51 protein-coding genes and 2 pseudogenes (1 of these 53 only partly in view) are annotated in these 57420 nt (G+C 66.9%); 39 read left to right on the forward strand and 14 right to left on the reverse strand.

Going from position 1 to position 57420, the window contains the following annotated elements:
* Positions 1 to 370: 370 nt before the first annotated feature.
* Genes arsC through BUB20358_RS03735 form a run of 3 tightly spaced genes read right to left on the reverse strand, consistent with a single transcriptional unit; the run spans position 371 to position 2264 of the window.
* Positions 371 to 793, reverse strand: a complete 423-nt coding sequence (gene arsC / locus BUB20358_RS03725; RefSeq protein ID WP_006763388.1) for an arsenate reductase (glutaredoxin) — start codon at positions 791 to 793, stop codon at positions 371 to 373.
* Entirely contained in the window at positions 790 to 1884 is a 1095-nt protein-coding gene (gene arsB, locus BUB20358_RS03730) for an ACR3 family arsenite efflux transporter (protein ID WP_035973268.1), read from the reverse strand. The genes arsC and arsB overlap by 4 nt, the downstream gene beginning before the upstream one ends.
* Before the next feature lie 44 nt (positions 1885 to 1928).
* Entirely contained in the window at positions 1929 to 2264 is a 336-nt protein-coding gene (locus BUB20358_RS03735) for an ArsR/SmtB family transcription factor (RefSeq protein WP_006763390.1), read from the reverse strand.
* Between the two features lie 783 nt (positions 2265 to 3047).
* Here BUB20358_RS03735 and BUB20358_RS03740 point away from each other — a divergent pair.
* The 6 genes from BUB20358_RS03740 to loiP all read left to right on the forward strand — a co-directional run bounded on the left by BUB20358_RS03740 (position 3048) and on the right by loiP (position 8769).
* Complete coding sequence (locus BUB20358_RS03740; protein ID WP_006763392.1) at positions 3048 to 3671, forward strand: DNA-3-methyladenine glycosylase; 624 nt, start codon at positions 3048 to 3050, stop codon at positions 3669 to 3671.
* 732 nt (positions 3672 to 4403) lie between these two features.
* Complete coding sequence (phaP, locus tag BUB20358_RS03745) at positions 4404 to 4985, forward strand: TIGR01841 family phasin (protein WP_006763393.1); 582 nt, start codon at positions 4404 to 4406, stop codon at positions 4983 to 4985.
* A gap of 311 nt (positions 4986 to 5296) precedes the next feature.
* Positions 5297 to 6478 carry an acetyl-CoA C-acetyltransferase gene (locus BUB20358_RS03750; RefSeq protein ID WP_045552506.1) on the forward strand — a complete coding sequence of 394 codons (1182 nt, stop codon included), beginning with the start codon at positions 5297 to 5299 and terminating at the stop codon, positions 6476 to 6478.
* Between the two features lie 206 nt (positions 6479 to 6684).
* Entirely contained in the window at positions 6685 to 7428 is a 744-nt protein-coding gene (gene phbB, locus BUB20358_RS03755; protein ID WP_035971715.1) for an acetoacetyl-CoA reductase, read from the forward strand.
* A 111-nt stretch (positions 7429 to 7539) separates the two neighbouring features.
* A complete protein-coding gene (locus BUB20358_RS03760) occupies positions 7540 to 7749 on the forward strand; it encodes a hypothetical protein (protein ID WP_035971717.1) in 210 nt (69 codons plus the stop codon).
* A 258-nt stretch (positions 7750 to 8007) separates the two neighbouring features.
* Positions 8008 to 8769: a metalloprotease LoiP gene (loiP, locus tag BUB20358_RS03765; RefSeq protein WP_006763396.1), complete on the forward strand. Its 762-nt coding sequence runs from the start codon at positions 8008 to 8010 to the stop codon at positions 8767 to 8769.
* Between the two features lie 122 nt (positions 8770 to 8891).
* Here loiP and BUB20358_RS03770 read toward each other — a convergent pair.
* A pseudogene (locus tag BUB20358_RS03770) lies at positions 8892 to 9201 on the reverse strand (lactate utilization protein LutB domain-containing protein); the annotation flags it as partial.
* Between BUB20358_RS03770 and BUB20358_RS28200 the strand changes: the two are divergent.
* From BUB20358_RS28200 to BUB20358_RS03780, 3 genes and pseudogenes are all read left to right on the forward strand, one after another.
* Positions 9190 to 9445 (forward strand): annotated as a pseudogene (locus BUB20358_RS28200) (FCD domain-containing protein); the annotation flags it as partial. The pseudogenes BUB20358_RS03770 and BUB20358_RS28200 sit on opposite strands and share 12 nt — an antisense overlap.
* 199 nt (positions 9446 to 9644) lie before the next feature.
* Entirely contained in the window at positions 9645 to 11270 is a 1626-nt protein-coding gene (locus BUB20358_RS03775; RefSeq protein ID WP_006763397.1) for a phospholipase D family protein, read from the forward strand.
* A gap of 214 nt (positions 11271 to 11484) precedes the next feature.
* A complete protein-coding gene (locus BUB20358_RS03780; protein WP_035971718.1) occupies positions 11485 to 12258 on the forward strand; it encodes a class II aldolase/adducin family protein in 774 nt (257 codons plus the stop codon).
* 27 nt (positions 12259 to 12285) lie between these two features.
* Here BUB20358_RS03780 and BUB20358_RS03785 read toward each other — a convergent pair whose 3' ends face one another.
* A complete protein-coding gene (locus BUB20358_RS03785; RefSeq protein ID WP_006763399.1) occupies positions 12286 to 13305 on the reverse strand; it encodes a hypothetical protein in 1020 nt (339 codons plus the stop codon).
* Positions 13306 to 13708: 403 nt separating this feature from the next.
* Between BUB20358_RS03785 and BUB20358_RS03790 the strand changes: the two genes are divergently transcribed.
* Entirely contained in the window at positions 13709 to 14143 is a 435-nt protein-coding gene (locus BUB20358_RS03790; RefSeq protein ID WP_006763400.1) for a CHRD domain-containing protein, read from the forward strand.
* An 89-nt stretch (positions 14144 to 14232) separates the two neighbouring features.
* Positions 14233 to 15195, forward strand: coding sequence for an alpha/beta hydrolase (locus tag BUB20358_RS03795; protein ID WP_035971719.1), 963 nt, complete (start codon positions 14233 to 14235; stop codon positions 15193 to 15195).
* Here BUB20358_RS03795 and BUB20358_RS03800 read toward each other — a convergent pair.
* Positions 15165 to 16007, reverse strand: a complete 843-nt coding sequence (locus BUB20358_RS03800) for an EcsC family protein (protein WP_006763402.1) — start codon at positions 16005 to 16007, stop codon at positions 15165 to 15167. The genes BUB20358_RS03795 and BUB20358_RS03800 overlap by 31 nt on opposite strands.
* A 105-nt stretch (positions 16008 to 16112) precedes the next feature.
* Between BUB20358_RS03800 and BUB20358_RS03805 the strand changes: the two genes are divergently transcribed.
* A complete protein-coding gene (locus tag BUB20358_RS03805; protein ID WP_006763403.1) occupies positions 16113 to 17708 on the forward strand; it encodes an MDR family MFS transporter in 1596 nt (531 codons plus the stop codon).
* Positions 17709 to 17735: 27 nt separating this feature from the next.
* Positions 17736 to 18182, forward strand: coding sequence for a MarR family winged helix-turn-helix transcriptional regulator (locus BUB20358_RS03810; protein WP_006763404.1), 447 nt, complete (start codon positions 17736 to 17738; stop codon positions 18180 to 18182).
* 129 nt (positions 18183 to 18311) lie between these two features.
* Here the strand turns inward: BUB20358_RS03810 and BUB20358_RS03815 are convergent, their stop codons facing one another.
* Together BUB20358_RS03815 and BUB20358_RS03820 are read right to left on the reverse strand one after the other, a co-directional pair.
* Positions 18312 to 18893 (reverse strand): DJ-1/PfpI family protein, encoded by a 582-nt coding sequence (locus BUB20358_RS03815; protein ID WP_006763405.1) that lies wholly within the window; start codon positions 18891 to 18893, stop codon positions 18312 to 18314.
* Positions 18894 to 19033: 140 nt separating this feature from the next.
* Entirely contained in the window at positions 19034 to 20314 is a 1281-nt protein-coding gene (locus BUB20358_RS03820) for an amino acid deaminase (RefSeq protein WP_035973270.1), read from the reverse strand.
* A gap of 119 nt (positions 20315 to 20433) precedes the next feature.
* On the opposite strand from BUB20358_RS03820, the gene BUB20358_RS03825 reads away from it, so the two are divergent.
* The 5 genes from BUB20358_RS03825 to BUB20358_RS03845 all read left to right on the forward strand — a co-directional run bounded on the left by BUB20358_RS03825 (position 20434) and on the right by BUB20358_RS03845 (position 24356).
* Positions 20434 to 21369 (forward strand): MurR/RpiR family transcriptional regulator, encoded by a 936-nt coding sequence (locus BUB20358_RS03825; RefSeq protein WP_006763407.1) that lies wholly within the window; start codon positions 20434 to 20436, stop codon positions 21367 to 21369.
* 2 nt (positions 21370 to 21371) lie between these two features.
* Positions 21372 to 22853 carry an N-acyl-D-amino-acid deacylase family protein gene (locus tag BUB20358_RS03830; RefSeq protein ID WP_006763408.1) on the forward strand — a complete coding sequence of 494 codons (1482 nt, stop codon included), beginning with the start codon at positions 21372 to 21374 and terminating at the stop codon, positions 22851 to 22853.
* 86 nt (positions 22854 to 22939) lie between these two features.
* Positions 22940 to 23326 (forward strand): RidA family protein, encoded by a 387-nt coding sequence (locus tag BUB20358_RS03835; protein WP_006763409.1) that lies wholly within the window; start codon positions 22940 to 22942, stop codon positions 23324 to 23326.
* Between the two features lie 351 nt (positions 23327 to 23677).
* Positions 23678 to 24106: a Tse2 family ADP-ribosyltransferase toxin gene (locus BUB20358_RS28050; RefSeq protein WP_199901221.1), complete on the forward strand. Its 429-nt coding sequence runs from the start codon at positions 23678 to 23680 to the stop codon at positions 24104 to 24106.
* Position 24107: 1 nt separating this feature from the next.
* Positions 24108 to 24356, forward strand: a complete 249-nt coding sequence (locus tag BUB20358_RS03845) for a hypothetical protein (protein WP_046377159.1) — start codon at positions 24108 to 24110, stop codon at positions 24354 to 24356.
* A gap of 197 nt (positions 24357 to 24553) precedes the next feature.
* Here BUB20358_RS03845 and queF read toward each other — a convergent pair whose 3' ends face one another.
* Both queF and ilvA read right to left on the reverse strand, forming a co-directional pair.
* Positions 24554 to 25378, reverse strand: a complete 825-nt coding sequence (gene queF, locus BUB20358_RS03850) for an NADPH-dependent 7-cyano-7-deazaguanine reductase QueF (protein ID WP_006763410.1) — start codon at positions 25376 to 25378, stop codon at positions 24554 to 24556.
* Between the two features lie 11 nt (positions 25379 to 25389).
* Positions 25390 to 26913 (reverse strand): threonine ammonia-lyase, biosynthetic, encoded by a 1524-nt coding sequence (gene ilvA, locus BUB20358_RS03855; protein WP_006763411.1) that lies wholly within the window; start codon positions 26911 to 26913, stop codon positions 25390 to 25392.
* 561 nt (positions 26914 to 27474) lie between these two features.
* Here ilvA and BUB20358_RS03860 point away from each other — a divergent pair.
* From BUB20358_RS03860 to BUB20358_RS03945, 18 genes are all read left to right on the forward strand, one after another.
* Complete coding sequence (locus BUB20358_RS03860; RefSeq protein WP_006763412.1) at positions 27475 to 31509, forward strand: DUF3683 domain-containing protein; 4035 nt, start codon at positions 27475 to 27477, stop codon at positions 31507 to 31509.
* 85 nt (positions 31510 to 31594) lie between these two features.
* Positions 31595 to 32038, forward strand: coding sequence for an HIT family protein (locus tag BUB20358_RS03865; protein ID WP_035971722.1), 444 nt, complete (start codon positions 31595 to 31597; stop codon positions 32036 to 32038).
* Complete coding sequence (locus tag BUB20358_RS03870; RefSeq protein WP_006763414.1) at positions 32035 to 32448, forward strand: gamma-butyrobetaine hydroxylase family protein; 414 nt, start codon at positions 32035 to 32037, stop codon at positions 32446 to 32448. The genes BUB20358_RS03865 and BUB20358_RS03870 overlap by 4 nt, the downstream gene beginning before the upstream one ends.
* A gap of 52 nt (positions 32449 to 32500) precedes the next feature.
* Positions 32501 to 33232 (forward strand): bifunctional demethylmenaquinone methyltransferase/2-methoxy-6-polyprenyl-1,4-benzoquinol methylase UbiE, encoded by a 732-nt coding sequence (gene ubiE, locus BUB20358_RS03875; RefSeq protein WP_006763415.1) that lies wholly within the window; start codon positions 32501 to 32503, stop codon positions 33230 to 33232.
* Positions 33233 to 33273: 41 nt separating this feature from the next.
* Positions 33274 to 34299 (forward strand): Tim44 domain-containing protein, encoded by a 1026-nt coding sequence (locus BUB20358_RS03880; RefSeq protein ID WP_006763416.1) that lies wholly within the window; start codon positions 33274 to 33276, stop codon positions 34297 to 34299.
* A gap of 162 nt (positions 34300 to 34461) precedes the next feature.
* Positions 34462 to 35088, forward strand: coding sequence for a ubiquinone biosynthesis accessory factor UbiJ (locus tag BUB20358_RS03885; protein ID WP_006763417.1), 627 nt, complete (start codon positions 34462 to 34464; stop codon positions 35086 to 35088).
* 12 nt (positions 35089 to 35100) lie between these two features.
* Positions 35101 to 36678: a ubiquinone biosynthesis regulatory protein kinase UbiB gene (gene ubiB / locus BUB20358_RS03890; RefSeq protein WP_006763418.1), complete on the forward strand. Its 1578-nt coding sequence runs from the start codon at positions 35101 to 35103 to the stop codon at positions 36676 to 36678.
* Between the two features lie 17 nt (positions 36679 to 36695).
* Positions 36696 to 37322, forward strand: coding sequence for a class I SAM-dependent methyltransferase (locus tag BUB20358_RS03895; RefSeq protein WP_035971723.1), 627 nt, complete (start codon positions 36696 to 36698; stop codon positions 37320 to 37322).
* 96 nt (positions 37323 to 37418) lie between these two features.
* Positions 37419 to 37748, forward strand: a complete 330-nt coding sequence (locus tag BUB20358_RS03900; protein WP_035971724.1) for an FmdB family zinc ribbon protein — start codon at positions 37419 to 37421, stop codon at positions 37746 to 37748.
* A 61-nt stretch (positions 37749 to 37809) separates the two neighbouring features.
* Complete coding sequence (locus BUB20358_RS03905; protein ID WP_006763420.1) at positions 37810 to 38460, forward strand: DUF502 domain-containing protein; 651 nt, start codon at positions 37810 to 37812, stop codon at positions 38458 to 38460.
* Between the two features lie 67 nt (positions 38461 to 38527).
* Positions 38528 to 40330, forward strand: coding sequence for an aspartate--tRNA ligase (aspS, locus tag BUB20358_RS03910; protein ID WP_006763421.1), 1803 nt, complete (start codon positions 38528 to 38530; stop codon positions 40328 to 40330).
* Between the two features lie 130 nt (positions 40331 to 40460).
* Complete coding sequence (gene nudB / locus BUB20358_RS03915) at positions 40461 to 40955, forward strand: dihydroneopterin triphosphate diphosphatase (RefSeq protein ID WP_035971725.1); 495 nt, start codon at positions 40461 to 40463, stop codon at positions 40953 to 40955.
* Positions 40952 to 42226, forward strand: a complete 1275-nt coding sequence (clsB, locus tag BUB20358_RS03920) for a cardiolipin synthase ClsB (RefSeq protein ID WP_006763423.1) — start codon at positions 40952 to 40954, stop codon at positions 42224 to 42226. The genes nudB and clsB overlap by 4 nt, the downstream gene beginning before the upstream one ends.
* Positions 42227 to 42433: 207 nt before the next feature.
* Positions 42434 to 43033: a TetR/AcrR family transcriptional regulator gene (locus BUB20358_RS03925; RefSeq protein ID WP_006763424.1), complete on the forward strand. Its 600-nt coding sequence runs from the start codon at positions 42434 to 42436 to the stop codon at positions 43031 to 43033.
* A gap of 57 nt (positions 43034 to 43090) precedes the next feature.
* Complete coding sequence (locus BUB20358_RS03930) at positions 43091 to 44878, forward strand: acyl-CoA dehydrogenase C-terminal domain-containing protein (protein ID WP_006763425.1); 1788 nt, start codon at positions 43091 to 43093, stop codon at positions 44876 to 44878.
* A 111-nt stretch (positions 44879 to 44989) separates the two neighbouring features.
* Positions 44990 to 47425, forward strand: coding sequence for a 3-hydroxyacyl-CoA dehydrogenase/enoyl-CoA hydratase family protein (locus tag BUB20358_RS03935; RefSeq protein WP_035971727.1), 2436 nt, complete (start codon positions 44990 to 44992; stop codon positions 47423 to 47425).
* A gap of 358 nt (positions 47426 to 47783) precedes the next feature.
* The gene (locus BUB20358_RS03940) at positions 47784 to 48983 is read left to right on the forward strand and encodes an acetyl-CoA C-acyltransferase (protein WP_006763427.1); all 1200 of its coding nucleotides are present in this window, start codon (positions 47784 to 47786) and stop codon (positions 48981 to 48983) included.
* A gap of 90 nt (positions 48984 to 49073) precedes the next feature.
* The gene (locus BUB20358_RS03945) at positions 49074 to 49841 is read left to right on the forward strand and encodes an enoyl-CoA hydratase (protein ID WP_006763428.1); all 768 of its coding nucleotides are present in this window, start codon (positions 49074 to 49076) and stop codon (positions 49839 to 49841) included.
* A gap of 43 nt (positions 49842 to 49884) precedes the next feature.
* Here BUB20358_RS03945 and fdhD read toward each other — a convergent pair whose 3' ends face one another.
* Entirely contained in the window at positions 49885 to 50715 is an 831-nt protein-coding gene (gene fdhD / locus BUB20358_RS03950; protein ID WP_006763429.1) for a formate dehydrogenase accessory sulfurtransferase FdhD, read from the reverse strand.
* 116 nt (positions 50716 to 50831) lie between these two features.
* Here fdhD and BUB20358_RS03955 point away from each other — a divergent pair, with 116 nt between their 5' ends.
* Complete coding sequence (locus tag BUB20358_RS03955; RefSeq protein ID WP_006763430.1) at positions 50832 to 51314, forward strand: nitrate reductase associated protein; 483 nt, start codon at positions 50832 to 50834, stop codon at positions 51312 to 51314.
* A 22-nt stretch (positions 51315 to 51336) separates the two neighbouring features.
* Here the strand turns inward: BUB20358_RS03955 and BUB20358_RS03960 are convergent, their stop codons facing one another.
* The gene (locus tag BUB20358_RS03960) at positions 51337 to 51732 is read right to left on the reverse strand and encodes an acyl-CoA thioesterase (RefSeq protein ID WP_035971734.1); all 396 of its coding nucleotides are present in this window, start codon (positions 51730 to 51732) and stop codon (positions 51337 to 51339) included.
* Positions 51733 to 51906: 174 nt separating this feature from the next.
* Here BUB20358_RS03960 and BUB20358_RS03965 point away from each other — a divergent pair, with 174 nt between their 5' ends.
* Positions 51907 to 53778, forward strand: coding sequence for an ABCB family ABC transporter ATP-binding protein/permease (locus BUB20358_RS03965; RefSeq protein WP_035971736.1), 1872 nt, complete (start codon positions 51907 to 51909; stop codon positions 53776 to 53778).
* Positions 53779 to 53881: 103 nt separating this feature from the next.
* Here BUB20358_RS03965 and murU read toward each other — a convergent pair whose 3' ends face one another.
* Together murU and BUB20358_RS03975 are read right to left on the reverse strand one after the other, a co-directional pair.
* A complete protein-coding gene (gene murU / locus BUB20358_RS03970; RefSeq protein ID WP_035971737.1) occupies positions 53882 to 54601 on the reverse strand; it encodes an N-acetylmuramate alpha-1-phosphate uridylyltransferase MurU in 720 nt (239 codons plus the stop codon).
* A 40-nt stretch (positions 54602 to 54641) separates the two neighbouring features.
* On the reverse strand, positions 54642 to 55688 hold the full coding sequence (locus tag BUB20358_RS03975) for an aminoglycoside phosphotransferase family protein (protein ID WP_006763433.1): 1047 nt from the start codon (positions 55686 to 55688) through the stop codon (positions 54642 to 54644).
* Between the two features lie 211 nt (positions 55689 to 55899).
* Here BUB20358_RS03975 and BUB20358_RS03980 point away from each other — a divergent pair, with 211 nt between their 5' ends.
* On the forward strand, positions 55900 to 57420 hold the 5' portion of the coding sequence (locus BUB20358_RS03980; protein WP_006763434.1) for an LPS-assembly protein LptD. Its footprint extends 840 nt past the window's final position; only the first 1521 of its 2361 coding nucleotides appear in the window; it begins with the start codon at positions 55900 to 55902; its stop codon lies beyond the right edge, outside the window.

Consider the following 57420-nt stretch of genomic DNA (forward strand, 5'->3'; position numbering starts at 1 on the left):
CGCAGTGCGGGCGGCGGTGCCGGCGGTGCGGCTCGCAGCGGCGGCGCGCAGAGCCGTCCGAGCGCGCCGGCCGGCGGCGGCTTCGACGAGATGGACGACGATATTCCGTTCTGACATCTCGTCAGCAGCCGAAACCGTCAAGATCGACCCCGCCTCATGGCGGGGTTTTTCTTTGATCGTTCATTCTGTCGGTGCCGGGTGCCGTGCGTCGCTTCTGCGGTCGGCCGGCAGCGGAATGAGCGCTCGCACGGCGTACCCGTGGAGCCGCGCGAAGCTTGGCCGATGCATCGCCCGTTCGGCAGCGTGCGGTTACCAAGCAATCGGCGAACGAACCTGCGCAACGTCCGCCTTGCTGCAACTCGTCGCCGTGTCAGCCGTGCCTGCCGTGCGTGTCGATCACCACTTCACCGTCTTCCTTCGCGAACGGCCGCTGCTGCGGATTCGGCAGGATCTCGAGCACCGTTTCCGACGGCCGGCACAGGCGCGTGCCGAGCGGCGTGACGACGATCGGTCGATTGATCAGGATCGGGTGCGCAAGCATGAAGTCGATGAGTTCGGCGTCGCTCCATTTCGGGTTGCCGAGATCCAGCGCGTCGTAACATGTGCCGTTGCGGCGCAGTACGTCGCGCACGGGCACGCCGATCGCCGCGATCAGCGCGACCAGTTCGTCGCGGCCCGGCGGTGTGTCGAGGTAGCGGACGATGCGCGGCTCGATGCCGGCGTTGCGGATCATCGCGAGCGTGTTGCGCGACGTGCCGCAGTCCGGGTTGTGATAGATCGTGACGTCGGTCATCGGGTGGCCTCCACGCGTATCGACCCGCGTTCGTACCAGCTTCGCGTGCGATTGACGATGCGTACGACGGCCAGCATGACGGGCACCTCGATCAGCACGCCGACGACGGTTGCCAGTGCGGCGCCAGAATGAAAACCGAACAGGCTGATCGCGGCGGCGACGGCCAGTTCGAAGAAATTGGACGCGCCGATCAGCGCTGACGGACACGCGACCGTGTGCTTCTCGCCGACCGCGCGATTGAGCCAGTAGGCGAGCGCGGAATTGAACGTGACCTGCAGCAGGATCGGCACGGCGAGCAGCGCGATCACGAGCGGCTGCTCGAGGATCGCTTCGCCCTGGAACGCGAACAGCAGCACGAGCGTGACGAGCAGCGCGCCGATCGACCACGGACCGATCTGCGTCATCGCCGCATCGAACGCGCGCCGGCCGCGCGCGAGCAGCATACGGCGAGCGAGCTGCGCGAGCGCGACCGGCACGACGATGTAGAGCGCGACCGACGTCAGCAGCGTCGCCCACGGCACCGCGATCGCCGAGACGCCGAGCAGCAGCGCGACGAGCGGTGCGAACGCGACCACCATGATGCTGTCGTTCAGCGCGACTTGCGACAGCGTGAACAGCGGATCGCCTCCCGTGAGCCGACTCCACACGAACACCATCGCGGTGCAGGGCGCGGCCGCGAGCAGGATCAGGCCGGCCACGTAGCTGTCGAGCTGCCCGGCGGGCAGCAGCGGCGCGAACAGGTGCTTGACGAACAGCCAGCCGAGGAACGCCATCGAAAAAGGCTTGACGAGCCAGTTCACGACGAGCGTGACGCCGATGCCTTTCACGTGCCGGCGGACTTCGTGCAGCGCGCCGAAGTCGACCTTCATCAGCATCGGCACGATCATCACCCAGATCAGCAGTCCGACCGGCAGGTTGACCTGCGCGTACTGCATCCGGCCGATGCTCCCGAATACATCCGGCAGAAGCCGACCGAGCACGATGCCGGCGACGATGCACAGCGCGACCCACAGCGTGAGGTAGCGTTCGAACGTGCCGATCGCGGCGCGCGTCGGAGCGTTTTCGGCGGGCGCGGCTTCGGATGTCCGCATCGGCGGCCGCGAATCGGCGAGCGGGCGGCTCGAAGAGAAGCGCTTCACGATCGCCGCTTCGCCGCGGGAGAACATGCGGACAACGGCGAGCACGGATTGCCGCCGCAGCAGTTCTCGGTCAGATACGCGAGCAGGTCGTTCATCGTCGCGAAGTTCGCGCAGTAGATGACGAACCGGCCTTCCTGCCGGCTCGTGACGAGTCGCGCATGGGCGAGCTCCTTCAGATGGAACGACAGTGACGACGGCGGCACGTCGAGTAACGTTGCGATCTGACCGGCCGGCAGACCGTTCGGGCCGGCCTGTACCAGCGCGCGAAAGACGGCGAGCCGCGACTCGTGTGCGAGCGCCGCGAGCGCGCTGACGGTTTCATTGATTTCCATTTTTCGATAATAGTCGAAGTATCGAACCGCGGTAAAGCGCGCCGGTGTTCCGCTCGGCGTTAGTGCTGCTCCGACGCCGCGCATCGGGAGACGAAAGCATGATCAAATGAGCAGCACGCAGCGCAATGCGGTGTCGGCGACGCGGCTGCCGTTGCGTCGGCATCCAGAGGCTTCTCGAGCGGGCAACCGCCGAAGCCCTCCGCATGCGCCGAAGCCCTCCGCATCGTTCGAGTTCCCGGTTTTAAGCACTTCGATTCATGACTGACTTCGCTGACCGACTCCGCGATCTCATCGCGTCGCATCTCGACATGCCGTTTTGCAGAATTCGTCCCGGCCGCGACGCGGCAGCTGTCACACGACGTCTGCGACTGCCGATTCGTCCCGCAGGTTTCACGCGGGGCGAGATCGCGCTGCGGGACGATCGAACGACATCCGGGTACGGCTGCCGCGTGACGATGGCAGCGAAGCTACGGCCCACGTGCGCCGGCCGGCTTCCGTGCGCGAACTTCATCGTCGCGGCTGTGGCGTTCGCTCAGAAGGCCGCGCACCGTGTGGGAAGCTTTATCGTCCTTCTCGGCAAGACAGGCGCGTGTGTCGCGCGTTCACCCAGACGTGGCACTGCGCGGCGAAGGCCGCCAACCGCCATTCGGCGGCCGACGTTCATGCAGCAGCCCAGGCACGGCGGCAGCAATCGTATGTGTGGAACCGAGGATCGGGCCGACGCGTATCGCGACCGTCGCCCGCACATCGCGACGGTGTCCGGCGCGCGACGGGAGGCACGCAATGCGACGCAATGAGCGCCCACCGGTGTGGCCCGGCACTCCACTGTCGCGCGCATTCTTCGATCGCGTGGCCACCGACGTCGCGCCGCTGCTGCTCAACAAGATTCTCGCGGCGGCCGACGGCCGGGCCGGGCGCATCGTCGAAGTGGAGGCCTACGCGGGCGCGATCGATCCGGCTGCGCACACGTACCGCGGAAAAACGCCGCGCAACGCGACGATGTTCGGGCCGCCCGGACACTTGTACGTCTACTTCACTTACGGCATGCACTGGTGCTGCAACTGCGTGTGCGCATCGAACGGCGCCGGCACCGGCGTGCTGATCCGCGCGCTCGAACCGCTGTTCGGGCTCGAGCAGATGCGCGCGGCGCGGCCGCCGCAGACGCGCGACCGCGATCTGTGTCGGGGGCCGGCCCGACTCACGCAGGCGATGGGCATCGGCGGCGCGCAGGACGGTATCGACCTCGTCGGCGCGCGCGACGGCTTCGCGATCGTGGACGACGGCATGGCGCCGCCCGCGAATCTGAAGGGCGGGCCGCGGATCGGCATTCGCGTCGGTCAGGCGCTGCCGTGGCGATGGAGCGTGCCGGGTAGCCGGTACGTGTCGACACCGCCGCGCGGCGCCTGATTCGTGCCGCGCGAAGTACCGCGCAAATCGCCCGGCGTCACGCGATCGCCATGATTCGCCGGCTAACCTTGTTTCCGGTCGATGTCTCGATCGGCCGGCGTGCACGATGCGCTCGTCGTATTCGCCGGTGAAGAGCCGTGAGCGTCGTCAGCGGTCGATGCCGCCGATCCATGTCGAACGGAGGCGCAATCGCGCGCAAGGGACCCGGCGCGCCGCATCGCGAGCTTGCCGGCCGACGTGCACGCGCAATTGGCGACCGGTCCGATTCGAATCATCCCGCTTCTCCGCCGGTTACCCAGGCCGGCATTCGTCCGACCATATATTGCTGTCGACGTAAACGAAAACGATTTCGAAATAATCGAGAAAACGATTACGCGGTCCGGTTCCCTATTTTTAAATGTATGTCGAATAGCATATAACCAAAGTAATGCGCGGGTAAATATTGCGCAAATCGCTGGTATGCGATGCAGTAAAAAGGTAAAAATCGTTGCTGCACAAGGGAGGCAGATGTGTCCCTTCAGCGCTGGCGCGGCTGTTCAGCCGACCGTTCCAGGTATATAGGGTTTTCACCTAGCATTAACTCCACTTAATTTTCAATTAGTCGCTTTAGAATGGCTTCCCTCACCTTGCTGCGCACAATCAGCAGAAGGTTGACAATAAAGAAGCGGAATTTCGATCCGGCTTCTATTTTCTTTATTTCTCCTCTCGCATTGCCCAACAGGAGCGTGACCGATGTCCGTATTTGCCCCCGAAAAAATCGCCGCCGATTGTCAGTCAGGAATCGCCGCATGGTTCGCCATCGCCCGCCCGGCGATCAACGGTATCGAAGCCGTCGTCGAGCTCAATCTGCAGGCGGCCAAGACGGCGCTCGAGGAGTACGAGGACAAGCTGAAGAACGCGTTCAACGCCGGCAACCCGGTTGCCGGCTTCGCGCAGCAGGTCGCGGCGCCGCAGGAAGCGGCCGGCAAGGCCGTGTCGTATGGGCGCCATCTGTTCGAGATCGCGGTGTCGACGCAGGCCGAATGGGTGAAGGTCGCGCACGCGCAGTACCAGCAGGCCGACACGCGCTGGAAGGAGGCGCTCGGCGAACTGTCGAAGCACGTGCCGGCCGGTTCGGCACCGGTGGTCGCCGCGCTGAATTCGGCGCTGTCGGCGGCAACCGCCGCGGCCGACTCGATGCGCGCCGCGACAGGCCAGGCGATCGAGGCCGCGCAGAGCAGCTTCGAGACAGCCGGCGAAACGGCCGTGCGCAGCGGCAAGCAGGCGGGTGCCGTCGCACGCAAGGAAGCGAGCGTGCGCGAATCGGCCGCCTGACCGTAGGTCGCGCGTTTGCGCGACACGATAGACCGGCCGGATGACGCCGGGCGCCGCGTGTGCCGCGCGGCGCCTCGCGCATGCCGGCTGCGATGACGCGTTTGCGTCGGCCGCGCAGTGCCGACATGTCGCCCGTGCCGGCGGACGTCGGCGACAGGGCGGCGCGTATCGCCGATCCGCGCGCCATTTATCGGCATGCACTCGCATGCCGGATCGAACCGTGTGCAGAGGTACCCGCGCGTCGGCCGTTGCCGGCGCGTGGCATCGGAGCGCGCACGGATCGTCAACCGATTTCGAAGCAGGGATTGAACATGACCGATGTAGTGATCGTATCGGCCGCGCGGACCGCGGTCGGCAAATTCGGCGGCTCGCTCGCGAAGATCGCGGCGCCCGAGCTGGGCGCGACGGTGATCCGCGCGGTGCTGGAGCGTGCGGGCGTGCAGCCCGATCAGGTCAGCGAAGTGATCATGGGCCAGGTGCTGACGGCCGGCTCCGGGCAGAACCCGGCGCGCCAGTCGCTGATCAAGGCCGGGCTGCCGAGCGCGGTGCCGGGGATGACGATCAACAAGGTGTGCGGCTCGGGGCTCAAGGCGGTGATGCTGGCGGCCAACGCGATCGTCGCGGGCGACGCGGAGATCGTCGTGGCCGGCGGCCAGGAGAACATGAGCGCGGCGCCGCACGTGCTGCCGGGATCGCGCGACGGGTTCCGGATGGGCGACGCGAAGCTGGTCGACACGATGATCGTCGACGGGCTGTGGGACGTGTACAACCAGTACCACATGGGGATCACCGCGGAGAACGTCGCGAAGGAATACGGAATTACGCGCGAAGAGCAGGACGCGTTCGCGGCGCTGTCGCAGAACAAGGCGGAAGCCGCGCAGAAGGCGGGCCGCTTCGCCGACGAAATCGTGCCGGTGTCGATTCCGCAGCGCAAGGGCGAGCCGGTGCAGTTCGCGACCGACGAGTTCGTGCGTCACGGCGTGACGGCCGAGTCGCTCGCGGGGCTGAAGCCGGCGTTCGCGAAGGACGGCACGGTGACGGCGGCGAACGCGTCGGGGATCAACGACGGCGCGGCGGCGGTGCTGGTGATGTCGGCGCAGAAGGCCGCGGCGCTCGGGCTCACGCCGCTTGCGCGGATCAAGGCGTACGCGAACGCGGGCGTGGATCCGAGCGTGATGGGCATGGGTCCGGTGCCGGCGTCGCGGCGCTGTCTGGAGCGCGCGGGCTGGACGCCGGGCGATCTGGACCTGATGGAGATCAACGAGGCGTTCGCCGCGCAGGCGCTGGCGGTGCACAAGCAGATGGGCTGGGACACGTCGAAGGTGAACGTGAACGGCGGCGCGATCGCGATCGGTCATCCGATCGGCGCGTCGGGCTGCCGGATCCTGGTGACGCTGCTGCACGAGATGGCCAGGCGCGATGCGAAGCGCGGGCTGGCGTCGCTGTGCATCGGCGGCGGGATGGGCGTCGCGCTGGCGGTCGAGCGCGACTGACCGGCCTGCGGCAGCGCGGCGCGCGGTGCAGGCCGGCGCCGAGCGCCGCGCAAAGCAGCTTTCGCGCAGTACAAGCAACCCACTACAAGCGCGGCGTTCCGGTGCGTGCGCCCGCATCGCCGGCAACGCACCGAAGTGGCGGGGCGGCAGCGCGTGCCATGCCGTCGCCCCGCATCATCGATCATTTTTTGACGGTACCGAACAGGATGAGCAAGCGCATTGCAGTTGTGACAGGCGGGATGGGCGGCCTCGGCGAGGCGATCAGCATCAGGTTGAACGACGCGGGCCACCGCGTCGTCGTCACGTATTCGCCGAACAACACCGGCGCCGACCGCTGGCTTTCGGAGATGCTCGCGGCGGGCCGCGAGTTCCATGCATACCCGGTCGACGTGGCCGACTACGATTCGTGCCGGCAGTGCATCGAAAAGATCGTTCGCGACGTGGGCCCGGTCGACATCCTCGTGAACAACGCGGGCATCACGCGCGACATGACGTTGCGCAAGCTCGACAAGGTCGACTGGGACACGGTGCTGCGCACGAACCTCGATTCGGTGTTCAACATGACGAAGCCCGTCTGCGAAAGCATGGTCGAGCGCGGCTGGGGGCGCATCGTGAACATCGCGTCGGTCAACGGCTCGAAGGGCTCGGTCGGCCAGACCAACTATGCAGCCGCGAAAGCCGGCATGCACGGATTCACGAAATCGCTCGCGCTCGAAACCGCGCGCAAGGGCGTGACGGTGAACACGGTGTCACCCGGCTATCTCGCGACGAAGATGGTGATGGCCATCCCGCACGACATCCTCGAGACCAAGATCCTTCCGCAGATTCCGGCGGGCCGGCTCGGCAAGCCCGAGGAAGTCGCGGCGCTCGTTGCGTATCTGTGTTCGGAAGAGGCCGGCTTCGTGACCGGCTCGAACATCGCGATCAACGGCGGCCAGCACATGCACTGACGTACGGCGGCCCGGGCGGCGCACACGCGCCGTTCCGGGCCGCGCGCCTGCTGTATCCCGTGCCGGGCCGCGCGCGGATGCGCGTGCCCGGCCTCGCATTCCGGAGGACGCATGGGCGATACCTGGATGGGACTCGCGATCGGCGGCGCGGCGCTGGCCGTTGCATTGGCGATGGCGATCGCGCTTTACCGGCTGGAGCGGCGTCGCGCGCGGCTGCTGCGCGAATTCGACCACCGCGACTGCTGGCTCGTCGCGTACGGGAAGTCGATCGCGCGTGGGCCGGCGAGACCGGCGCGTCGTGCGCGCATCGGCGTGCGCTGATCGGCGCGGAACGCGACGACGGACCGACCTGCGCTGCGGCGTCGGCCGAAGTATCGATACAGGCGGCCGCGCGTCGCTTCCCGGCATGCGGTCCATCCCACCGATTCGTTACGGTCGGTCAACCATTCCACCGATGGCCGCACCGTTTATCGCCGAGTCGATCGGTAATGAAGCTGTCATCCGATGTAAACGTCTGGTAATTTTCTGCCGAATTCTGCAAAATCGCCGCTCCCAAATACAACTACCGAGGGATCCGGGATGCAATTGAAGAAAGCGGTGGCAGCGTGTGGCGTGGCGTTCCTGCTGAGCGCATGCGGCGGCGTGCAGAATCTCGACGCGAACAGCCTGACGTCGGCGGGGACCAACCTGTTCAAGGCCGCGACGCTGTCGGACGCCGATATCGCCGCGCTGTCGAACGACTCGTGCAAGGCGAGCGATGCGCAGTCGAAGATCGCGCCGCCGAACAGCGCGTATGCGAAGCGTCTGGCGAAGGTGATGAAGGGCTTCGGCGACATGACGCTGAACGGCCAGAAGATCGACTACAAGGTCTACCTGACCAAGGACGTCAACGCGTGGGCGATGGGCAACGGCTGCGTGCGCGTGTACAGCGGCCTGATGGACATGATGAACGACGACGAGCTGCGCGGCGTGATCGGCCATGAAATGGGCCACGTCGCGCTCGGCCATTCGAAGAAGGCGATGCAGACCGCGTATGCGGTGAGCGCGGCGCGCAGCGCGGCCGGTGCGGCGTCGCCGGGCGTCGCCGCGCTGACGAGCTCGCAGCTCGGCGACATCACCGAGAAGTTCATCAACGCGCAGTTCTCACAGACGCAGGAAAGCGCGGCCGACGACTACTCGTTCGACCTGATGAAGCAGAAGGGGATGAGCCAGAAGGGCCTCGTCACCGCGTTCCAGAAGCTCGCGCAGCTCGACGGCGGCAAGAGCTCGATGATGAGCTCGCATCCGTCGTCGACGAGCCGTGCGCAGCACATCCAGGACCGCATCGCGAAGGGCAACTGATCGCAGCTCGCCGCGCCGCTCGCCCCGGCGCGACGGTTGCGGAAAAAAGCCCCGCGCTCAGCTGCCGAGCGCGGGGCTTTTGCTTTTGGACGTGTCTCTCCATGGATTTCGAAAGCGGTCTGCTACTCGGGCTGGCCGCGAACGCGCAGCAAGTCCGCGAGGCTGCGCGGCGCCGGTTCGAGCGGCGTGCGGTGCCGCGTCCAGCCGAGCTGCTTCGCAGGCGTGAGCGCGCAGCCGCGTCGCGGCCCAGCGGAACGCGCGATACGCATGCGGATGCGCGAACGCGCCGGACCGGATCGGCGACACGAGATCCTGCGCGCGGCGGTAATTCGCACCCCGGCCGCGCAGCGGATGCGCGACCGGTTCGTCGGGCTTGCGATTCGTCTCGGTGCGCAGTCGCACGAGCAATTGCGGAATCGGCATGCGTACCGGGCGCTCGCGTCGCGCAACACGATGTTCCTGCATCTGCATACAAGCGTGACCGCGATGCTGCGTCGGCACATCTCGATCGACGTGGCGCGCATGAGCGGACAGGACGCGCAGGCGTCGGAACAACTGCTGCTGCAGCACCGCGCTGTGCGACGCGGGCTGCGGCCGCCGGCTCGAAGCGGCGCGCACCGCGATGCACGCGCATATCGACTACGTGCGCGGCCATTTCGAGCGCGGCGGCGATATATCGGAAATTGGTTGGGCGGCTTCGGTCCGACGCCCGCGTGCCGGCCGGCAGCGGCCGGTGCCGCATCGCCGCGCCGCCGCAATGCGTGTCGTGCGATTGACCGGTTCGTCGGCCGCCCACTAGAATCGGCCCAAACCGCCCGTCAGCCGCGCGCCGCGGCGAGTGCGAACCCTTTGATCCGTCTGTCGAGGTAGCTTCCGTGCTCACGTCTGTCATTCGGCGCGCGCGGGCCACGTTGTCGTGGCGCGCGGCATGCCGCCCGGTCCGCGCCCTCGCGCTTGGCGCGTTGCTGCCCGTCGTCGCCGCGTGCGCGACGCATCCGCCCGCCACCGCGCTCGATCGCCCCGTGTCCCACGCATTGCCCGCCGATACCGCGACGCCGCTGCGCGACGCGCTGATCGCGCCCGAAGCCGCGCATCCGGGCCAGTCCGGCTTCCGGCTGCTCGCGGACGGCGCCGCGGCGCTGCAGATGCGCATCGCGCTCGCGCGCGCGGCGACCAGGACGCTCGACATGCAGTACTACATCGCGACCGAGGACACGACCGGCAAGCTGCTGCTCGGCGCGGCGCTTTATGCGGCCGATCGCGGCGTGCGCGTGCGGATGCTGGTCGACGATCTGAACTTCCACGACATCGATCGCATCATGGCTGCGCTGAACACGCACCAGAACATCGAGATCCGCGTATTCAACCCGTTCGGCGCCGCGCGGCAAGGCGTGGTCCAGCGTACGACCGACTTTCTCACGCGCATCGACAGCTTCACGCGGCGGATGCACAACAAGGCGATGATCGCGGACAACCAGCTCGCGATCGTCGGCGGCCGCAATCTCGGCGACGAATATTTCAGCGCGAGCCAGACGCTGCAGTTTCGCGATCTCGACGTGCTCGCCGCCGGTCCCGTGACGAGCCAGATTTCCGCGAGCTTCGACGCGTACTGGGCGAGCGCGAGCAGCTACCCGCTGCGCGTGCTGAACCACCAGTCGTTCGATCCGAAGGATCTCGACGCGACGCGCAACGAATTGCGCGACCACTGGCGCAAGAACGCCGATCCGTACAACGCGAAGCCGCTGAACGCGACGCCGCTCGCGCAGCAGATCGCGCGCGACCAGCTCGAACTCGTGTGGGCGCCGGCCGAGTTCAAGGTCGACGCGCCCGACAAGATCGCGAAGCCAACGGATACGTACGTGAGCCCGCCGATGCAGCGCCTCGTCGAACTGACGCGCGGCGCGCAGCGCGAATTCCTCGCGTTCTCGCCGTACTTCGTGCCCCACGACGCAGGCGTGAAGATACTCGGCGATACGGCCGCGCGCGGCGTGCGCGTCGCGATCCTGACCAATTCGCTTGCCGCGACCGACGCGGTCGCCGTGCAGGCCGGCTATGCGCCGTATCGCGTGCCGCTGCTCCAGCGCGGCATCGAGCTGTACGAATTCAAGGCGCAGCCCGACCAGCCGCGCGCGCGGGTATTCGGCTCGCGTTCGCGGGCGAGCCTGCATGCGAAGGCGTACGTGATCGACCGCAAGATTCTCGTGATCGGCTCGCTGAACCTCGACCCGCGCTCCGCGTACCTGAACACCGAGCTGGCACTCGTGATTCACAGTCCGGTACTCGCGCAGCAGGCCGCGGCGATCTTCACGCGCGTGACGCAGCCCGACGAAAGCTACCGCGTGCGCCTCGTGCGCGCGCCCGGCGGCGGGCCGCCGTCGCTCGAATGGACTGGCACGGACGACGGTCGGCCGGCCACCTATCACGTCGATCCGCATGCGGGGCTGTTGCGCAATCTGATGACCGGCATCTTCACGCTGCTGCCGGTCGACGATCAGCTTTGAGCGCAAAAGCCTGGCGAAAGGGGACAAAAGCGGGGCGGAACCGGTGAAGGCACTCCGGCTAAACCCGCGATTCCGGTGGGTACAGAAAGGTGATATGGTTGTGCGCGCAACCATTATCGGACCCAGACGCCGCCGCCGTGCGAAGCGCGGGCGGTGCGCCAGGACGGTGCGCGAATCCGTACGCGGTCCGCGCACGCCGCAACCGGAGCTCCCCATGCAACGTGTACCGAACCAGCCGTTCATGCGTCCCGCGCGTTTCTCCGAAGCCGAATGGCAGGCGCGCGTGCAGCTCGCGGCCGTCTATCGGATCTTCGACTACCTCGGCTGGACCGAGCTCATCTACAACCACATCTCGTTGCGCGTGCCGGACGAGGACGGACACTTCCTGATCAACCCGTTCGGGCTCCATTACCGGGAAGTGTGCGCGTCGAATCTCGTGAAGATCGACATCGACGGCAACGTGATCGGCCATTCGGACTGGCCGATCAATCCGGCCGGCTTCACGTTCCACAGTGCGATCCATGCGGCGCTGCCCGACGCGCACTGTGTGATGCACGTGCATACGACGCCCGCGATGGCCGTGTGCTGCTCGCGCGACGGGCTGTCGTTTTCGAATTTCTATGCGGCGCAGCTGTACGGGAAGATCGCGTATCACGATTTCGAAGGCATCACCGTGCATCTCGACGAAGGGCGGCGCATCGTCGCGAGTGCAGGCGGGCGGCCGGTACTGCTGCTGCGCAATCACGGGCCCGTGACGATCGGTGCGACGCTCGCGCAGACGTTCTCGCTGATGTGGCTGCTCAATCGCGCGTGCGAGGTGCAGGTCGCCACCGGCGCGATCGGCGACGCGCTGCCGATTGCGCCGCCGGTGCTCGAAGCATGCGTGCGCGATTCGCTGAATTTCGATCCGAAGCACGGCGCGGGGCAGGACGCGTTCGATGCGCTGCAGCGCATCGTCGATCGCATCGATCCCGGCTATCGGGCGTGACGTGCGCGCAATGTGCGCGGGCCGCCGCTAGAAACGGTAGCCGACGCCGGCCTGGATCACGTCGGTGTCGCGGTCGTAGCGCGTGACCACGCGGTTCCACGTGATGCGCGTGAGCCAGCGATCGGAAAGCCGGTAGCTCGCCGAAATCGATACGATTCCCGACAGTCGGCCGTCGCCGGCTCCCGGCTGTCCTTCGCGCGTGCGCTGGTTCACCGCGAAATAGCCGCCGGCACCGGCCGACAGCGTGAGCTTGTCGTCGAGGAACGCGCGCGTCAGCCACAGCTCCGATGCGATCCCGTTGCGGCGGATGCCCTGTTTCGCGCCTTCGTACAGCCACGTCGCCGTCCAGTCGACCAGACGCGTGAGGCCGCGCCGGTACTCGATGCTGCCGCCGAGCGTCGACGGCGACGAGCGGCTGTTGAGGATCGTTTCACCGAGCATCGCGGTGACCTCGTTGTTCGTCACGTTGCGCGTGCGCAGCAGCGCCGTGTCGCGCGGGCCCGGCGTGCCGGGCGCGTCGAGCTGATAGCCGACGCCGAACATCACCGATGTCGTGTCCGGCCCGCTGAAGACCTGCGCGCGGTTGAGCTGAAGCTGCGCGATCCAGCGATGCGACGTGTAGTACGCGGCGCGCACGCTCATCAGCACGCCCCAGCCGTGCGTGTTCGAGTAGCCGCGACCCTCGGCGGCCGGCACCGTGTCGAAATAGCGATACGGGCCGACGCCGGCCGACAGCACGAAGCGGCGGTTCTCGAGCGGCATGCGCCCCCAGAACTGCACGGCCTGACCGTCGCGGTGGTGATCGGGAATGTGGCCTTCGTTGTACCAGGTGAAGCCGAGCGCGGTGTGCTCGCTCAGTCCTTCCTGATAGTCGAACGTCCACGCGTACGAACGATCGCCGCCGCCCCACAGCGAACCGGCGAGCACGGAAAATTCCTGCGCGTCGGCGGGCGCGACGTAGAACGCGGCGACGGAGCAGAGACCGGCGAGCAGCGGGCGGACACGAGCGGAGCGGGGCGGGACGGATATCGGGCGACGGGCCGGCACGTTTCATTTCCAGTCACGACGGAATGCCGTCATTGTCCCGTGCGGGCGGCGCGATGTCGACGCGGGTTTGCACAAAACCGTATTACGTATCGTGACGGCGAACCTGCGCATGTTCGTGTCACGCGGCGTCAATGCGGCCGACGTGCGGACAAAAAAACGCGGCCGGGCGGCCGCGCGAAACTCGCAGACTCCTTCGGACGAAGGAAACAAGCAACAGTGACACGCAGTGTAGCGAAAGGCCGCGCGCGGATTCAGGCGTCGCGCTGCAAAGGTCTGTTCCCGGCGGCGGCACGCCGGCGTGCGAAGCCGCACGATGCCGGGTGCCGCAAGCGCGGCGATCGACTACCATCATGAGGCGCCCCCGGCCGGGCGGCGTACAACGAACGTCGTGCAAGGAGAACCCATGCCGAAGCTGCGTTTGCTCCAGGTGGCGCTACTCGCCGGTGCATTGGCCGGCGGCAGCGCCGCCGCCGAAACGGTGCGCCTGTCCGCCAGTCTCCAGCCGTCGAGCGAGGTGCCGCCGACCGCGAGCAAGGGATCGGGCGCAGTCGATGCGACCTACGATACGGCCACGCGCACGCTGCAGTGGACGGCGACGTACGAGCACCTGAGCGGCCCGGCGACGGCCGCGCATTTCCACGGCCCGGCGCCGGTCGGTCAGAACGCGGGCGTGCAGGTGCCGATCCCGAAGGACGAACTTTCGAGCCCGATCAAGGGCTCGAAGGTGCTCACCGACGCGCAGGTCACCGACTTGATGGCCGGCAAGTGGTACTTCAACATCCATACGCACGCGCATCCGGCCGGCGAAATCCGCGGCCAGGTGATGCCGGCGAACTGAGCGCCCGCGTTTGATGTAGAGGCACCTGTCGAGCGGCGCGGCAGTGATCGCACGTACCATCGACACATTTCCGATCCGGAGTGCGTTCGATGAGTTGGCAAAGCAGGTTCGCGTGCCGGCTGCTGCGCTGGCAGTTTCGTCCCGAGACCACGCGCGAGGTGCTCGATCCCGCCCGTGCGCGGCGCTTCACCGACTTGCGGATGTACGTGCCGCGCCGTGCGCCGTCCGGTTACCGGCTGCGCGAATGCTATGGCGCCGGCGACGCGCCGTTGCGCGGCGAATGGCTCGAGCGCACCGATGCGGATGCCGCGCGCGCAGCCGGCCGCATGCTGCTGTATTTCCACGGCGGCGGCTATTACTTCTGTTCGACGAAAACGCATCGGCCGCTCGTGTTCGGGCTCACCAAGCGCGCGGGCGTGCGATCGTTCTCGCTCGATTACCGGCTCGCGCCCGAAAACCGCTTCCCGGCCGCACTCGACGACGCGCTCGCCGCGTATCGTCGGCTGCTGGCGCTCGGCACGCCGCCCGAGTCGATCGTGTTCGGCGGCGATTCGGCGGGCGGCGGTCTCGCGCTCGCGACGCTCGTCGCGCTGCGCGATCGCGGCGAGCCGCTGCCGGCCGGCGCGATTCTGTTCTCGCCGTGGACCGATCTGGCCGGCACCGACGGCACGATGCGCAGCAACGACGGCCGGGATCCGATGTTCGCCGCCGCGGCGCTGCCGAAGGCCGCGAAACTGTATCTGGGCGACGAGGCGCCGACGAATCCGTACGCGTCGCCGCTTTATGCGGATCTCACCGGCTTGCCGCCGCTGTATATCCAGGTCGGCAGCACCGAAGTGCTGCTCGACGATTCGCGGCGCGTCGCCCACCACGCAAAAGCCGCCGGCGTGCCGGTGGAGCTCGAAATCTGGCCGGACATGCCGCACGTGTGGCAGCTGTACGCGCCGATGGTGCCCGAAGCACGCGACGCGCTCGACCGCGCGGCCGCGTTCCTGCGCCGTGTCGCGGTCGAGCATGCGGTTCAGCGTGTCGGCGACGCGTCGATCGCCTGATACGCGGCCTTGACCGCGACCGAACCGTACTTGCGCTCGAGCCGGCGCACGGTGAAGTGGCCGTGCGCCATCTGCTGGAAGTGATCGATGAACAGCGTGTTGACGGTCGCGCCGAGCACCGCGCCGATCGCGGGAATCGACTTCGCGGCCATCTGCTCGGTCACCTGCACTGAGAACCGCGACGCGACGGTCTGCACGAGCTTGAACACGGCCGCGGAGCTGTGAGCGGCGATGCCTTTCGCGGTAATGTCGGACGACGCCTTCGAAATCGCCTGCGCGAGCGCGCCGCGCAGCACGAAATAGCCGAGATCGGCATCCTGCTCGTTCTTGTCCGGGTGGCCGCCCATGCCGAGCACGGCGAGGCACTGCAGCTGCGTATCGACCGACGTCAGATCCTCGCCTTCGCTGCGCGCGATGTCGCATACCGAGCGGAAGATCAGCGTGGTCGTCACCGGCAGTTCGACCGGCAGCGCGAGAAAGCCGAACGCGCCGCCGGCCGCGCCGGTCGTCGCGACCGCGAGCTTGTGCAGCAGATTGCTCGGCTTGTCGGGCTCCGCGTCGGGCGCCGGCGGCCGGCCGAGCGTGCGCAGCGCGATGTTCAGGCACTTGCGCAGCGCAAGCTGCGTCGCATCGTTGATCTTGCCGGTCGCGAAGTCCGGCAGCCGGCCGATCATCTTCTCGACCGGCGCGCCGAGCACGCTCGTCAGCTTCATCGTCAGCGACGGGCTTTCCAGCACGTGTTTCGCGCGCTGCAGCGCTTCGCGATCCTCTTGCGACAGCGTCGTCGCGGCGTTGATCGAAATCGGTTCCATCTTTCTCCTTGGCGGTCGGCGGGCTTCAGCGGCGGACAGCCTAGATTACTGCGCCGTGCTAGAATTTTGAGATCGTTTGACTCGTCAAAAGTTGCGTCAACAAAGATGGCTGTCCACACCGCCGCCCCTCATTCGAGCGGGCAAGTCCTGCCGTTTCGCGAGTCGCTGCTCGCGATGATCGGGATTTCGTTCGTCACGATGCTCGTCGCGCTCGACCAGACCGTCGTCGGCACCGCATTGCCGACGATCGTCGCCGAGCTGCGCGGCTTCGACCTGTACGCGTGGGTCGCGACGTCGTACCTGCTGAGCTCGGTGATCACGGTGCCGATCTTCGGCCGCCTCGGCGACTATTACGGTCGCAAGCCGTTCGTGATCGTGTCGATCGTGGTGTTTACCGGCGCGTCGGTCCTGTGCGGGATGGCCAACGACATGCTGTATCTCGTGCTCGCGCGCGGGCTGCAGGGCATCGGCGGCGGGATGCTGGTCGGCACCGCGTTCGCGTGCATTCCCGACCTGTTTCCGGATTCCGTCGTGCGGCTGCGCTGGCAGGTGCTGATGAGCTCCGCATTCGGCATCGCGAACGCGATCGGGCCGTCGCTCGGCGGCGTGCTGACCCAGTCGTTCGGCTGGCGCTCGGTGTTCTACGTGAATCTGCCGGTCGGGCTGCTGTCGCTGTTCTTCGTCTGGCGCTACCTGCCGCATCTGCGTCAGGTCGAGCACGGCGGCAAGATGCGGCTCGACTGGCCGGGCGCGCTGCTGATCGCGCTGTCGCTCGGCGCACTGCAGCTGTTCGTCGAATGGCTGCCGAAGTACGGCATCGCGAGCTGGGCGTCGCTGCTGCTCGTCGTCGCGGTCGCGGCGGGCGTCGGCCTCTGGCAGTGGGAAAAGCGCTGCGCGCAGCCGATTCTGCCGTTCGACATGTTCGGCAATCGTGCGTTGTCCACGCTGTTCGTGCTGGCGATTCTCGCCGGCTTCGCGATGTTCTCGCTGCTGTTCTATGCGCCGCTGCTGTTCCAGGGCGGCTTCGGGATGTCGCCGAGAGAAGCCGGGCTCGTGATCACGCCGCTCGTCGTGTTCATCACGATCGGCAGCATCATGAACGGCCGCGTGATCACGCGCATCCGCAACCCGAACGCGATGTTGCACGTGGGGTTCGTGCTGTTCGCGATCGCATGCGCGGGCATCGTCGTGTCGACGCATGCGACGCCGATCTGGATGCTGATGGCGCTGATGGTCGCCGGCGGCATCGGTCTCGGTTTCGTGCTGCCGAACCTGACCGTATTCGCGCAGCAGACGGCCGGACGCGAGCATCTCGGCATCGCGACCGCGCTGCTGCAGTCGCTGCGGATGGTCGGCGGGATGATCGGCACCGCGCTCACCGGCACGCTCGTCAACCAGATGTATTCGAGCGGCGTGCGCGACGCGCTGTCTGCCAACCACGCAGCGCAGTGGCATGCGCGGCTCGCCGATCCGCAGATCCTGATCGACCGCACCGCGCAGGGCGATCTCGTCGCCGAGCTGACGCGCGCCGGGCATAATGGCGCGCTGCTGCTCGAAGCGGCCCGCGAATCGCTGGTCGGCGCGATTCACCTGGGTGTCGCGATGGCGGCGCTCGTCGCCGTGTATTCGGTGTGGCAGTGCCGTCGCGTGCCGCCCATCGCGCTGCGGCGCAAGATCGAACCGCACGTCGCGGCAGACTGACCGATTGAACGGACACGAATTCAGCGCATGGAAGAACAGGACCGCGTCGCGATCTTGCAGCAATTCGGACGCACGTATCGCGCGTTCATGACCGCGTTCGAAGCGCACGTCGGTCAGCCGATGCCGCGCTGGCGGATCATGGTCGCGCTGCATACGATGGGCGGGCACGCATCGCAGAAGAAGCTGGTCGAGGTGCTGCGGATCGATCCGGGCGCGCTCACGCGTCAGCTGAAGTCGCTCGACGCGCTCGGCTGGATCGAGCGCGAATCCGACGCGCGCGACAACCGCGTGACGAACGTGACGCTCACCGACGACGGCCGTGCCGCGTTCGAAGCGTGTCTGCCGCGCCGCAAGGCGTTTATCGAGCAGACGATGGCGCAGCTGCCGGACGACGTGCTGACCGCGCTGTCCGGTGCGCTCGCGATGCTGGAGTCGCGGATCGCGGACGTCGGTTCGACGCCGGCTCCGCGCTGACGATCGCCGGCCGGCGGGCAGCCCGCGCATGCCGTGCGTCGGCCGAGCGCGGCGGGCGCGCGGCGTCAGCCGCGACGAAGCCCCGCCGACGACCGGCACGTCGTTTCATTTCGCTTCGGATTCCGCCGATCACAATTCGATGCGCGTGCCGAGCAGCGCGAGGAACTGCGCGATCCATGCCGGATGCGCGGGCCACGCCGGCGCGGTGACGAACGGCGCATCGGTCACGGCCGCATCGACCGGGATGTCCGCGTATTCGCCGCCCGCGAGCTTCACTTCCGGCGCGCACGCCGGATACGCGGAAATACGCTTGCCGCGGATCACGTCGGCGGCCGCGAGCAGCTGCGCGGCGTGGCAGATCGCCGCGATCGGTTTGCCGGCTTCCGCGAACGCACGCACCAGCGCGATCACTTTCGAATCGAGACGCAGGTATTCCGGCGCGCGGCCGCCCGCGATCGCGAGCGCGTCGTAGCCGGATGCATCGACGTCGTCGAACGTCGCGTTCAGCGTGAATTGATGGCCGGGCTTCTCGGTGTAGGTCTGGTCGCCCTCGAAATCGTGGATCGCCGTCTTGACCTTGTCGCCCGCGCGCTTGCCGGGGCACACCGCATCGACGTGGTGGCCGACCGCCTGCAGCGCCTGGAACGGCACCATCGTTTCGTAGTCTTCGGCGAAATCGCCGGTCAGGAACAGGATCTTCTTCGCGGCCATGGCTTTCTCCTTTCTGACACGTTGAGGGCCCGTTCGCGGCAGACGGCCGAAACGGCCCAGAGGACGAAAGCGCAGTGTACTCCGGCCGCTTGAAGCGCGCGTGACGGCCGCCCGCGGCGGCGGGCGGCGCGCGCGGTGCGTCAGAAGAAGGTTTCGATCACTTCCGTCACGCGGAATTGCGGATCGACGACGAGCAGCTGACGCCACTTGTCGAACGTCAGGCACGGATGCGAGATGTCGAACGCGACCATGTCGCCGACCTTCACGTCCGCGCCGGGCGGGATCTGCAGATAGGCATGCTGATCCATCATCCCGGTGACGGCCCAGCCGTCGGTCGCGGCGACATCGCGCGGCGCGCCGTCGCGGCCCGGCCGGAAGTGGCGTGCCGGCTCCGGCAGCCCGGCGTCGAATGCCGCGTCGCGCTTGCCGAGCGCGACGATCGCGCGGCCGGGCTCCGGCACCGACTGCACGTACGCCCACAGCTGCAGCGCGGGCAGCAGCCCTTCGCCCATCTTGCGCGCAATCGGATTGCGCGCGAACACGTCGGTCTGCGCCTTCTTGTAGATGCCGACGTCATGCGTCAGATAGCAGCCGGGGCGCAGCACGACTTCCGCGAAGCCCGCGTCGGACGCTTTCGCGAATTCCTCGGCGACCACGTCGTACCACGCGGAACCCGCGCCGGACAGGATCGCCGGCGTGCGCGCGAAGCGGCCGGCTTCCGCGAGTTCCCGCGTGAGCGCGACGGCCTGCTGCAAAAACGCGCGGATCTCGCCTTCCTCCTTCAGCACGCCTTCGTACAGTTCGATTCCGGCGAGCTTCAGCGTGTCCGGGTAGCGCGCGATCGCGTCGAGCACCGCATTGCGCTGCGCGATGTCGCGCACGCCGGCGCGGCCGCCCGGCACGCCGAGTTCGAGCAGCACGTTCAGCGGCTTCTTCAGCTCGCCGAAGAAACGGCCGAGCTGATCGACGCTGTCGACCGAATCGACGAGGCAGAAGAATTCGAAATCGGGATCCGACAGCAGCCCGGCGACGATCGTCATGTTGTGGCGGCCGACGAGCTGGTTCGCGAGCAGCACGCGCCGCACGCCGCCGTGATACGCAGCCTGCGTCTGATGGGCGGTCGCCAGCGTGATCCCCCACGCGCCGGCGTCGAGCTGGCGCCGGAACAGCTGCGGCGCCATCGTCGTCTTGCCGTGCGGCGCGAATTTCACGCCGTATTGCTGGACGAACGCCTGCATCCATGTCAGGTTGTGCTCGATGCGATCGTCGTACAGCACTGCCGCCGGCAGGCTCACGTCCTCCGCCAGCAGATTCCATTCGAGGCGGCCGGCGTCTTCCAGCGGCACGCTCGCGCTCGGCACGTTGCCGAGACCCTTGCCCAGCGGATCGATTGTCGGTTCCTGATAGTTTGTAACTTTCATGTCATCCCGCTCCATCATCACTATGCATTGCACTGAAGTTGACATGCCGATGGTACAGAAAGTAGCATCGGCGCGGTGATGTTATTTAGTAACATCACGCTTCGAATCCTTTTCCGCCGATGAATACGCGCGCCACGCCACCCGTTTCCCGTGCAGTCGACCCGTCGCCGGCCGCGCAGCCGGCGGTCGATATCGTCGCGCGGATCGCCGAATGCGCGCCCGAGCTGCGCGAAGCCGAGCGCAAGGTCGCCGCATTCATCCTCGCGGATCTCGCGCGCGCCGCGCATGCGAGCATCGGTACGCTGGCCCGCGACGCGCAGGTGAGCGTCGCGACGGTCACGCGCTTCGCGAAGGCCGTCGGCTGCCGCGACGTGCGCGAACTGAAGCTGCTCGTCGCGCAGGCGGCGGCGGTCGGCCGGCGCTTTCTCGTGCCGTCCGACGACGATGCGTCCGCGCACGACGCGAGCGCCGCTTCGGTCGTCTACGACGACATCCGCGTCGCACTCGCGCACAACCATCAGCTGCTGCGCAATACGTCGTTCGATGCGGCGGCCGATCTGCTCGCCGGCGCGAAGATGATCTACGTGTACGGGCAGGGCGGCGGCTCGACCGCGCTCGCCGACGAGTTGCGCTTCCGGCTCGTGCGTTTCGGCCGGCCGGTCGCGAGCTACCAGGACAGCGTGTTGCAGCGGATGGTCTCGGCGACGCTGTCGCGCGACAGTGCGGTCGTCGCGCTGTCGGTGAGCGGGCGCGTGCCCGAGCTGCTCGAGAGCTGCCGTCTCGCGAAGCGCTACGGCGCGACGCTGATCGCGATCACCGCGCCCGCGTCGCCGCTCGCGGCGCTCGCCGACCATCTGATTCCGGTCGTCGCGTTCGAGACCGATTTCATTTACAAGCCGTCGACGTCGCGCTACGCGATGATGATGGCGATCGACGTGCTCGTCACCGGAGTCGCGCTGCGGCTCGGCGATGCGGGCCGAGAATCGCTGCGCCGCATCAAGCATGCGCTCGACGCGCATCGCGGCGGCGGAGACCGTCAACCGGTAGGAGACTGACCATGCATTCGCATCCCGAAGCGGCCGATACGCTGATCGTCGGCGCGCAGCTGTACGACGGCACCGGCGCGCCGCCCGTCACGCGCGACGTCGCGATCCGCAACGGCACGATCGCGGCGATCGGCAACCTGTCGAACTGGCTCGCCGAAACCGTCGTCGATGCGAACGGCCGCGCGCTTGCGCCGGGCTTCGTCGACGTGCACACGCACGACGACACGCACGTGATCCGCGCGCCGCAGATGCTGCCGAAGATCTCGCAGGGCGTGACGACCGTGATCGTCGGCAACTGCGGGATCAGTGCGTCGCCCGTCACGCTTGCCGGCGATCCGCCCGATCCGATGAACCTGCTCGGCGAGCGCGGCGCGTTTCGCTATCCGACCTTCGCCGACTATGTCGCGGCCGTCAACGACGCGCGTCCGGCCGTCAATGTCGCGGCGCTCGTCGGACACACGGCGCTGCGCAACAACCAGATGGACCGCCTCGACCGCGCGGCCACCGACGCGGAGATCGCCGCGATGCGCGCGCAGCTCGAGGAGGCGCTCGCACACGGCGCGCTCGGGCTGTCGTCGGGCCTCGCGTACGGCTCCGCGTTCGCGGCGCCGACCGAGGAAGTGATGGCGCTGGCCGAGCCGCTCGCGAACGCCGGCGCGCTGTATACGACGCACATGCGCACCGAGTTCGACGCGATTCTCGACGCGATGGACGAGGCGTACCGCGTCGGCCGCCACGCGCGCGTGCCCGTCGTGATCTCGCACCTGAAGTGCGCGGGACCGTCGAACTGGGGGCGCAGCACCGAGGTGCTCGCGTCGCTCGAACGCGCGCGGCGCTACCAGCCGGTCGGCTGCGACTGCTATCCGTACAGCCGCAGCTCGTCGACGCTCGACCTGAAGCAGGTGACCGGCGACATCGACATCACGATCACGTGGTCGGACCCGCATCCGGAAGTCGCGGGCAAGCTGCTGAAGACGATCGCGGCCGACTGGGGCGTGACCGAGCAGGAAGCCGCGCAGCGGATCCGTCCGGCCGGCGCGGTGTACCACAACATGTCCGAGGACGACGTGCGGCGCATCCTGTCGCATCCGGCGACGATGGTCGGCTCGGACGGGCTGCCGAACGATCCGCTGCCGCACCCGCGGCTGTGGGGGGCGTTTCCGCGCGTGCTCGGCCATTACGTGCGCGACACGAGTCTGCTGCCGCTCGAAGAGGCGATCCGCAAGATGACGTCGCTGTCCGCGCGCCGCTTCGGGCTCGCGCGCCGCGGCGAGGTGCACGTCGGCTATCACGCGGATCTGGTGCTGTTCGACCCGGCTCGCGTGATCGATGCCGCGACCTTCGACAACCCGCAGCAGCCCGCGCACGGGATCGACGCGGTGTGGGTGAACGGCGTGCTCACGTACGAGAACGGCCGGCCGACCGGCGAGCGTGCCGGCGGTTTCATCGCGCGCGGCGAACGCGTGCAGGCGAGCGGCGACGTCGCGTTCTGAGCGCGGCGCCGGCTGCCGATATTCCGCGCGCGCCGCTGCGGCGCGCGCATTCGCAACCGAAACGGAACTGAAACAGGAGTGAAACGATGAAGCGATATGGCGTGGGCGAAGCGAAGGGCACGGGCGGCCAGGTGATGCCGTTTGCGCGCGCGGTCGAGGCCGACGGCTGGCTGTACGTGTCGGGCCAGACGCCGATGGTGAACGGCGAGGTCGTCGAAGGCGGGATCGTCACGCAGTCGAAGCAGGCGATCGAGAACGTGATCGCGATCCTGAAGGAAGCCGGATACGGCGTCGAGCATGTCGTGCGCTGCGGCGTGTGGCTCGACGACGCGCGCGACTTCGCGTCGTTCAACAAGGTGTTCATCTCGTACTTCGGCGAACATCCGCCGGCACGCGCGTGCGTGCAGTCGAGCATGGTGATCGACTGCAAGGTCGAGGTCGATTGCATCGCGTATAAGCCGCCGGTGAAGTAACGCAGCCACGGATAAAGACTGTACGACGACGAGGCCGGTGCACTGGCGTGTGCCGGCCTCGTCGCATTATGGTCTCCGATGGGCCGTGACGCCGGTCGAACCGGGCGCGTCCAAATGTCTGCGCTGAGGTGAGGTATGAACGGCACCGGATTTCGGCTTTACGGTTGAGCTCCGGCGGCGCTTCGAGCGACACATCGGCAGGGGCGGCGGAGCAATCCCGAAAGCATTTCGGGTTTGCAGTTCGATACAGTTTGACGTGTTGGGGAGTTTTGAAGCGCCTTGCCAGGCAAGGGTTTGCGCTCTGATCCGCGCAAATCTTTTCGATACTTTAAATCTCGATATAGCGGGAGATTGCGAGCGCTCTACGATTCGACGGTTGAAACAAACCGTGAGGGTGTCGTGCCGGCGGACGAGAAATATTTGTATATCGAAGAGGGCGATTTCCTACGACTTGATCTGTACCGTTTTGGAAATTCTACGAGCTCACGTCTTGACCACGTTCGGCCGTTCAAAGACGTGATGGTAGCAATGAGCAACGGCGTCAGAATTATTGTCGCCAATCGGAATGGCATATCGTTGACGTCGAAGTATGATCCGAAGAAACGTGGCGTCTGGAGAATTCCGCGCGATACGCGTTTGCCTGCAGGACTTTTGTTGATTAAGGATTTGCGTCCCGGTCATGAAGGTCACTATATGTTGGCGCCATCCAGTAGTATGCCTTTTGCCAAATTCATCGGGCTACTTCAGGAACTGGCGATGTATTGTCAAAAGGTGAGCTGAAATGAATGAAAACGACCAACCGCGCGTCCCTGCCGATATGGCGTTGCCGTTACTGATGGGTGAATGGGTCGTGCTGATCGAGACTGTCCGTCTGCGGCTCGAACAGATCGAGCAGATCGATCCTGATTCGGTAGACGAGGACGTGCTTGCCGATCTGTATGAAAACCAGGATACGCTCGTGCGTCTGTTAGCGTATATCGAGGACGGCTTTGCGCGGACCTTCGGCGGTCCGCCAACGCCGGCAACGTGAGCACGAAAGGCGCTGGATTATGCAGCGCGGGCCGCGCTTTGACGTATTCCGCGCTTGCGTCGTGATCGAGCGCCGATTCGGCTGCCGATGAGCTTTCAGCGCAGGAACCGCGATTGGCGGTGCGCGGGCGCGGCGTCCCTACCGCGCGATGGCGCTTGTGGCGGTGGGCAGCCAATCATCCGCCACCGTCACCTCATTTATTGCCGCGCCGTCCGCGCATTATCCGGCATCGGCTGGTTGTAATTCGTGCGGAACGGGTTGATGTCGAGCCCGCCGCGACGCGTATACCGCGCATACACGGCAAGCTTCACCGGCTTGCACCGCTGCAGGATGTCGAGAAAGATCCGCTCGACGCACTGCTCGTGGAAACCCGTGTGATTCCGGAACGAGATGATGTAGCGCAGCAGCCCCGCATGGTCGATCTGCGGGCCGACGTAGTGGATCTGCACGCTGCCCCAGTCGGGCTGGCCGGTGACCGGACAGTTCGAGCGCAGCAGGTCGGACACCAGCGTCTCCTCGATGGGCGCTTCGTTCTCGGCGGCCGACAGCAGTGAAGGATCGGGTTCGTATACGTCGGCGTCGAGGTCGAGCCGATCGAGCGACAGCCCGTCGAGTTCGTCCATCTCGAGCTTGCCGAAATCGTGCGGCGACACGAGCTGCACCGCTACGCTGGCGCCGCACGCGGCCGACACGTCGCGCTTCAGCACGTCGCGCACCGCGTCGACCGAATCGAACTTCGACTGCGCGAACGAGCCGAGATACAGCTTGAACGACTTCGATTCGACGATGTTCGGCGATTCGGCCGGCACGTAGAACGTTGCGACCGCAACCTGCGGCTTGCCGCGCGCGTTGAGCCACGACAGCTCGTATGCGTTCCAGATGTCGGTACCGAAGAACGGCAGCGCGGACGTGATGCCGATCTGCTCGCGCGCGCCGGCGCGCGGAATCGGAAACAGCAGCGACGCGTCGTATTGCGATGCGTAGACGGTCGCCTTGCCGAGCGGGGAATGTTCGGGATTCATTGCGTGAGGCCTTACGACAGGAAGAGGCGGTAAGCCGGGTTGCCGCTCTCTTCGACATACGGATAGCCGAGCGCCGCGAGGAAGCGTTCGAACTCGGCGCGATCGGCCTGCGGCACTTGCAGCCCGACGAGGATCGAGCTGTAGTCCGCGCCCTGATTGCGGTAGTGGAACAGGCTGATGTTCCAGTCGGGCGCCATCGACGACAGGAACTTCATCAGCGCGCCCGGCCGTTCCGGGAACTCGAAGCGGAACAGGCGTTCGTCGTGCGCGAGCGGCGAGCGGCCGCCGACCATGTAGCGGATATGTTCCTTCGACAGCTCGTCGTGCGTCAGATCGACGGTGCTGAAGCCGTGCGATTCGAAGTTCGCGGCGATCTCGGCGGATTCGTCGCGGCGGCGGATCTGCACGCCGACGAAGATGTGCGCGGACTGCGCATCGGCGATCCGGTAGTTGAACTCCGTGACGTTGCGGTCGCCGACGAGCGAGCAGAAGCGCCGGAAGCTGCCGCGCTCCTCGGGGATCGTGACCGCGAATACGGCCTCGCGCGCCTCGCCGACCTCCGCACGCTCCGCGACGAAGCGCATCCGGTCGAAGTTCATGTTCGCGCCCGACGTGACGGCGACGAGCGTCTGGTTCTCGATGCCTTCGCGTTCCGCATAGAGCTTTGCGCCCGCGACCGCGAGCGAGCCGGACGGCTCGAGCACGCTGCGCGTGTCCTGGAATACGTCCTTGATTGCCGCACACAGCGCGTCGGTGTTGACCGTCACGACGCCGTCGAGATATTCGCGGCACAGCCGGAACGTTTCCTCGCCGACGAGCTTGACCGCGGTGCCGTCCGCGAACAGCCCGACCTCGCTCAGCTCGACGCGCTCGCCCGCCTGCAGCGACTGCGCCATCGCGCACGAGTCCTCGGCCTGCACGCCGAACACCTTGATCTCGGGGCGGACCGCCTTCACGTACGCGGCGACGCCGGCCGCGAGCCCGCCGCCGCCGATCGGCACGAAGATCGCGTGAATCGGGCCCTGATGCTGACGCAGGATCTCCATCGCGATGGTGCCCTGACCGGCGATCACATACGGATCGTCGAACGGATGGACGAACGTGAGGCCGCGCTCCTGCTGCACGTTGAGCGCGTGCGCGTATGCGTCGCTGTACGACTCGCCGGCCTGGATCACCTCGACGCTCGGGCCGCCGTGCGCGCGCACCGCGTCGACCTTCACCTGCGGCGTCGTGACGGGCACGACGATCACGGCCTTGATGCCCATCCGCGCCGCCGAGAACGCGACGCCCTGCGCATGGTTGCCTGCCGACGCGGTGATCACGCCGCGCGCGAGCGCATCGGCCGGAATGTGCGCCATCTTGTTGTATGCGCCGCGCAGCTTGAACGAGAACACCGGCTGGTTGTCCTCGCGCTTCAGGTACACGCGGTTGCGCAGCCGTGCCGACAGATTGCGGGCGGGTTCGAGTTCCGTCTCGATCGCGACGTCGTAGACGCGCGCGGTGAGGATTTTCTTCAGGTAATCGTGGGATGCCATGGGCGCTCGCGTGCAGTGCGGATGCAGACGGTAAAGGATCAATGATAGCGCCAAGGCTCGCCCCGCACGCAAGCGGCATGCCGGGCGAGTCCGCGCGCTCGCGGGGCGGCGTGCATCGTGCCGTTTTTACCGGTTTAACCGCCCGGTTACCGACCGGACGGACGGCGAATCGCCGGGCAAACCCGCGCGGAGCCAGGCCCGGCGCGGGTTGCGGCGATAGCCCCACGACCTGTCCGGCGTGTCACGCGTGGCGCGATCATGGGTTAGAATTTCGTTTTGAATCAAGGATCGGAAGATGCAGAGGCACCCTCGGATCGCCCCATTGAAGCCGTCGCCGCGCGCCGCCAGCCCCGCGGCGGAGCGGCATGCGCGCCGCGCGCGATCGTGCTGACGGCTCCGAGTGCCGCCAGGCCCCGTCGGCCGCGACCGGTGAGTTCAGTCCCGCTCCGGCCCCATGCGAGATAGTCGCCCGCCTGGCAACAGAACAGATTTCCCCAAGATTGCGCTCCCGCGCTTGCCGACGCCCGTGCACGGTGTATCGGCCCTCCGAGTCGTCCGAACATGAACGCACCACAAGTTTTCGATCCGCATGGCGCGGCCGCCGCCGTCGCCGCCGACCCCGCGCCTCGTCTGCGCGAGATTCCCTACAACTACACGTCGTTCTCCGATCGCGAGATCGTGATCCGGCTGCTCGGCGAAGACGCGTGGTCCGTGCTCGACGAACTGCGCGCCGAACGCCGCACGGGCCGCTCGGCCCGGATGCTGTACGAAGTGCTCGGCGACATCTGGGTCGTACGCCGCAACCCGTACCTGCAGGACGATCTGCTCGACAACCCGAAGCGCCGCGCGTTGCTGATCGAGGCGCTGAACCACCGTCTGACCGAGATCGGCAAGCGCCGCCACGCGGATCTGACCGAGCACCATGACGACGCCGGCCGCGGGCGCGCCGCGCGCGTCGAGATGCTCGAAGCCGCCGCGCAGCGCGCGGTCGACGAATTCGCAGACGAATTCGACAAGATGGCCGATTTGCGCCGCCGCGCGACGAAGGTGCTCGGCCGCTGCACGCAGAAGGACAACATCCGCTTCGACGGGCTGTCGCGCGTGTCGCACGTGACGGACGCGACCGACTGGCGCGTCGAATATCCGTTCGTCGTGCTGACGCCGGACACCGAAGCCGAAATCGCCGGCCTCGTGAAGGCCTGCTTCGAGCTCGGCCTCACCGTGATCCCGCGCGGCGGCGGCACCGGCTATACGGGCGGCGCGGTGCCGCTCACGCCGTTTTCCGCGGTGATCAACACCGAGAAGCTCGAGCAGCTCGGCGCGGTCGAGCTTACCGAGCTGCCGGGCGTCCCGCACAAGGTGCCGACGATCTTCTCGGGCGCGGGCGTCGTCACGCGCCGCGTGACCGAAGCGGCCGAGGCGGCCGGCTACGTGTTCGCGGTCGATCCGACGTCGCTCGACGCGTCCTGCATCGGCGGCAACGTCGCGATGAACGCGGGCGGCAAGAAGGCCGTGCTGTGGGGCACCGCGCTCGACAACCTCGCGTGGTGGCGGATGGTCGATCCGGACGGCAACTGGCTCGAAGTCACGCGCCTCGAGCACAACCAGGGCAAGATCCACGACATCGCGGTCGCGCGTTTCGAGCTGAAGTGGTTCGACGGCGCATACGCGCCGGGCGAGAAGCTGCTGCGCACCGAGATGCTCGAGATCGAAGGCCGCCGCTTCCGCAAGGAAGGGCTCGGCAAGGACGTGACGGACAAGTTCCTCGCGGGTCTGCCGGGCGTGCAGAAGGAAGGCTGCGACGGACTGATCACGTCCGCGCGCTGGGTGCTGCACAAGATGCCCGCGCATACGCGCACCGTATGCCTCGAATTCTTCGGTCAGGCGCGCGAGGCGATCCCGAGCATCGTCGAGATCAAGGACTACCTGTTCGAGACGTCGAAGCAGGGCGGCGCGATCCTGGCCGGCCTCGAGCATCTCGACGAGCGCTACCTGCGCGCGGTCGGCTATGCGACGAAGAGCAAGCGCAACGCGTTCCCGAAGATGGTGCTGATCGGCGACATCGTCGGCGACGATGCCGACGCGGTCGCGCAAGCGACGTCCGAAGTGATCCGGATGGCGAACGGCAAGAGCGGCGAGGGCTTCGTCGCGGTCAGCGCGGAGGCGCGCAAGCGCTTCTGGCTCGACCGCAGCCGCACGGCCGCGATCGCGAAGCACACGAACGCGTTCAAGATCAACGAAGACGTCGTGATCCCGCTGAACCGGATGGGTGAATACACCGACGGCATCGAGCGGATCAACATCGAGCTGTCGCTGAAGAACAAGCTGCAGCTCGTCGACGCGCTGGAGGCGTTCTTCCGCGGCGGCAACCTGCCGCTCGGCAAGACCGACGACGCGAACGAGATCCCGAGCGCCGAACTGCTGGAAGACCGCGTGCAGCAGGCGCTCGAACTGCTCAAGCGCGTGCGCGCGCGCTGGGAGTTCGTGCGCGACCGGCTCGACCAGCCGCTGCGCGAAGCGCAGCACTATCTCGTGCAGCTCGGCTACGAGGCGCTGGCCGAGAAGTTCGCCGATCGCGTGGACGAGCAGCCGGGCGCGACGCTGTTCCACGTCACGCAGGACCGCACGGTGCGCATCTCGTGGAAGCAGGAGATCCGCGCGGAGCTGCGCGCGATCTTCAACGGCGGCGCGTTCAAGCCGATCCTCGACGAGGCGCAGGCGATCCACAAGCGCGTGCTGCGCGGCCGCGTGTTCGTCGCGCTGCACATGCACGCGGGCGACGGCAACGTGCATACGAACATCCCGGTCAACTCCGACAACTACGAGATGCTGCAGGACGCGCATGCGGCGGTCGCACGCATCATGACGCTCGCGCGCTCGCTCGACGGCGTGATCTCCGGCGAGCACGGGATCGGCATCACGAAGCTCGAGTTCCTGACCGACGACGAAATCGCCGAATTCCGCGCGTACAAGCAGCGCGTCGACCCGAACGGCCGCTTCAACAAGGGCAAGCTGCTCGACGGCGCCGATCTGCGCAACGCCTATACGCCGAGTTTCGGGCTGATGGGCTACGAGTCGCTGATCATGCAGCAGTCGGACATCGGCGCGATCGCCGATTCGGTGAAGGACTGTCTGCGTTGCGGCAAGTGCAAGCCGGTGTGCGCGACGCACGTGCCGCGCGCGAACCTGCTGTACAGCCCGCGCAACAAGATCCTCGCGACGTCGCTGCTCGTCGAGGCGTTCCTGTACGAGGAGCAGACGCGCCGCGGCGTGTCGATCAAGCACTGGGACGAGTTCAACGACGTCGCCGATCACTGCACGGTGTGCCACAAGTGCGCGACGCCGTGCCCGGTGAAGATCGACTTCGGCGACGTCACGATGAACATGCGCAACCTGCTGCGCAAGATGGGCAAGAAGAAGTTCAACCCGGGGCAGGCCGCGGGCATGTTCTTCCTGAACGCGACGAATCCGCAGACGATCAACGCCGCGCGCAGCGTGATGATGGGCGTCGGCTACAAGGTGCAGCGCTTCGCGAACGACATGCTGAAGAAGGTGGTGACGAAGCAGACGCAGCATCCGCCGGCGACCACCGGCAAACCGCCGGCGGTCGAGCAGGTGATCCACTTCGTCAACAAGAAGATGCCGGGCAACCTGCCGAAGAAGACCGCGCGCGCGCTGCTCGACATCGAGGACAACAAGATCGTGCCGATCATCCGCAACCCGAAGACGACGACCGTCGATTCGGAAGCGGTGTTCTACTTCCCCGGCTGCGGGTCGGAGCGCCTGTTCTCGCAGGTTGGCCTCGCGACGCAGGCGATGCTGTGGGAGGCCGGCGTACAGACGGTGCTGCCGCCCGGCTACCTGTGCTGCGGCTATCCGCAGCGCGGCGCCGGGCAGTACGACAAGGCCGAGAAGATCGTGACCGACAACCGCGTGCTGTTCCACCGCGTCGCGAACACGCTCAACTACCTCGACATCAAGACCGTCGTCGTGTCGTGCGGCACCTGCTACGACCAGCTCGCCGGGTACGAATTCGACAAGATCTTCCCCGGCTGCCGGATCATCGACATCCACGAGTTCCTGCTCGAGAAGGGGATGAAGCTCGACGGGGTGACGGGCACGCGCTACATGTATCACGACCCGTGCCATACGCCGATCAAGACGATGGATCCGGTGAAGCTCGTCAACGAGCTGATGGGCTCGGAGAAGGACGGCTACCGGATCGAGAAGAACGAGCGCTGCTGCGGCGAGTCGGGCACGCTCGCGGTAACGCGCCCGGACGTGTCGACGCAGGTCCGCTTCCGCAAGGAGGAGGAGATCCGCAAGGGCGCCGCGAAGCTGCGCAGCATCCCGATCGCGGCGGGCGGTGCGCTCGAGCCGGCCGCAGCGGCGCCGGTGCCGGCGAACGGCCCGGACGTGAAGATCCTGACGAGCTGCCCGTCGTGCCTGCAGGGGCTGTCGCGCTACAACGAGGACGCGAACCTCGAAGCCGACTACATCGTCGTCGAGATCGCGCGCCAGGTGCTCGGCGACAACTGGATGGCCGACTATGTCGCACGCGCGAACAATGGCGGGATCGAGCGCGTACTGGTCTAATGCGGGGATGACGACCGCCCGACCGGGCTTGGGATGAGCGGGCGCCGGCACCTTCGTGCCGGCGCTTGCCCACATGGGAGCGACGATGGAATGCGTGTTTTGCCGTGAAGACGGCGGCGAAGTGCTCTGGCAGGACGACGCGCTGCGCGTGGTCCTCGCGACGGGCGAGCACGACTACCCGGGCTTCTGCCGGGTGATCTGGGCCGGGCACGTGGCCGAGTTTTCCGATCTCGGCGATGACGAACGGGCGCATCTGATGCGCGTGGTCTACGCGGTGGAGCGCGCGGTGCGCCGCGTGATGCAGCCGAACAAGGTCAATCTCGCGAGCCTCGGCAACATGGTGCCGCACGTGCACTGGCACGTGATCCCGCGCTTCTCGAACGATGCGCATTTCCCTCAGCCGGTATGGGCGCCGCGCCAGCGCAGCGTGTCCGAGGCGCTGCTGCGCACGCGCGCGGCGCAGGCTTCGCTGCTGCACAATGCGGTGCGCGAAGAAATTCAACGAACGAACGAACCGAGGCAGCCATGAGCGGCTTGACTTCCACGACGCCGATTCCGTCCGGCGTCGTCGTGCATGCGGTGTCGCGCGTGCTCGAATTGCAGTACCCGAACGGCGAGAGCTACCGGATTCCGTTCGAGCTGATGCGCGTCTATTCGCCGTCGGCCGAGGTGCGCGGCCACGGGCCCGGCCAGGAGACGCTGCAGACGGGCAAGCGCGACGTGACGATCACCGCGCTCGAGGGCGTCGGCAACTACGCGCTGCAGCCGACCTTCTCCGACGGCCATTCGACCGGCATCTACTCGTGGGATCTGCTGTACGAACTGGCGACGCAGCAGGACGCGCTATGGCGCGAGTATTTCGACAAACTGAAGGCAGCGGGCGTCGATCGCGACGCACCGATGCCGGCGGCGCCGGCGCCGCACGGCCACTGCCACTGAAATCGACGGCGCCCGCTCGGCGCCGTCTTGCCATTTACTGAGGATCAACGCGATGAGCAAAACCCACTTCGGCTTCGAAAGCGTCGAGGAAACCGAAAAAGCGAAGAAAGTGGCGGGCGTGTTCCATTCGGTCGCGAGCAACTACGATCTGATGAACGATCTGATGTCGGCCGGCATGCACCGCGCGTGGAAGGCGTTCACGATCGCGCAGGCGAACGTGCGTCCCGGCTACAAGGTGCTCGACATCGCGGCCGGCACCGGCGACCTGACGAAGGCGTTCGCGAAGGCGGCGGGCCCGACCGGCGAAGTCTGGCACACGGACATCAACGAGTCGATGCTGCGCGTCGGCCGCGACCGGCTGCTCGACAAGGGCGTCGTGACGCCGTCGCTGCTGTGCGACGCGGAGAAAATTCCGTTTCCGGACAACTACTTCGACGTGGTCACGGTTGCGTTCGGGCTGCGCAACATGACGCACAAGGATGTCGCGCTGGCCGAGATGCGCCGCGTCGCGAAGCCCGGCGGCCGCGTGATGGTGCTGGAATTCTCGAAGGTCTGGGAGCCGCTCAAAAAAGCGTACGATCTGTATTCTTTCAAAGTATTACCGTGGCTTGGCGACAAGTTCGCGAAAGATGCAGACAGTTACAGGTATCTTGCTGAATCTATCCGGATGCACCCCGATCAGGACACGCTGAAGACGATGATGGAACAAGCGGGCCTTGACGCCGTCAAATATTACAATTTGTCAGGTGGCGTGGTAGCTTTACACCTCGGAACCAAGTACTAAGGGGTTCTTTCCATACATTTGTCTTACATTTGGAGAAGCTGATGTCCGAATCGCGTTCGCTGTTCAACCGTAGCAAGCCGTCGAAGCCGTGGGCTCGACGGGTCGGCACGCTGCTGATGGTCGGCCTGCTCACGGCCGGCACGTTCGCATCGCTGGACGCCGAAGCCAAGCGCATGGGCGGCGGGCGCAGCATCGGCCGCCAGAACTCCACCGTCACGCAGCGTCAGGCTACGCCGCCCGCGCAGCAGCCGATGCAGCAGGCCGCGCCGTCGCAGGCGCAGCGCACGAACCCGGCCGCGCCCACGCCCGCCGCTCAGCCGAACCGCTCGCGCTGGCTCGGCCCGATCGCCGGCCTCGCCGCGGGCCTCGGCATCGCGGCGCTGCTGTCGCACTTCGGGCTCGGCGAGGCGTTCGCCGGCATGATGGCGAATTTCATCGTGATTGCGCTGCTCGCGATGGTCGGCATCTGGCTGATCCGCAAGTTCATGAACCGCCGTCGCCCGCAGGAGCCCGCTTATTCGGTCGGCGGGGCGTCGTCGTCGGGCAGCTACTCGCAAGGCAGTTCGTTCCAGCCGGGCTCGAGCAGCAACTACGCGGGCGGCAGCAGCTATGCGAACGAAGCGCAGCGCGTGTTCGGCGGCGGCGCGGCGTCCGCGGCTCCGGCAGCCGGCGTAGCCGCGCCGGCGCTGCAAGTGCCGGCCGGCTTCGACACCGAAGCGTTCCTGCGCAGCGCGAAGGTCTATTTCGTGCGTCTGCAGGCTGCGTGGGACCAAGGCAACCTGACCGACATCCGCGAATTCACGACGCCCGAAATGTTTGCGGAGATCAAGATCGATCTCGACTCGCGCGGCAACGAAGCGAACCAGACCGACGTCGTGCAGCTCGACGCGGAACTGGTCGCGATCGAGGATCGCGGGATCGAGCAATCGGCAAGCGTGCGCTTCCACGGGTTGATCCGCGAATCGGCGAATGCGTCCGCGGAGCCGTTCGACGAGGTGTGGAACCTGTCGAAGTCGGGCAGTCAGGGCTGGCTGCTCGCCGGGATCCAGCAGCTGAACACGCACTGAGCGGGGCCGGCGGCTCGCCGCCGGCTTTGCGGCTGTCGGCCGCCGCGCTGCGACCGCTTGCCGCTCGGATGCGGGGTCGCGCGCGGTCTGCCGACGAACCGACGTTACAATAGAAACCCGCGTGGGCGCCCGGTCCGCGCGGGTTTTTTCTTTCCCAGCCCGATGACCTTTGCCGCCAAGCCTTTTGCTGCTGCCGTCAATCACCTGCTCGCACGCGAATCCTGGGCCCGCGATCGCCTGATTCCATATGCGGGCAAGACCGCCCGGCTCGACGTGCCGCCCGTCACGCTGACGCTGCTCGTGCAGCCCGACGGTTATCTGTCCGCGGTCGACGCGCACGATGCGCAGCGCGTCGACGTGTCGATCGCGCTCGCCGGCGATACGGTCGCCGCTTTCCTGCAGGGCGGTCAGGCGGCCGTGATGAAGCACGTGAAGATCGACGGCGACGCGGAGTTCGCGACGCAGATCGCGAAGCTCGCCGAGCATCTGCGCTGGGAACCGGAAGAAGATCTCGCGAAGCTGGTGGGCGACGCGGCCGCGCACCGGATCGCGACGATCGTGCGCGACGCCGGCGCGCGTGCGCGCCGCACCGGCCGCAACGTGCTCGATTCGATCGCCGAGTACTGGCTCGACGAGAACCCGCAGGTCGTTCGGCGTGCGTCGCTGGGCGGCTTCGACGCGGAACTGGCGCATGCGCGCGATGCGCTCGCGCGGGTCGAAAAACGGATCGAGCGACTCGAACAAAGAATCGGCGCGCGCACGGGTTCACTCCCGAGCGGCGCGCACTGAGGGCCGCAGCGCATGCGCATTTTCCGCTTCATCAAGATTGTCTATACCGTCATCCGCTTCGGTCTCGACGAGGTGATGCTGTCCCGCATCGACGACCGGCGCGTCAAGCTGCTGCTGCGGATCACGACGATCGGCCGCCGCTATTCCGATCCCCCTGCGGTCCGCTTGCGCCATGCGCTCGAAAGCCTCGGCCCGATCTTCGTGAAGTTCGGTCAGGTGCTGTCGACCCGGCGCGACCTGTTGTCGGTCGATTTCGCGAACGAGCTCGCGAAGCTGCAGGATCAGGTGCCGCCGTTCGATTCTGCCGTCGCGATCGCGATCATCGAGAAGTCGCTCGGCGCGCCCGTCGACGAACTGTTCGACGAATTCGAGCGCGAGCCGGTCGCGAGCGCGTCGATCGCTCAGGTGCATTTCGCGAAGCTGAAGCAGGGCCAGCACGCGGGCAAGGCGGTCGCGGTGAAGGTGCTGCGCCCGAACATGCTGCCGGTGATCGATTCCGATCTCGCGCTGCTGCGCGACATCGCGACGTGGACCGAGCGCATGTGGGCCGACGGCCGGCGGCTGAAGCCGCGCGAAGTCGTCGCCGAATTCGACAAGTACCTGCACGACGAACTCGACCTGATGCGCGAGGCGGCGAACGGCAGCCAGCTGCGCCGCAACTTCGCGGGGCTCGACCTGCTGCTCGTGCCGGAGATGTTCTGGGACTGCTCGACGTCGCAGGTGCTCGTGATGGAGCGCATGTCCGGCGTGCCGATCAGCCAGGTCGAGACGCTGCGCTCGGCGGGCGTCGACATCAAGAAGCTCGCGCGCGAAGGCGTCGAGATCTTCTTCACGCAGGTGTTCCGCGACGGCTTCTTCCATGCGGACATGCATCCGGGCAATATCCAGGTCAGCCTCGACCCGAACACGTTCGGCCGCTATATCGCGCTCGATTTCGGGATCGTCGGCGCGCTGTCCGATTTCGACAAGAACTATCTCGCGCAGAACTTCCTCGCGTTCTTCAAGCGCGACTATCACCGCGTCGCGACGCTGCATCTCGAATCGGGCTGGGTGCCGCCAGAGACGCGCGTCGAGGAACTCGAGAGTGCGATCCGCGCGGTGTGCGAGCCGTATTTCGACCGCGCGCTGAAGGACATCTCGCTCGGCCAGGTGCTGATGCGCCTCTTTTCGACGTCGCGCCGCTTCAACGTCGAGATCCAGCCGCAGCTCGTGCTGCTGCAGAAGACGATGCTGAACGTCGAGGGCCTCGGCCGCTCGCTCGACCCCGAGCTCGACCTGTGGAAGACCGCGAAACCGTATCTCGAGCGCTGGATGACCGAGCAGATCGGGCTGCGCGGCTGGTACGAACGCTTCAAGGTCGAAGCGCCGCAATGGAGCAAGACGCTGCCGCAGCTGCCGCGGCTCGTGCATCACGTGCTGGCCGAACGCCACCACACGCCGCGCGCGGCGAGCGACGACCTGATGCGGCAGATCCTGATCGAGCAGAAGCGGACCAACCGGCTGCTGCAGGCGCTGCTGATCTTCGGTCTCGCCGTCGGCGTCGGCGCGCTCGTCGCGCGCGTGCTGCTCGCGCTCGCGTACGGCGCATGACCGGAAGGAGCTTCGCGATGTCCGATCCGAAACAACCGGGCACGCCGACGGCCGCCGATTTCGCGACACGCGATCCTGGCGACGCGTCGTTCTGGGACGAGCGTTTCGCACGCGGCGTGACGCCGTGGGAATTCGGCGGCGTGCCGGACGGCTTTCGCGCATTCGCGCAGCGGCTCGAGCGGTGCGCGGTGCTGATTCCCGGCTGCGGCAGCGCGCAGGAAGCCGGCTGGCTCGCCGATGCCGGCTGGCCGGTGCGCGCGATCGATTTCGCCGCGCAGGCCGTCGCAACGGCGAAGGCGCAGCTCGGTGCGCATGCGGACGTCGTCGAACTCGCCGATTTCTTCACGTACCGGCCGCCGTTCGACGTGCGCTGGATTTACGAGCGCGCGTTCCTGTGTGCGCTGCCGCCCGCCCGGCGCGCGGACTATGCGGCGCAGATGGCCGCGCTGCTGCCCGCGGGCGGTCTGCTGGCCGGCTACTTCTTCGTGACCGCGAAGCCGAAGGGACCGCCGTTCGGGATCGAGCGCGCGGAGCTCGACGCGCTGCTCGCGCCGCAGTTCGACTTGATCGACGATTGGCCGGTGACCGATTCGCTGCCGGTGTTCGAAGGGCACGAGCGCTGGCTCACGTGGCGCCGCCGCTGACGGACGGGCGGTGCGGCGGTTGCCGGGGCGCGTCGGGGTTTCGGCTATAATTCAAGGCTTTGCAAGCCGTTTCCAGTTTCTGCAGGAAAAAACATCATGCCGATCTACGCCTATCGATGCGAAGCGTGCGGTTTCGCAAAGGACGTGCTCCAGAAGATGAGCGACGCGCCGCTGTCGCAATGCCCGGAATGCGGGAAGGATGCGTTTCGCAAGCAGGTCACGGCCGCGGGGTTTCAGCTGAAGGGTTCGGGGTGGTACGTCACCGATTTCCGCGGCGGCTCGGGCGGCTCCAGCGCGCCGGCGACGGCGTCGTCGGGCGATGCGGCGCCGGCAGCAACGCCGGCGGCTCCGGCCGCGTCGGGTTCCGAAAGTACGACGACGAGTGCGGCGCCGGCCCCGGCCGCAGCGCCCGCCGCCGGCGGTTGACAGTCGCGGCCCGATCGGGCCGCGCCCATACCGCGCCGCCGGCGCGGTTCATTGACGGCAGATGATGAAAAAGACGACCCTGAAATCGGTGTTTCTGACCGGCCTGCTGGTTCTCGTTCCGCTCGCGATCACGCTGTGGGTGCTCGGCCTCATCATCGGCACGATGGACCAGACGCTGCTGCTGCTGCCCGAATCGTGGCAGCCCGAGCGGCTGCTCGGTTTCCGGCTGCCCGGAATCGGCGCGGTGCTGACGCTCGCGTTCGTGTTCGTCGTCGGGCTCGCCACGCAGAATTTCATCGGCCAGAAGCTCGTGACGTGGTGGAACGCGGTCGTGCGCCACATCCCGGTCGTCGGGCCGATCTACACGAGCGTCAAGCAGGTGTCGGACACGCTGCTGTCGAGCAGCGGCAACGCGTTCCGCAAGGCGCTGCTGATCGAATACCCGCGCCGCGGCTCGTATACGATCGCGTTTCTGACCGGCACGCCCGGCGGCGACGTGGTCAACCACCTGACGGAAGAGTACGTGAGCGTGTACGTGCCCACGACGCCGAACCCGACGTCTGGCTTCTTCCTGATGCTCCCGAAGAGCGAAGTCGTCGAACTCGACATGTCGGTCGATGCCGCGCTCAAGTACATCGTCTCGATGGGTGTCGTTGCACCGCCGGCGCCGGTTCCGGTGCCCGCGCGCCGTCCCGTCGAGCCGCCGCTGTAAGCCAAGAATCATCGCCCGGGCCGCGCGTTGCGGCGCCCGTTGATCAAACCGAACGAAAGCAAACATCATGTCGATGCGTACTGAATACTGCGGTCTCGTGACCGAACACCTGCTGGGCCAAACCGTGTCGCTGTGCGGCTGGGTGCAGCGCCGCCGCGATCACGGCGGTGTGATCTTCATCGACCTGCGCGATCGTGAAGGCCTCGTGCAGGTGGTCTGCGACCCGGATCGCGCCGAGATGTTCGCGACCGCCGAAGGCGTACGCAACGAGTTCTGCGTGCAGGTCAAGGGCCTCGTGCGCAACCGTCCGGAAGGCACGGTCAACGCAGGTCTGAAAAGCGGCAAGATCGAAGTGCTGTGCCACGAGCTGACCGTGCTGAACCCGTCGGTCACGCCGCCGTTCCAGCTCGACGACGACAACCTGTCCGAAACGACGCGTCTCACGCACCGCGTGCTCGACCTGCGCCGTCCGCAGATGCAGCACAACCTGCGGCTGCGCTACCGCGTCGCGATCGAGGCGCGCAAGTATCTCGACGAGCAGGGCTTCATCGACATCGAAACGCCGATGCTGACCAAGAGCACGCCGGAAGGCGCGCGCGACTATCTGGTTCCGTCGCGCGTGAACGCCGGCCAGTTCTTCGCGCTGCCGCAGTCGCCGCAGCTGTTCAAGCAGCTGCTGATGATCGCGAACTTCGATCGCTACTACCAGATCACGAAGTGCTTCCGCGACGAAGACCTGCGCGCCGATCGTCAGCCCGAATTCACGCAGATCGACTGCGAGACGTCGTTCCTCGGCGAGCAGGAAATCCGCGACCTGTTCGAGGACATGATCCGTCATATCTTCAAGAAGACCATCGACGTCGAACTCGATGCGAAATTCCCGGTGATGCCGTATTCGGAAGCGATGGCGCGCTTCGGCTCGGACAAGCCCGACCTGCGCGTGAAGCTCGAGTTCACCGAGCTGACCGACGCGATGAAGGACGTCGACTTCAAGGTGTTCAGCACGCCGGCCAACGCGAAGGACGGCCGCGTCGCGGCGCTGCGCGTGCCGAAGGGCGCCGAGCTGTCGCGCGGCGACATCGACGGCTACACCGAGTTCGTGCGCATCTACGGCGCGAAGGGCCTCGCATGGATCAAGGTGAACGAGAAGGCGAAGGGCCGCGACGGCCTGCAAAGCCCGATCGTGAAGAACCTGCACGACGCGTCGATCGCGGCGATCCTCGAGCGCACCGGCGCCGAAGACGGCGACATCATCTTCTTCGCGGCCGACCGTGCGAAGGTCGTCAACGACAGCCTCGGCGCGCTGCGCCTGAAGATCGGTCACTCGGAATTCGGCAAGGCGAACGGCCTCGTCGAGGCCGGCTGGAAGCCGCTGTGGGTCGTCGACTTCCCGATGTTCGAATACGACGACGAAGACGCACGCTACGTCGCCGCGCACCACCCGTTCACGAGCCCGAAGGACGAGCACCTCGAGTATCTCGAGACCGATCCGGGCCGCTGTCTCGCGAAGGCGTACGACATGGTGCTGAACGGCTGGGAAATCGGCGGCGGCTCGGTGCGTATCCACCGCGAGGACGTGCAGAGCAAGGTGTTCCGCGCGCTGAAGATCGGCGCGGAAGAGGCGCAGGCGAAGTTCGGCTTCCTGCTGGACGCGCTGCAGTACGGCGCGCCGCCGCACGGCGGCATCGCGTTCGGTCTCGACCGCATCGTCACGATGATGGCCGGCGCCGATTCGATCCGCGACGTGATCGCGTTCCCGAAGACCCAGCGTGCGCAGGATCTGCTCACGCAGGCGCCGAGCCCGGTCGACGAGCGCCAGCTGCGCGAGCTGCACATCCGTCTGCGTCAGCCGGAGCAGCCGAAGGCGTAACGCGCATTCGCGTTCCCGCAACGAAAAAGGCGCCGCGGTGCGCCTTTTTCGTTTTTTGCGGTACAGTCGCAGCACTTGCCGCGCGCGGCACGCGCATGTCCGGCGCGGTTCCGTGCCGTATGAAACGAAGATGACGAAGCCGCCGAAAATTCCCGAATCCGTACTCGTCGTGATCTACACGCCCGAACTCGACGCGCTCGTGATCAAGCGGGCCGATCAGCCCGATTTCTGGCAGTCGGTGACCGGCTCGAAGGACACGCTCGACGAGCCGCTCGCGATCGCGGCGGCGCGCGAAGTCGCCGAAGAAACCGGCATCGCGGTCGGCATGCACGGCGTGCCGGCCAACGCGCTCGTCGACTGGCACCACTCGATCGAATACGCGATCTATCCGCAATATCTGCATCGCTACGCGCCGGGCGTCACGCGCAACGTCGAGCACTGGTTCGGCCTTTGCGTGCCGCGCCGCGTCGACGTCACGCTGTCGCCGCGCGAGCACGTCGACTACGCATGGCTGCCGTACCGCGAAGCGGCCGCGCGCTGCTTCTCGCCGTCGAACGCCGAAGCGATCCTGCAACTGCCGATGCGCGCGGCGCTCGCGCACGCGACGCACGGCTCGTCCGCATGAATGCCGAAACCCGCAAGCGCTTCGCGCAATTGCGGCAGATGTTCCTGCAGGAGCGCGGCTCCGCGTCGCGGCTCGCGTTCACGACCGGCAACACGGTGCGGCTGCACGAGAGCGGCGGCGCGTTCTTCCGCGCGCTGATCGAGCGGATCGACGCCGCGGCTGAGCAGGTGATGCTCGAAACCTACATCTTCTGCGACGACGACGCGGGCCGCCCGGTGTCGGACGCGCTGATCCGCGCGGCGCAGCGCGGCGTGCGCGTGCGCGTGATCACCGACGGCGTCGGCACCGCGCGCCTGCCGCTGTTCGACACGTGGGCCGACGCCGGTGTCGAGCACTGCATCTACAACCGTTATCTGTTCGGCCGCTTCGGCTTCTCGCGCACGCATCGCAAGCTCGCGGTGATCGACCACGCGGCGGCGTTCTGCGGCGGGATCAACATCGTCGACGACTACGCGCAGAACGGCACGACGCTGCCGTATCCGCGCTGGGATTTCGCGGTCGAGATGGCGGGGCCCGCGGTCGCGGACGTCCGCGCGGCGTTCGAGCTGCAATGGCATCGGATCCAGTTCGGCCACAAGCCGTATGCGCAGTATGCGACCGCGCTGCACGGCGGCGAGCCGTTTCCGACGATGTTCCGGCGCTGGCTGCGCAGCCACCGCTGGATCAAGGCGGGCGCGCTGCGCGTCGTGACCGAACCGAGCGTCGCGTTCGTCGCGCGCGACAACGTCGTGAACCGCCGTGCGATCGAGAAGGCGTATCTGGCGGCGATCGGCAAGGCGCGCCATCGGATTCTTGTCGCGAACCCGTATTTCATGCCGGGGCGCAAATTGCGCCGTGCGCTGACGGGTGCGGCGCGACGCGGCATCGACGTGCGAATCCTGATCGGCCGCAAGGAGTTCGCCGCGCTCGACACGGCCGTACCGTTCCTGTATCACGCGCTGCTGCGCGCCGGCGTGCGCGTGGCCGAATACGACAAGACGATGCTGCACGGCAAGGTGGCCGTGATCGACGACAACTGGGCGACGGTCGGCTCGTCGAATCTGGACGCGCTGAGCCTGATGCTGAACAATGAGGCGAACGTCGTTCTCGTGCGGTACGACGCGCTGACGAACCAGCTGCGCGACGCGATCATGGCCGCGTTCGCCGACGGTCGAGAGATCGACGCCGCGCGGTATGCGGCGCGCCCGCGCATCGAACGCGTGCTGAACTGGCTCGCGTACAACGTATATCGGATCGTGATGAAGGCGCTGACCGTCGGCAGCTACGACTGACGGGCCGCGCAACTCTGCATCCGCTTCATGAAAATCCGTCCGCACGTTCGTGCGGAAAAGGCGCTCCGGTCACGCCGGAATCGCGCAAAATAGCGGCTCGGTTAGACACCGGTTTCTAATAATTTCCTTGTTTCGCGGGCGGTCGCACTCAATAATAGTACGGCCGTTCGATTTTATTCGATCCCCCGAACGGTTACAGAAAAAGCTATGCGAAAAGGCGAACAGACGCGTGCCGCGATACTCGAAGCTGCTTTGGATCTCGCCAGCCGCGACGGGCTGGAGGGGCTGACGATCGGCCTGCTGGCCGAGCGCATGCAGATGAGCAAGAGCGGCGTGTTCGCGCACTTCGGGTCGCGCGACGATCTGCAGGTCGAGGTCGTCCGCGAGTATCACCGTCGTTTCGAGAACGAGGTGTTCTTTCCGAGCCTGCGCGAGCCGCGCGGTCTGCCGCGTCTGCGTGCGATGCTCGCGCGCTGGATGGAGAAGCGCATCCAGGAGGTGACGACCGGATGCATCTACATCAGCGGCGCCGTCGAATACGACGACCGGCCGGACAGCCCGGTGCGCGAGCAGTTGATCGCGAGCGTGACCACCTGGCGTGCCGCGTTGCTGCGCGCCATTTCGCAGGCGAAGGACGAAGGACATCTGCGTGCGGATACCGATCCGGATCTGATGCTCTTCGAGTTGTACAGCTTCACGCTCGGCCTGCACCACGACGCACGTTTCCTGCACTCGCCGGACGCGGTGCGTCTCACGTGGGCCGCGCTGGAAAAGACAATCGTTTCGTATCAGAGCGAGAGCCGTTAGCGGCGCGTGATCCGCCCGCCAGCTGCTCGAGCCGTTTGCCCACCTTTGGAGAGAGTCATGGGACAGTACGCCGCGCCGCTGCGCGACATGCAATTCGTGTTGCACGAGCTTCTGAACGTCGAAGCCGAGGTCAAGCAAATGCCGAGGCATGTGGACCTCGACGCCGACACGATCAACCAGGTCCTCGAGGAAGCGGGCAAGTTCTGCTCCGAAGTGCTGTTTCCGCTGAACCAGGTCGGCGACCGTGAAGGGTGCACGTACGTCGGCGACGGCGTCGTGAAGACGCCGACCGGCTTCAAGGAAGCTTATCGACAATACGTCGAGGCCGGCTGGCCGGCGCTCGGCTGCGATCCGGAATACGGCGGCCAGGGGCTGCCCGCGTTCGTGAACAACGCGCTGTACGAAATGCTGAACTCGGCGAACCAGGCGTGGACGATGTATCCGGGCCTGTCGCACGGCGCATACGAATGCCTGCACGCGCACGGCGCGCCGGAACTGCAGCAGCGCTACCTGCCGAAGCTCGTGTCCGGCGAATGGACCGGCACGATGTGCCTGACCGAGCCGCACTGCGGCACCGACCTCGGCATCCTGCGCACCAAGGCCGAACCGAACGGCGACGGGTCGTACTCGATCAGCGGCACGAAGATCTTCATCTCGAGCGGCGAGCACGACATGTCGAAGAACATCGTCCACCTCGTGCTGGCCCGCCTGCCGGACGCGCCGCAGGGCACGAAGGGGATCTCGCTGTTCATCGTGCCGAAGTTCATCCCCGACGCATCGGGCGAGCCGGGCGAGCGCAACGGCATCAAGTGCGGGTCGATCGAGCACAAGATGGGCATCCACGGCAATTCGACGTGCGTGATGAACCTCGACAACGCGAAGGGCTGGATCGTCGGCGAGCCGAACAAGGGCCTCAACGCGATGTTCGTGATGATGAACGCCGCGCGCCTCGGCGTCGGCATGCAGGGGCTCGGCCTCACCGAAGTCGCGTACCAGAACTCGCTCGCGTATGCGAAGGAGCGTCTGCAGATGCGCTCGCTGACCGGCCCGAAGGCGCCGGACAAGCCGGCCGATCCGATCATCGTGCACCCGGACGTGCGCCGGATGCTGCTCACGCAGAAGGCATACGCGGAAGGCGCGCGCGCGTTTACGTACTGGTCCGCGCTGCAGATCGACAAGGAGCTGTCGCATGCGGACGACGCGGTGCGCAAGGAAGCGGCCGACCTCGTCGCGCTGCTCACGCCGATCATCAAGGCGTTCCTGACCGACAACGCGTTCGAGTCGACCAACCACGCGATGCAGATCTACGGCGGGCACGGCTTCATCTCCGAGTGGGGAATGGAGCAATACGTGCGCGATGCGCGGATCAACATGATCTACGAAGGCACGAACTCGATCCAGGCGCTCGACCTGCTGGGCCGCAAGGTGCTCGGCGACATGGGCGCGAAGCTGAAGAAGTTCGGCAAGATCGTGTCCGACTTCGTCGAGGCCGAAGGCGTGAAGCCGGAGATGGCCGAGTTCGTCAACCCGCTCGCCGATATAGGCGAGAAGGTGCAGAAGCTCACGATGGAAATCGGCATGAAGGCGATGCAGAACCCGGACGAAGTCGGCGCGGCCGCCGTCCCGTATCTGCGCACCGTCGGCCACCTCGTGTTCTCGTACTTCTGGGCGCGGATGGCGCGCATCGCGCTCGACAAGGAGGCGTCCGGAGATCCGTTCTACAAGTCGAAGCTCGCGACCGCGCGCTTCTACTTCGCGCGCCTGCTGCCCGAGACGGCGTCGACGATCCGCGCCGCGCGCGCCGGTTCGAAGACGCTGATGGAAATCGACGAATCGCTGTTCTGACGCGCAGCCGGGCGGCGCACCGCGCGCTGCCCGGGCGCAACGGTTCCTGGTACTGACTTCGCCGTGCAGCCGTCATTTGATGCGGTGCGCGGCACCATCCGGAGACATCCCGTGAGTAATTTCCTGATTCGCAAGGTGGCCGTGCTGGGCGCCGGCGTGATGGGCGCGCAGATCGCCGCGCACCTGATCAACGCGCGCGTGCCCGTGCTGCTGTTCGACCTGCCGGCCAAGGAAGGCCCGAAAAACGCGATCGCGCTGAAGGCGATCGAGAACCTGAAGAAGCTGTCGCCCGCGCCGTTCGGCGTGAAGGACGACGCGAAGTACCTCGAAGCCGCGAACTACGAGGACGACATCGGGAAGCTCGCCGAATGCGACGTCGTGATCGAGGCGATCGCCGAGCGGATGGACTGGAAGCACGACCTGTACAAGAAGGTCGCGCCGCACATCGGTCCGAACGCGATCTTCGCGACCAACACGTCGGGCCTGTCGATCACGAAGCTCTCCGAAGGCTTCTCCGACGAACTGAAGGCGCGCTTCTGCGGCGTGCACTTCTTCAATCCGCCGCGCTACATGCACCTCGTCGAGCTGATTCCGACCGCGCATACGCGTGCGGACATCCTCGACCAGCTCGAGACGTTCCTGACGAGCGTCGTCGGCAAGGGCGTCGTGCGCGCGAAGGACACGCCGAACTTCATCGCGAACCGCGTCGGCATCTTCTCGATCCTCGCGGTGATCACCGAGGCCGCGAAGTTCGGCCTGCGTTTCGACGAAGTCGACGACCTGACCGGCAGCCGCCTCGGCCGCGCGAAGTCGGCGACGTTCCGCACCGCGGACGTGGTCGGTCTCGACACGATGGCGCACGTGATCAAGACGATGCAGGACAACCTCGCCGACGATCCGTTCTTCCCGGTCTACCAGACGCCCGCGGTGCTCGCGGAGCTGGTCAAGCAGGGCGCGCTCGGCCAGAAGACGGGCGCCGGCTTCTACAAGAAGGAAGGCAAGACGATCAAGGTGCTCGACGCGAAGACCGGCACCTACGTCGACTCGGGCGCGAAGGCGGACGAGACGGTCGGCCGCATCCTGAAGCGTCCGCCGGCCGAGCGGCTGAAGCTGCTGCGCGAGACGGATCATCCGCATGCGCAGTTCCTGTGGTCGATCTTCCGCGACGTGTTCCATTACATCGGCGTGCATCTCGAGTCGATCGCGGACAACGCGCGCGACGTCGATCTCGCGATCCGCTGGGGTTTCGGCTGGAACGAAGGCCCGTTCGAAGGCTGGCAGGCGGCCGGCTGGAAGCAGGTGGCCGAATGGGTGCAGGAAGACATCGCGGCCGGCAAGGCGCTCGCCGGCGTGCCGCTGCCGTCGTGGGTGCTCGAAGGGCCGGTGGCCGACAACGGCGGCGTGCATACGGCCGAAGGCTCGTGGGCGCCGGCGTCGAAGCGCTTCGTGCCGCGCTCGAATCTCGCGGTGTACGACAAGCAGGTGTTCCGCGCGCCGCTGCTCGGCGAAGCGGGCGCCGATCCGAAGAGCTACGGCAAGACGCTGTTCGAGACCGACTCGGTGCGCGCGTGGGTCGACGATCGCGCCGGTGAAGACGACGTCGTGATCGTGTCGTTCAAGTCGAAGATGAACACGATCGGCCCGGGCGTGATCGACGGCCTCGTGCAGGCGATCGAGCTCGCGGAGAAGGACTACAAGGGCGTCGTGATCTGGCAGCCGACGTCGCTGAAGCTCGGCACGCCGGGCGGCCCGTTCTCGGCCGGCGCGAACCTCGAAGAGGCGATGCCCGCGTTCATGATGGGCGGCGCGAAGGGGATCGAGCCGTTCGTGAAGAAATTCCAGGAAGGCATGCTGCGCGTGAAGTACGCGAACGTGCCGGTGGTCGCGGCCGTGTCGGGCATCGCGCTCGGCGGCGGGTGCGAGCTGATGCTGCACAGCGCGAAGCGCGTCGTGCACGTCGAGAGCTACATCGGCCTCGTCGAAGTCGGCGTCGGCCTCGTGCCGGCCGGCGGCGGGCTGAAGGAGGCGGCGCTGCGTGCGGCAGAAGCCGCGGCGGCCGCGAACGCGACCAGCGATCTGCTGAAGTTCGTCACGAAGTCGTTCGAGAACGCGGCGATGGCGAAGGTGTCGTCGTCCGCGCACGACGCGCGCGCGATGGGCTACGTGAAGCCGTCCGACACGATCGTGTTCAACGTGTTCGAACTGCTCGACACCGCGAAGAAGGAAGCGCGTGCGCTGGCGGCCGCCGGCTACCGCGCGCCGCTGAAGGCGAAGGACGTGCCGGTCGCGGGCCGCTCGGCGATCGCGACGATCAAGGCGCAGCTCGTCAACATGCGCGACGGCCGCTTCATCAGCGACCACGACTACCTGATCGCGAGCCGCATTGCCGAAGCGGTGTGCGGCGGCGACGTCGAAGCCGGCAGTCTCGTCGACGAAGAATGGCTGCTCGCGCTGGAGCGGCGCGCGTTCGTCGAGCTGCTCGGTACGCAGAAGACGCAGGAGCGGATCATGGGCATGTTGCAGACCGGCAAGCCGGTGCGTAACTGACGATCGTGTTCAAGGCCGGAGTCGGCGTTGATGCGCGGACGCTGGCCGATCGTTGACGCATGGGGACCGGGGTGAGCGCGCAAGCGCGAACTCGGATCGACTCGAAGTATGGGATCGGAGTGAGGCGTTAAGCGTCAACTCCGGTTGACCGCAAGGCATGGGATCGGGGTAAGCGCTGAAGCGTCAACTCCGGTCGACCGCAAAGCATGGGACCGGAGTAAGCGCCAAAGCGCCAACTCCGGTCGACCGCAAAGCATGGGACCGGAGTAAGCGCCAAAGCGCCAACTCCGATCGACCGCAAAGCATGGGATCGGAGTAAGGCGCTAAAGCGCCAACTCCGATCGACAGGAGTCTCGAAATGAGCAAACAACTGCAAGACGCATACATCGTCGCCGCCAGCCGTACCCCGATCGGCAAGGCGCCGCGCGGTGTCTTCAAGAACACGCGGCCGGACGAGCTGCTGGTTCACGCGATCCGCTCGACGATCGCGCAGGTGCCGGACTTCGACACGAAGCTGATCGAAGACGCGATCGTCGGCTGCGCGATTCCGGAAGCCGAGCAGGGCCTGAACGTCGCGCGGATGAGCGCGCTGCTCGCAGGTCTGCCGCAGACGGTCGGCGGCGTGACGGTCAACCGCTTCTGCGCGTCGGGCATCACCGCGCTCGCGATGGCGGCCGACCGCATTCGCGTCGGCGAGTCGGACGCGCTGCTCGCAGGCGGCTGCGAATCGATGAGCATGGTGCCGATGATGGGCAACAAGCCGTCGATGTCGCCGCACATCTTCGATCGCAGCGAAGACTTCGGCATCGCATACGGGATGGGCCTGACGGCCGAGCGCGTCGCCGATCAATGGAAGGTGAGCCGCGAAGACCAGGACGCGTTCTCGGTGGAGTCGCACCGCAAGGCGCTCGCCGCGCAGCAGGCCGGCGAATTTGCGGACGAAATCGCGCCGTACACGCTCACCGAGCGCTTCCCGAATCTCGCGACCGGCGAGATCGACGTGAAGACGCGCGAGATCGCGCTCGACGAAGGTCCGCGCGCGGACACGTCGCTCGAAGGCCTCGCGAAGCTGCGCGCGGTGTTCGCGAACAAGGGTTCGGTCACCGCCGGCAACAGCTCGCAGACGTCGGACGGCGCCGGTGCGCTGCTCGTCGTGTCGGAGAAGGTGCTCAAGCAGTTCAACCTGACGCCGCTCGCACGCTTCGTGAGCTTCGCGGTGCGCGGCGTGCCGCCGGAAATCATGGGCATCGGTCCGAAGGAAGCGATCCCGGCCGCGCTGAAGGCCGCCGGCCTCAAGCAGGACGATCTCGACTGGATCGAGCTGAACGAGGCGTTCGCCGCACAGTCGCTCGCGGTGATCCGCGATCTCGGCCTCGATCCGTCGAAGGTCAATCCGGTCGGCGGCGCGATCGCGCTCGGCCACCCGCTCGGCGCGACCGGCGCGATCCGCGCGGCGACCGTCGTGCACGGGCTGCGCCGCCGCAACCTGAAGTACGGGATGGTCACGATGTGCGTCGGCACCGGCATGGGCGCCGCGGGCATCATCGAACGCCTGTAAGCGGGACGGTACGCTGACGACGACGGTGCGCGGGCCGCAAGCTCGCGCACCGTTTTTTCATTCCGGTAGGGGAAGTCAAAGGAGACGGTTGTGGCCGATATTCAAGTGGAACGCGCCGACGGCGTGCTGACGATCACGATCGCACGCGCGGCGAAGAAAAATGCGCTGACGGCGGCGATGTACCAGACGATGGCCGATGCGCTCGCCGACGCCGAAGAAGACAACGCGGTGCGCGCGATCCTGGTGCGCGGCAGCGACGGCAACTTCAGCGCGGGGAACGACCTCGAGGATTTCGTGAAGTCGCCGCCGAACGATCCGAACGCGCCGGTGTTTCAGTTCCTCGCGCGGATCAGCGGCGCGGCCAAGCCGATCGTCGCGGCCGTGCCGGGCGTCGCGGTCGGCGTCGGCGTGACGATGCTGCTGCACTGCGACCTCGTCTATGCGGCCGACGTCGCGACGTTCTCGCTGCCGTTCGCGCAGCTCGGGCTGTGTCCGGAGGCGGCGTCGAGCGCGCTGCTGCCGCGCGTCGCCGGTCATCAGATCGCCGCAGAAAAGCTGCTGCTCGGCGAGCCGTTCGATGCGCTCGAAGCGCACCGGATCGGCATCGTGAACCGCGTGCTGCCGGCGGCCGAACTCGACGCGTTTGCGGCGAAGCAGGCCGCGAAGCTCGCGGCGCTGCCGGCGTCGTCGCTGCGCGTGACGAAGGCGCTGCTGAAGGATACCGGCGGCGTCGACGTGACCGCCCGGATGGCCGAGGAGGCGCGCCACTTCGCCGAGATGCTGCGGGCGCCGGCCGCGCGCGAGGCGATGACGGCGTTCTTCGAGAAGCGCAAGCCGGATTTTCGCCAGTTCGACTGACGGCGCGGCTGCGCCGCGGTTCGGCTCGACGCGGGGCGGCCGTTCAGGCCGTGCCGTAATCGACGTGACCGGTTTCGCGGCAGAAGCTGACGAGCCGCAAACCGGCCGCCTTCGCGATGTCGATCGCGAGCGACGACGGCGCGGAGATCGTCGCGACCATCGGGATGCCGACGCGCGCCGCCTTGCGCACGAGCTCGTAGCTCGCGCGGCTCGACAGGAACACGAAACCGTCGGTCGCGTCGGCGCGCGCGAGCACCAGCGAGCCGATCAGCTTGTCGAGCGCGTTGTGGCGGCCGACGTCCTCGAACGCGGTGCGGATCGCGCCTGTTGCGTCGCACCACGCGGCCGCATGCAGACCGCCGGTCAACTGCGTGAGCGTCTGGTGCGTCGGCAGCGCGTGCGCGGCGCGCGCGAGCGCGTCCGGCGCGAGGCGTGCGAGAAAGCCCGTGTCGGGAACGCGTTCCGGCGCGAGATCGAGCAGATCGATGCTTTCGATTCCGCATACGCCGCAGCCGGTACGCCCGGCGAGCGCGCGGCGGCGCTCCTTCAGCGCGGCGAACGCCTGCTGGACGACGTCCAGATGCACCTCGGCGTGCGGCAGCGACGCGTCGGTGTGCAGGATCACGTCGATGTCCTTGATGTCGCTGCCGCGCTCGACGATTCCTTCGGACATCGCGAAACCGACCGCGAACGCTTCCAGATCGCGCGGCGTGCACATCATCACCGCGTGCGAAATGCCGTTGAAGACGAGCGCGACCGGCCATTCCTGGCCGACGTAATCGTGCGCGGTTTCGACGGCGCCGCCGCGCATGCGCCGCACGGGCAGTTCGATCGCGCCGCGCGGTTCGGCTGTTTCGGTCGGATTCACGAGCACTCCCGTTGATTCGAAGCGCGGCCGGCAGCCGATCGTGGCCGCCGGGCGCGCGCAGAGGTTCTAAAATACCCCAGGCACGCCGGCCGCGCCGGCATCCGCCACGTCAGGTAACGACCATGGGACTCAGCGACGCTCCGCTGCTATTCAATTTCGAACACGTATCGTCGGAAAACCTCACGTACATTCCGATGATCGTGCGCTTCAATCTCGACCGCTTCGGGCTGCGGATCTCGCTCGAGCAGTGGCAGCTGCTGCCGCTCGAGGATCGCAAGCTGCTCGCGCGCTTTCCGGCCGACGACGACACCGCGATCGAGCCGAACTTCGATCATGCGCTGTTCGAGATGCTGCGCACGCACGCCGATCTCGAGCCCGAGTGGTTCGAGCCGGACGCGCAGCCGGCATGGCGCGACACCGACACGGTGCCCGACGCGCTCGTGCGGCAGAGCGCGCTCGCCGGCGTGCCGGCGCCTGCGCTCGCGCAGTGGCGGCAGCTCGCGCCGTTCCAGCGCTACGTGCTGTGCAAGCTGTCGCGCAAGTCGAAGCTCAATCACGACTTCCTGCCCGCGATGCGCGAATTCGGCCTGACGGCCGCGCACTGACGATCGCGGCGCCGGTCGCGCATCAGAGCGGCGGCAGCGGCCGCGGCTTGCGATCCGCGCCGGTCGCGACGTACGTGAGCGTCGCTTCGGTGACCTTCACGACTTCGCCCATCAGCCGCATGCGCTGCGCATACACTTCGACGTCGACCGTGACCGACGTGTTGCCGGTGCGCGTGATGGTCGCGTAGAAGCTCAGCAGATCGCCGACGAACACCGGCTGCTTGAATACGAACGAGTTGACCGCGACCGTCGCGACGCGCCCGTTCGCCCGCTGGCTCGCGGGAATCGAGCCGGCGATGTCGACCTGCGACATGATCCAGCCGCCGAACACGTCGCCGTGGACGTTCGCGTCGTGCGGTTGCGGGACGACGCGCAGCGCGGGCTGCTTCTGCGGGAGTTCGAGGGTCGGTTCGGTCATGGGGCTGCTTTCATCCTGTAAGAAACGTGCCGCCCGCGCGCAGCACGGCCGGCAAGGCCGCCGGCAGCGGCGCGAAGCGGCTTCTGCGACAATACGACGTCCGCAAATTGTACGAGAAAGTGCGCGATCCGGCCGCCGCTCGCGCGCCGGCACCCGCCGCCGATTCCTTCCCCCATGCGCCGATATTCCGCTTCCGGCGAGCCGGCTCCGGCTCCGACCGGCCCTCGCAACGACTGGCAGACGATCCGGTCGCTGCTGCCGTATCTGACGACCTACAAATGGCGCGTCGCGCTCGCGCTCGCGTGCCTGATCGGCGCGAAGGTCGCGAACCTCGGCGTGCCGGTCGTGATGAAGCGCATCGTCGATCATCTGTCGGCCGTGCAGCAGCTGACCGCGCTCGGCCGCGCGGAACAACCGGCCGGCGTCGTGCTCGCGGGCGGCGTCGGGCTGCTCGTCGTCGCGTATGCGCTCGTGCGGCTGTCGACGTCGCTGTTTACCGAGCTGCGCGAGATCCTGTTCTCGAAGGTGACCGAGAGCGCGGTGCGCCAGCTCGCGCTGCAGGTGTTCCGGCATCTGCACGGGCTGTCGCTGCGGTTCCATCTCGAACGGCAGACGGGCGGGATGTCGCGCGACATCGAGCGCGGCACGCGCGGGATCCAGCAGCTGATTTCGTATTCGCTGTACAGCATCCTGCCGACGCTCGTCGAGGTCGGGCTCGTGCTCGGCTTCTTCGTCGTCAAGTACGACGCGTATTACGCGTACGTGACGTTCGCGGCGCTGATCGCGTACATCGTGTTCACGGTGAAGGTCACGAACTGGCGCACGCATTTTCGTCGCACGATGAACGAACTCGATTCGCGTGCGAACTCGCGCGCGATCGACTCGCTGATCAACTACGAGACGGTCAAGTATTTCGGCAACGAGGAGTGGGAGGCGCAGCGCTACGACGAGAACCTGAAGCGCTACCGGAAGGCGGCGATCCGGTCGCAGAACTCGCTGTCGCTGCTGAACTTCGGCCAGCAGGCGATCATCGGCACGGGGCTCGTGTTCATCCTGTGGCGCGCGACGCAAGGCGTGCTCGCGGGCAGGCTGACGCTCGGCGATCTCGTGCTGATCAACACGTTCATGCTGCAGCTGTACATCCCGCTGAACTTTCTCGGCGTCGTCTATCGCGAGCTGAAGCAGAGCCTCACCGACATGGACCGGATGTTCGGGCTGCTGTCGGCCGCGAAGGAAGTCGCCGATCGGCCCGATGCGCCACCGCTCGCGGTCGCCGGCGGGCAAGTGCGCTTCGAGCACGTGAACTTCGCGTACGAGCCGTCGCGGCCGATCCTGCACGACGTGACGTTCACGATCGAGGCCGGTACGACGACCGCGGTGGTCGGCCACAGCGGCTCCGGGAAGTCGACGCTGTCGCGCCTGCTGTTCCGCTTCTACGATCTGAGCCGCGATGGCGGCGGCGCGATCCGGATCGACGGGCAGGACATCCGCGACGTCACGCAGGCGTCGCTGCGCGCATCGATCGGGATCGTGCCGCAGGACACCGTGCTGTTCAACGACTCGATCTACTACAACATCGCGTACGGCCGGCCGAGCGCGACGCGCGACGAGGTGATCGCGGCCGCGCGCGCCGCGCATATCCACGACTTCATCGAAAGTCTGCCGAAGGGCTATGACACGCCGGTCGGCGAGCGCGGGCTGAAGCTGTCCGGCGGCGAGAAACAGCGCGTCGCGATCGCGCGCACGCTGCTGAAGAATCCGCCGATCCTGCTGTTCGACGAAGCGACGTCGGCGCTCGATTCGCGTTCGGAGCGCGCGATCCAGCACGAGCTCGACCGGATCGCGCGGCAGCGGACCACGCTCGTGATCGCGCATCGGCTGTCGACGGTCGTGCATGCGCAGCAGATTCTCGTGATGGATCACGGGCGCATCGTCGAGCGCGGCACGCACGACGAACTCGTGCGCGCGGACGGACTGTATGCGCAGATGTGGGCGCTGCAGCAGCAGCGCGCGGCGGCGGCCGGCGAAGAAGCCGAAGCCGTGTGACGGCGTGCCGCGCCCGCGCGGCGCGGCACGGGGATCGCGGCGACGTACGGGGCGGCGCGCGGCCGCGCGTTGCGCGGATGGCGCGCGCGACGCGCTCGACGAATCAGCCGGCCGCGCGCAGTCGCGCGTCGAGCTCGCCGAGCTGCGCCGGCGTGCCGACGTTCTCCCATACGCCTTCGTACAGTTCGCCGGTTGCGCGGCCGGCTTCGATCGTCGCGCGATAGTACGGCGTCAGCGCGCGCCGCGTGCCGGGCGCGAGGTCGTGAAACATCCGCGTGTCGTAGAGGCCGATGTTGCCGAACGTCAGCCGCGCGGCGCCGTCGAGCGACAGGCGGCCGTCGTCGTCGAGCGCGAAGTCGCCGGCCGGGTGGAACGGCGGGTTCGGCACCATCACGAGGTGCATCGCCGGCTCGTCGAGCGCGGCCATCCGCGCGGCGCGCGGCGCGAGCGTCCGGTAGTCGAACGCGCAGAACACGTCGCCGCTGACCGCGACGAACACGATCGGCCGGCCGTCGCGTTCGAGTAGCGGCAGCGCCTGCGCGATGCCGCCGGCCGTTTCCAGCGCATCGGTTTCGGCCGAATAGCGCAGCTTCACGCCCCAGCGCGAACCGTCGCCGAGCGCGGCTTCGATCTGCTCGCCGAGCCACGCGTGATTGATCACGATCGTGTCGACGCCGGCACGCGCGAGCGCCTCGATCTGCCAGACGATCAGCGGCTTGCCGCCGGCTTCGAGAAGCGGTTTCGGCCGGGTGTCGGTCAGCGGACGCATCCGTTCGCCGCGGCCGGCGGCGAAGATCATCGCCGTGGTCAGGGTGTCGCTCATCTTCTGCTGGTATCGCTGGATATTGGCTGGTATCGGGCGGTCAGAACGTGTAGCCGACGTCGTTCGTCGTGCCGTCGAGCGCGTCGAGCAGCTTCGCGAACGGCGCGAGCGGGCGGTAGCGCAGCGCGACCTTGCGCGCATACGCGACGAAGCGCGGCAGATCGTTCAGATAGTGCGGCTTGCCGTCGCGGTAGTTGATGCGCGCGAACAGCCCGAGCACCTTGATGTGGCGCTGCAGCCCCATCCATTCGAGCTGCCGGTAGAACTCGCCGAAGTCGGGATCGACCGGCAGGCCGGCCTTCTTCGCCTTCTCCCAGTAATACGCGAAGCAGTCGAGCTCGAATTCCTCGTCCCAGCTGATGAACGCATCGCGCAGCAGCGACACGACGTCGTACGTGAGCGGCCCGTACACGGCGTCCTGAAAGTCGAGCACGCCCGGATTCGGCTCGCAGACCATCAGGTTGCGCGGCATGAAGTCGCGCAGCATGAAGCCCTGCGGCTGCGCATGCGCGCTCGCGACCAGCAGCGCGAACGTGCGGTCCAGCGTGCCGCGCATCGCGTCGGTGACCGGCTTGCCGAGATGGCGGCCGACGTACCACTCGGGCATCAGCTCCATCTCGCGGCGCAGGAACGCTTCGTCGAACGGCGGCAGCACGTCGGGCTTCGACGTCAGCTGGAAGCGGATCAGCGCGTCGAACGCGTCGCGCATCAGCGGCCGCGCGGCGGCCGGATCGGCCGGGTCGAGCACCGAGATGTACGACGTGCGGCCGAGGTCGGTGACCAGCATGAAGCCGGCGTCGAAGTCGTGCGCGAGCACGTCCGGCACGTGATTGCCCGCTGCGGCGAGCAGTTGCGCGACCTGGACGAACTCGCGGCATTTCTCCGGCGGCGGCGCGTCGACGGCGATCAGCGAGCCGCCGGCGCTCGTCGCGGACGACACGCGGAAATAGCGGCGGAAACTGGCATCCGACGACGCGGGCGCGAGTGTCGACAGGTCGAGACCGTGGCGTTCGGCGAGCGGGCGAAGCCACGCGGTGAGCGCTTCGACGCGGGCGTCGGGGCGGGAGGCGGCGGATGGGAGCGTCATGAAACTCGGAGGAGGGGACAACGTCTTGCCATATAATACCCCACGACTTTTTTGACGCGCCCCGCGTCAGCTTCCGCCGTACAGGCCCGCCGCCTGTCGCGCCGCCCGCCCGATCGCCTCCCGGTTTGCGCTCAGCCGCAGTCGCGGTGCGACCGCGCGGCCCGCCGTGCGCGAAGGTGCGGTTGACAAGGGGCGATTCGCCAAACGATAGATGCCGCCCAAACCGCTATTCCCGAATGTCTTCCCCGGTGACGGGGCGCCGCGCAAACGGCGGCTCGCGCTTGCGCTCCTGGCCGTGCCCGGCCTCGTGCCGGCCGTGTCGCATGCGCAGCTGACGGGCGCGGCCGCGCAGCCGCAGCCGCTCGACTCGCCGTGGGATCTGCGTCTCGCACCGCAGCTCGAGGACCATCCGCTGAAGGACGGCGCGAAGCCGGCTGCCTTCGTGATCGCCGACCACACGAGCGGCACGGCCGAGCAGGATCTGGCCGCGAAGGGTTCGGCCGAGCTGCGGCGCGGCGACGCGATCGTGAAGGCCGACGCGATCCACTACGATCAGGACACCGACATGGCCGACGCGTACGGCCGCGTGAAGGTGATCAACGGCGGTACGTCGTTCGTCGGCCCCGAAGCGCATCTGAAGGTCGAGGCGAACCAGGGCTTCATGACCGCGCCGAAGTACCGCTTCAACCTGACGGGCGGCTCGGGCAGCGCAGAGCGCGTCGACCTGCTCGACAGCGAGCGGTCGGTGTTCGCCAGCGCGACCTACACGACGTGCCAGTGCTCGACGAGCCCTGCGTGGTACATCAAGGGCAGCCGGCTGGATATCGATACAGGCGCCGACGAAGGCACCGCGCGCAACGGCGTGCTGTTCTTCCAGGGCGTGCCGATCTTCGCGAGTCCGTGGCTGACGTTCCCGCTGTCGGGCGAGCGACGCAGCGGGCTGTTGCCGCCGACGTTCTCGATGAACTCGAACAACGGGTTCGAGCTGTCGCTGCCGTACTACTTCAACATCGCGCCGAACCGCGACCTGACGATTACGCCGACGATCATCTCGCGGCGCGGCGTGCAGGGCGAGGCGACGTTCCGCTATCTGTCGCCGACGTATTCGGGCACGATTACCGCCAACTATCTGCCCGACGACCGGCTCGCCCATCGCAACCGCTACGCGATCTACTGGCAGCACCAGCAGAACTTCGGCGGCGGTTTCGGCGGCTACGTCTATTACAACAAGGTCTCCGACAACACGTATCCGGAAGACCTCGGGTCGATGAACCAGCTGGCGAACGGCACGCAGACGCTGTATCAGCAGGAAGCGGGACTCACGTACAACAACGGTCCATGGTCGGTGCTCGCGCGCTATCAGCACTGGCAGACGCTGCCGCCGTCGATCGCGCCGTACAGCCGCGAACCGCAGTTGAACGTGAAGTACACGAAGTACAACGTCGGCGGCTTCGACTTCGGCGCGGAAGCCGACTATTCGCGGTTCCGCATCACGACGGCCGATGCGACGCAAGGCGACCGGATCGTCTTCAACCCGTACATCTCGTACGGCGTGTACGGTCCCGGCTATTTCTTCGTGCCGAAGCTCCAGTATCACCTCGCGTCGTACAACCTGAACTACCTGTCGTCGGCCACGCCGAACAACCCGAAGCACTTCACCGAATCGATTCCGACCGTGAGCGTCGATTCGGGGCTGATCTTCGATCGCTCGGTGCGCCTGTTCGGCCAGGAC

It is taken from the genome of Burkholderia dolosa (assembly GCF_902499135.1).
Taxonomy (GTDB): Bacteria; Pseudomonadota; Gammaproteobacteria; order Burkholderiales; family Burkholderiaceae; genus Burkholderia; species Burkholderia dolosa.

Coding starts and splice junctions, on each gene's coding strand:
- arsC (WP_006763388.1), bottom strand. CDS start 793: ATGACCGACGTCACGATCTATCACAACCCGGACTGCGGCACGTCGCGC.
- arsB (WP_035973268.1), bottom strand. CDS start 1,884: ATGCGGACATCCGAAGCCGCGCCCGCCGAAAACGCTCCGACGCGCGCC.
- BUB20358_RS03735 (WP_006763390.1), bottom strand. CDS start 2,264: ATGGAAATCAATGAAACCGTCAGCGCGCTCGCGGCGCTCGCACACGAG.
- BUB20358_RS03740 (WP_006763392.1), top strand. CDS start 3,048: ATGCGACGCAATGAGCGCCCACCGGTGTGGCCCGGCACTCCACTGTCG.
- phaP (WP_006763393.1), top strand. CDS start 4,404: ATGTCCGTATTTGCCCCCGAAAAAATCGCCGCCGATTGTCAGTCAGGA.
- BUB20358_RS03750 (WP_045552506.1), top strand. CDS start 5,297: ATGACCGATGTAGTGATCGTATCGGCCGCGCGGACCGCGGTCGGCAAA.
- phbB (WP_035971715.1), top strand. CDS start 6,685: ATGAGCAAGCGCATTGCAGTTGTGACAGGCGGGATGGGCGGCCTCGGC.
- BUB20358_RS03760 (WP_035971717.1), top strand. CDS start 7,540: ATGGGCGATACCTGGATGGGACTCGCGATCGGCGGCGCGGCGCTGGCC.
- loiP (WP_006763396.1), top strand. CDS start 8,008: ATGCAATTGAAGAAAGCGGTGGCAGCGTGTGGCGTGGCGTTCCTGCTG.
- BUB20358_RS03780 (WP_035971718.1), top strand. CDS start 11,485: ATGCAACGTGTACCGAACCAGCCGTTCATGCGTCCCGCGCGTTTCTCC.
- BUB20358_RS03790 (WP_006763400.1), top strand. CDS start 13,709: ATGCCGAAGCTGCGTTTGCTCCAGGTGGCGCTACTCGCCGGTGCATTG.
- BUB20358_RS03795 (WP_035971719.1), top strand. CDS start 14,233: ATGAGTTGGCAAAGCAGGTTCGCGTGCCGGCTGCTGCGCTGGCAGTTT.
- BUB20358_RS03800 (WP_006763402.1), bottom strand. CDS start 16,007: ATGGAACCGATTTCGATCAACGCCGCGACGACGCTGTCGCAAGAGGAT.
- BUB20358_RS03805 (WP_006763403.1), top strand. CDS start 16,113: ATGGCTGTCCACACCGCCGCCCCTCATTCGAGCGGGCAAGTCCTGCCG.
- BUB20358_RS03810 (WP_006763404.1), top strand. CDS start 17,736: ATGGAAGAACAGGACCGCGTCGCGATCTTGCAGCAATTCGGACGCACG.
- BUB20358_RS03815 (WP_006763405.1), bottom strand. CDS start 18,893: ATGGCCGCGAAGAAGATCCTGTTCCTGACCGGCGATTTCGCCGAAGAC.
- BUB20358_RS03820 (WP_035973270.1), bottom strand. CDS start 20,314: ATGAAAGTTACAAACTATCAGGAACCGACAATCGATCCGCTGGGCAAG.
- BUB20358_RS03825 (WP_006763407.1), top strand. CDS start 20,434: ATGAATACGCGCGCCACGCCACCCGTTTCCCGTGCAGTCGACCCGTCG.
- BUB20358_RS03830 (WP_006763408.1), top strand. CDS start 21,372: ATGCATTCGCATCCCGAAGCGGCCGATACGCTGATCGTCGGCGCGCAG.
- BUB20358_RS03835 (WP_006763409.1), top strand. CDS start 22,940: ATGAAGCGATATGGCGTGGGCGAAGCGAAGGGCACGGGCGGCCAGGTG.
- BUB20358_RS03845 (WP_046377159.1), top strand. CDS start 24,108: ATGAATGAAAACGACCAACCGCGCGTCCCTGCCGATATGGCGTTGCCG.
- queF (WP_006763410.1), bottom strand. CDS start 25,378: ATGAATCCCGAACATTCCCCGCTCGGCAAGGCGACCGTCTACGCATCG.
- ilvA (WP_006763411.1), bottom strand. CDS start 26,913: ATGGCATCCCACGATTACCTGAAGAAAATCCTCACCGCGCGCGTCTAC.
- BUB20358_RS03860 (WP_006763412.1), top strand. CDS start 27,475: ATGAACGCACCACAAGTTTTCGATCCGCATGGCGCGGCCGCCGCCGTC.
- BUB20358_RS03865 (WP_035971722.1), top strand. CDS start 31,595: ATGGAATGCGTGTTTTGCCGTGAAGACGGCGGCGAAGTGCTCTGGCAG.
- BUB20358_RS03870 (WP_006763414.1), top strand. CDS start 32,035: ATGAGCGGCTTGACTTCCACGACGCCGATTCCGTCCGGCGTCGTCGTG.
- ubiE (WP_006763415.1), top strand. CDS start 32,501: ATGAGCAAAACCCACTTCGGCTTCGAAAGCGTCGAGGAAACCGAAAAA.
- BUB20358_RS03880 (WP_006763416.1), top strand. CDS start 33,274: ATGTCCGAATCGCGTTCGCTGTTCAACCGTAGCAAGCCGTCGAAGCCG.
- BUB20358_RS03885 (WP_006763417.1), top strand. CDS start 34,462: ATGACCTTTGCCGCCAAGCCTTTTGCTGCTGCCGTCAATCACCTGCTC.
- ubiB (WP_006763418.1), top strand. CDS start 35,101: ATGCGCATTTTCCGCTTCATCAAGATTGTCTATACCGTCATCCGCTTC.
- BUB20358_RS03895 (WP_035971723.1), top strand. CDS start 36,696: ATGTCCGATCCGAAACAACCGGGCACGCCGACGGCCGCCGATTTCGCG.
- BUB20358_RS03900 (WP_035971724.1), top strand. CDS start 37,419: ATGCCGATCTACGCCTATCGATGCGAAGCGTGCGGTTTCGCAAAGGAC.
- BUB20358_RS03905 (WP_006763420.1), top strand. CDS start 37,810: ATGATGAAAAAGACGACCCTGAAATCGGTGTTTCTGACCGGCCTGCTG.
- aspS (WP_006763421.1), top strand. CDS start 38,528: ATGTCGATGCGTACTGAATACTGCGGTCTCGTGACCGAACACCTGCTG.
- nudB (WP_035971725.1), top strand. CDS start 40,461: ATGACGAAGCCGCCGAAAATTCCCGAATCCGTACTCGTCGTGATCTAC.
- clsB (WP_006763423.1), top strand. CDS start 40,952: ATGAATGCCGAAACCCGCAAGCGCTTCGCGCAATTGCGGCAGATGTTC.
- BUB20358_RS03925 (WP_006763424.1), top strand. CDS start 42,434: ATGCGAAAAGGCGAACAGACGCGTGCCGCGATACTCGAAGCTGCTTTG.
- BUB20358_RS03930 (WP_006763425.1), top strand. CDS start 43,091: ATGGGACAGTACGCCGCGCCGCTGCGCGACATGCAATTCGTGTTGCAC.
- BUB20358_RS03940 (WP_006763427.1), top strand. CDS start 47,784: ATGAGCAAACAACTGCAAGACGCATACATCGTCGCCGCCAGCCGTACC.
- BUB20358_RS03955 (WP_006763430.1), top strand. CDS start 50,832: ATGGGACTCAGCGACGCTCCGCTGCTATTCAATTTCGAACACGTATCG.
- BUB20358_RS03960 (WP_035971734.1), bottom strand. CDS start 51,732: ATGACCGAACCGACCCTCGAACTCCCGCAGAAGCAGCCCGCGCTGCGC.
- BUB20358_RS03965 (WP_035971736.1), top strand. CDS start 51,907: ATGCGCCGATATTCCGCTTCCGGCGAGCCGGCTCCGGCTCCGACCGGC.
- murU (WP_035971737.1), bottom strand. CDS start 54,601: ATGAGCGACACCCTGACCACGGCGATGATCTTCGCCGCCGGCCGCGGC.
- BUB20358_RS03975 (WP_006763433.1), bottom strand. CDS start 55,688: ATGACGCTCCCATCCGCCGCCTCCCGCCCCGACGCCCGCGTCGAAGCG.